This is a genomic window from Ruminococcus sp. YRD2003 (assembly GCA_900109435.1).
In the GTDB taxonomy this organism is placed as follows: domain Bacteria; phylum Bacillota; class Clostridia; order Oscillospirales; family Ruminococcaceae; genus Ruminococcus; species Ruminococcus flavefaciens_G.
Window position 1 is genome coordinate 57,672 of record FNZT01000006.1, and the last position, 57,671, is coordinate 115,342.

At 48.6% G+C, this 57,671-nt stretch carries 52 protein-coding genes, 3 tRNA genes and 1 pseudogene (2 of these 56 cut by a window edge); 30 read left to right on the top strand and 26 right to left on the bottom strand.

Going from position 1 to position 57,671, the window contains the following annotated elements:
* On the bottom strand, nt 1-670 hold the beginning of the coding sequence (locus tag BMX22_RS05545) for a leucine-rich repeat protein (protein WP_074741433.1). Its footprint begins 776 nt before the window's first position; the window shows 670 of its 1,446 coding nt (coding positions 1-670); its start codon is at nt 668-670; its stop codon lies off the left edge, out of view.
* Between the two features lie 206 nt (nt 671-876).
* Here BMX22_RS05545 and BMX22_RS05550 point away from each other — a divergent pair, with 206 nt between their 5' ends.
* From BMX22_RS05550 to BMX22_RS05565, 4 genes are all read left to right on the top strand, one after another.
* A complete protein-coding gene (locus tag BMX22_RS05550) occupies nt 877-2,517 on the top strand; it encodes a CotH kinase family protein (RefSeq protein WP_074741435.1) in 1,641 nt (546 codons plus the stop codon).
* Nucleotides 2,518-2,536: 19 nt separating this feature from the next.
* Nucleotides 2,537-3,583 carry an O-acetyl-ADP-ribose deacetylase gene (locus BMX22_RS05555; protein ID WP_074741437.1) on the top strand — a complete coding sequence of 349 codons (1,047 nt, stop codon included), beginning with the start codon at nt 2,537-2,539 and terminating at the stop codon, nt 3,581-3,583.
* Nucleotides 3,584-3,676: 93 nt separating this feature from the next.
* Complete coding sequence (locus tag BMX22_RS05560; RefSeq protein ID WP_074741439.1) at nt 3,677-4,327, top strand: vWA domain-containing protein; 651 nt, start codon at nt 3,677-3,679, stop codon at nt 4,325-4,327.
* Between the two features lie 69 nt (nt 4,328-4,396).
* Entirely contained in the window at nt 4,397-4,984 is a 588-nt protein-coding gene (locus BMX22_RS05565) for a cyclase family protein (RefSeq protein WP_074741441.1), read from the top strand.
* A 125-nt stretch (nt 4,985-5,109) separates the two neighbouring features.
* On the opposite strand, the gene BMX22_RS05570 is transcribed toward BMX22_RS05565, so the two are convergent.
* The 8 genes and pseudogenes from BMX22_RS05570 to BMX22_RS05600 all read right to left on the bottom strand — a co-directional run bounded on the left by BMX22_RS05570 (nt 5,110) and on the right by BMX22_RS05600 (nt 10,959).
* On the bottom strand, nt 5,110-6,384 hold the full coding sequence (locus tag BMX22_RS05570; protein WP_074741443.1) for an FtsX-like permease family protein: 1,275 nt from the start codon (nt 6,382-6,384) through the stop codon (nt 5,110-5,112).
* Entirely contained in the window at nt 6,384-7,085 is a 702-nt protein-coding gene (locus BMX22_RS05575; protein WP_074741444.1) for an ABC transporter ATP-binding protein, read from the bottom strand. The genes BMX22_RS05570 and BMX22_RS05575 overlap by 1 nt, the downstream gene beginning before the upstream one ends.
* 38 nt (nt 7,086-7,123) lie before the next feature.
* Nucleotides 7,124-7,354 carry a hypothetical protein gene (locus tag BMX22_RS16365; RefSeq protein ID WP_177172972.1) on the bottom strand — a complete coding sequence of 77 codons (231 nt, stop codon included), beginning with the start codon at nt 7,352-7,354 and terminating at the stop codon, nt 7,124-7,126.
* Nucleotides 7,343-7,451 (bottom strand): annotated as a pseudogene (locus BMX22_RS16050) (SDR family NAD(P)-dependent oxidoreductase); the annotation flags it as partial. The gene BMX22_RS16365 and the pseudogene BMX22_RS16050, both read right to left, overlap by 12 nt.
* A 1-nt stretch (nt 7,452) precedes the next feature.
* Nucleotides 7,453-8,043 carry a hypothetical protein gene (locus tag BMX22_RS05580; RefSeq protein ID WP_074741446.1) on the bottom strand — a complete coding sequence of 197 codons (591 nt, stop codon included), beginning with the start codon at nt 8,041-8,043 and terminating at the stop codon, nt 7,453-7,455.
* Nucleotides 8,044-8,157: 114 nt separating this feature from the next.
* Nucleotides 8,158-8,847, bottom strand: a complete 690-nt coding sequence (locus BMX22_RS05585) for a M24 family metallopeptidase (protein ID WP_074741448.1) — start codon at nt 8,845-8,847, stop codon at nt 8,158-8,160.
* A 15-nt stretch (nt 8,848-8,862) separates the two neighbouring features.
* Nucleotides 8,863-9,402, bottom strand: a complete 540-nt coding sequence (locus tag BMX22_RS05590) for a flavodoxin family protein (RefSeq protein WP_074741450.1) — start codon at nt 9,400-9,402, stop codon at nt 8,863-8,865.
* Between the two features lie 753 nt (nt 9,403-10,155).
* Entirely contained in the window at nt 10,156-10,959 is an 804-nt protein-coding gene (locus BMX22_RS05600; RefSeq protein WP_074741454.1) for a helix-turn-helix transcriptional regulator, read from the bottom strand.
* A gap of 163 nt (nt 10,960-11,122) precedes the next feature.
* On the opposite strand from BMX22_RS05600, the gene BMX22_RS05605 reads away from it, so the two are divergent.
* The 4 genes from BMX22_RS05605 to BMX22_RS05625 all read left to right on the top strand — a co-directional run bounded on the left by BMX22_RS05605 (nt 11,123) and on the right by BMX22_RS05625 (nt 22,218).
* Complete coding sequence (locus BMX22_RS05605; RefSeq protein ID WP_074741456.1) at nt 11,123-13,327, top strand: AraC family transcriptional regulator; 2,205 nt, start codon at nt 11,123-11,125, stop codon at nt 13,325-13,327.
* Nucleotides 13,328-13,432: 105 nt separating this feature from the next.
* On the top strand, nt 13,433-16,198 hold the full coding sequence (locus BMX22_RS16785) for a glycosyl hydrolase (protein WP_318259684.1): 2,766 nt from the start codon (nt 13,433-13,435) through the stop codon (nt 16,196-16,198).
* Between the two features lie 301 nt (nt 16,199-16,499).
* A complete protein-coding gene (locus tag BMX22_RS05620) occupies nt 16,500-19,148 on the top strand; it encodes a cellulose 1,4-beta-cellobiosidase (RefSeq protein ID WP_318259685.1) in 2,649 nt (882 codons plus the stop codon).
* A 34-nt stretch (nt 19,149-19,182) separates the two neighbouring features.
* A complete protein-coding gene (locus BMX22_RS05625; protein ID WP_074741458.1) occupies nt 19,183-22,218 on the top strand; it encodes a family 43 glycosylhydrolase in 3,036 nt (1,011 codons plus the stop codon).
* A 423-nt stretch (nt 22,219-22,641) separates the two neighbouring features.
* Here the strand turns inward: BMX22_RS05625 and BMX22_RS05630 are convergent, their stop codons facing one another.
* The 6 genes from BMX22_RS05630 to BMX22_RS16790 all read right to left on the bottom strand — a co-directional run bounded on the left by BMX22_RS05630 (nt 22,642) and on the right by BMX22_RS16790 (nt 27,676).
* Nucleotides 22,642-23,937 carry an ATP-binding protein gene (locus BMX22_RS05630; RefSeq protein WP_074741460.1) on the bottom strand — a complete coding sequence of 432 codons (1,296 nt, stop codon included), beginning with the start codon at nt 23,935-23,937 and terminating at the stop codon, nt 22,642-22,644.
* Nucleotides 23,938-24,317: 380 nt separating this feature from the next.
* Nucleotides 24,318-24,980 carry a hypothetical protein gene (locus BMX22_RS05635; protein ID WP_074741462.1) on the bottom strand — a complete coding sequence of 221 codons (663 nt, stop codon included), beginning with the start codon at nt 24,978-24,980 and terminating at the stop codon, nt 24,318-24,320.
* A gap of 209 nt (nt 24,981-25,189) precedes the next feature.
* On the bottom strand, nt 25,190-25,690 hold the full coding sequence (locus BMX22_RS05640) for a GNAT family N-acetyltransferase (protein WP_074741464.1): 501 nt from the start codon (nt 25,688-25,690) through the stop codon (nt 25,190-25,192).
* A gap of 238 nt (nt 25,691-25,928) precedes the next feature.
* A complete protein-coding gene (locus BMX22_RS05645; RefSeq protein WP_074741466.1) occupies nt 25,929-26,465 on the bottom strand; it encodes a relaxase/mobilization nuclease domain-containing protein in 537 nt (178 codons plus the stop codon).
* Complete coding sequence (locus tag BMX22_RS05650) at nt 26,447-26,725, bottom strand: hypothetical protein (protein ID WP_074741468.1); 279 nt, start codon at nt 26,723-26,725, stop codon at nt 26,447-26,449. Before BMX22_RS05650 ends, BMX22_RS05645 begins: the two co-directional genes overlap by 19 nt.
* Nucleotides 26,726-26,917: 192 nt before the next feature.
* The gene (locus BMX22_RS16790; protein ID WP_318259686.1) at nt 26,918-27,676 is read right to left on the bottom strand and encodes a DUF1848 family protein; all 759 of its coding nucleotides are present in this window, start codon (nt 27,674-27,676) and stop codon (nt 26,918-26,920) included.
* 136 nt (nt 27,677-27,812) lie between these two features.
* Here BMX22_RS16790 and BMX22_RS05660 point away from each other — a divergent pair, with 136 nt between their 5' ends.
* Both BMX22_RS05660 and BMX22_RS05665 read left to right on the top strand, forming a co-directional pair.
* Nucleotides 27,813-27,998 (top strand): hypothetical protein, encoded by a 186-nt coding sequence (locus BMX22_RS05660; protein ID WP_074741470.1) that lies wholly within the window; start codon nt 27,813-27,815, stop codon nt 27,996-27,998.
* 18 nt (nt 27,999-28,016) lie between these two features.
* A complete protein-coding gene (locus tag BMX22_RS05665; RefSeq protein WP_074741472.1) occupies nt 28,017-28,766 on the top strand; it encodes a hypothetical protein in 750 nt (249 codons plus the stop codon).
* Here the strand turns inward: BMX22_RS05665 and BMX22_RS05670 are convergent.
* From BMX22_RS05670 to BMX22_RS05685, 4 genes are all read right to left on the bottom strand, one after another.
* Entirely contained in the window at nt 28,724-28,984 is a 261-nt protein-coding gene (locus BMX22_RS05670) for a hypothetical protein (RefSeq protein WP_318259687.1), read from the bottom strand. The two genes, BMX22_RS05665 and BMX22_RS05670, sit on opposite strands and share 43 nt — an antisense overlap.
* Nucleotides 28,985-29,061: 77 nt before the next feature.
* The gene (locus tag BMX22_RS05675) at nt 29,062-30,252 is read right to left on the bottom strand and encodes an ATP-binding protein (RefSeq protein WP_074741474.1); all 1,191 of its coding nucleotides are present in this window, start codon (nt 30,250-30,252) and stop codon (nt 29,062-29,064) included.
* 440 nt (nt 30,253-30,692) lie between these two features.
* Nucleotides 30,693-30,784, bottom strand: a tRNA-Ser gene (locus BMX22_RS05680).
* Between the two features lie 4 nt (nt 30,785-30,788).
* Nucleotides 30,789-30,873: transfer RNA gene (locus BMX22_RS05685), tRNA-Leu, on the bottom strand.
* A gap of 256 nt (nt 30,874-31,129) precedes the next feature.
* Between BMX22_RS05685 and BMX22_RS05690 the strand changes: the two genes are divergently transcribed.
* The 5 genes from BMX22_RS05690 to BMX22_RS05710 all read left to right on the top strand — a co-directional run bounded on the left by BMX22_RS05690 (nt 31,130) and on the right by BMX22_RS05710 (nt 36,167).
* A complete protein-coding gene (locus BMX22_RS05690) occupies nt 31,130-31,900 on the top strand; it encodes a sporulation initiation factor Spo0A C-terminal domain-containing protein (protein ID WP_074741476.1) in 771 nt (256 codons plus the stop codon).
* Between the two features lie 82 nt (nt 31,901-31,982).
* Nucleotides 31,983-32,927, top strand: a complete 945-nt coding sequence (locus BMX22_RS05695) for a TIGR01212 family radical SAM protein (protein ID WP_074741478.1) — start codon at nt 31,983-31,985, stop codon at nt 32,925-32,927.
* A 179-nt stretch (nt 32,928-33,106) separates the two neighbouring features.
* A complete protein-coding gene (locus tag BMX22_RS05700; protein WP_143055479.1) occupies nt 33,107-33,637 on the top strand; it encodes a sigma-70 family RNA polymerase sigma factor in 531 nt (176 codons plus the stop codon).
* Nucleotides 33,637-34,320, top strand: coding sequence for a DUF4367 domain-containing protein (locus BMX22_RS05705; RefSeq protein WP_074741482.1), 684 nt, complete (start codon nt 33,637-33,639; stop codon nt 34,318-34,320). Before BMX22_RS05700 ends, BMX22_RS05705 begins: the two co-directional genes overlap by 1 nt.
* A gap of 14 nt (nt 34,321-34,334) precedes the next feature.
* Nucleotides 34,335-36,167, top strand: coding sequence for a dockerin type I domain-containing protein (locus BMX22_RS05710; protein WP_074741484.1), 1,833 nt, complete (start codon nt 34,335-34,337; stop codon nt 36,165-36,167).
* Between the two features lie 127 nt (nt 36,168-36,294).
* On the opposite strand, the gene BMX22_RS05715 is transcribed toward BMX22_RS05710, so the two are convergent.
* Together BMX22_RS05715 and BMX22_RS05720 are read right to left on the bottom strand one after the other, a co-directional pair.
* Nucleotides 36,295-36,894: a class I SAM-dependent methyltransferase gene (locus BMX22_RS05715; RefSeq protein ID WP_074741486.1), complete on the bottom strand. Its 600-nt coding sequence runs from the start codon at nt 36,892-36,894 to the stop codon at nt 36,295-36,297.
* Nucleotides 36,895-36,906: 12 nt separating this feature from the next.
* Nucleotides 36,907-39,102: a heavy metal translocating P-type ATPase gene (locus BMX22_RS05720; RefSeq protein WP_074741488.1), complete on the bottom strand. Its 2,196-nt coding sequence runs from the start codon at nt 39,100-39,102 to the stop codon at nt 36,907-36,909.
* A 425-nt stretch (nt 39,103-39,527) separates the two neighbouring features.
* Between BMX22_RS05720 and BMX22_RS05725 the strand changes: the two genes are divergently transcribed.
* The 4 genes from BMX22_RS05725 to BMX22_RS05740 all read left to right on the top strand — a co-directional run bounded on the left by BMX22_RS05725 (nt 39,528) and on the right by BMX22_RS05740 (nt 43,155).
* Entirely contained in the window at nt 39,528-40,094 is a 567-nt protein-coding gene (locus BMX22_RS05725; protein ID WP_318259688.1) for a sigma-70 family RNA polymerase sigma factor, read from the top strand.
* Nucleotides 40,084-41,640, top strand: coding sequence for a hypothetical protein (locus tag BMX22_RS05730; RefSeq protein WP_074741492.1), 1,557 nt, complete (start codon nt 40,084-40,086; stop codon nt 41,638-41,640). The genes BMX22_RS05725 and BMX22_RS05730 overlap by 11 nt, the downstream gene beginning before the upstream one ends.
* Nucleotides 41,641-41,842: 202 nt before the next feature.
* A tRNA-Leu gene (locus tag BMX22_RS05735) sits at nt 41,843-41,929 on the top strand.
* Between the two features lie 149 nt (nt 41,930-42,078).
* The gene (locus BMX22_RS05740) at nt 42,079-43,155 is read left to right on the top strand and encodes an SGNH/GDSL hydrolase family protein (protein ID WP_074741494.1); all 1,077 of its coding nucleotides are present in this window, start codon (nt 42,079-42,081) and stop codon (nt 43,153-43,155) included.
* Nucleotides 43,156-43,235: 80 nt separating this feature from the next.
* Here the strand turns inward: BMX22_RS05740 and BMX22_RS05745 are convergent, their stop codons facing one another.
* A complete protein-coding gene (locus BMX22_RS05745; RefSeq protein WP_074741496.1) occupies nt 43,236-43,784 on the bottom strand; it encodes a GNAT family N-acetyltransferase in 549 nt (182 codons plus the stop codon).
* Between the two features lie 170 nt (nt 43,785-43,954).
* Here BMX22_RS05745 and BMX22_RS05750 point away from each other — a divergent pair, with 170 nt between their 5' ends.
* The 5 genes from BMX22_RS05750 (at nt 43,955) to BMX22_RS05770 (ending at nt 47,175) form a co-directional block, all read left to right on the top strand.
* Nucleotides 43,955-44,443 carry an AAA family ATPase gene (locus tag BMX22_RS05750; protein ID WP_081349098.1) on the top strand — a complete coding sequence of 163 codons (489 nt, stop codon included), beginning with the start codon at nt 43,955-43,957 and terminating at the stop codon, nt 44,441-44,443.
* 1 nt (nt 44,444) lies between these two features.
* Nucleotides 44,445-45,245, top strand: a complete 801-nt coding sequence (locus tag BMX22_RS05755; RefSeq protein ID WP_074741498.1) for a TrmH family RNA methyltransferase — start codon at nt 44,445-44,447, stop codon at nt 45,243-45,245.
* An 11-nt stretch (nt 45,246-45,256) separates the two neighbouring features.
* The gene (surE, locus tag BMX22_RS05760; protein WP_074741500.1) at nt 45,257-45,973 is read left to right on the top strand and encodes a 5'/3'-nucleotidase SurE; all 717 of its coding nucleotides are present in this window, start codon (nt 45,257-45,259) and stop codon (nt 45,971-45,973) included.
* 13 nt (nt 45,974-45,986) lie between these two features.
* Complete coding sequence (locus tag BMX22_RS05765) at nt 45,987-46,694, top strand: 5'-methylthioadenosine/adenosylhomocysteine nucleosidase (RefSeq protein WP_318259689.1); 708 nt, start codon at nt 45,987-45,989, stop codon at nt 46,692-46,694.
* A 181-nt stretch (nt 46,695-46,875) separates the two neighbouring features.
* Nucleotides 46,876-47,175 carry a type IIL restriction-modification enzyme MmeI gene (locus BMX22_RS05770; RefSeq protein WP_074741502.1) on the top strand — a complete coding sequence of 100 codons (300 nt, stop codon included), beginning with the start codon at nt 46,876-46,878 and terminating at the stop codon, nt 47,173-47,175.
* Here BMX22_RS05770 and BMX22_RS05775 read toward each other — a convergent pair.
* A complete protein-coding gene (locus tag BMX22_RS05775) occupies nt 47,172-48,047 on the bottom strand; it encodes a LysR family transcriptional regulator (protein WP_074741504.1) in 876 nt (291 codons plus the stop codon). The genes BMX22_RS05770 and BMX22_RS05775 overlap by 4 nt on opposite strands.
* Before the next feature lie 140 nt (nt 48,048-48,187).
* Here BMX22_RS05775 and BMX22_RS05780 point away from each other — a divergent pair, with 140 nt between their 5' ends.
* From BMX22_RS05780 to BMX22_RS16795, 4 genes are all read left to right on the top strand, one after another.
* The gene (locus BMX22_RS05780) at nt 48,188-48,424 is read left to right on the top strand and encodes a hypothetical protein (protein ID WP_074741506.1); all 237 of its coding nucleotides are present in this window, start codon (nt 48,188-48,190) and stop codon (nt 48,422-48,424) included.
* Between the two features lies 1 nt (nt 48,425).
* A complete protein-coding gene (locus tag BMX22_RS05785) occupies nt 48,426-49,424 on the top strand; it encodes an alpha/beta hydrolase (protein WP_074741508.1) in 999 nt (332 codons plus the stop codon).
* 128 nt (nt 49,425-49,552) lie between these two features.
* Complete coding sequence (locus tag BMX22_RS05790; RefSeq protein WP_318259690.1) at nt 49,553-50,998, top strand: aldo/keto reductase; 1,446 nt, start codon at nt 49,553-49,555, stop codon at nt 50,996-50,998.
* An 8-nt stretch (nt 50,999-51,006) separates the two neighbouring features.
* A complete protein-coding gene (locus BMX22_RS16795; protein ID WP_318259691.1) occupies nt 51,007-51,183 on the top strand; it encodes an NAD(P)H-dependent oxidoreductase in 177 nt (58 codons plus the stop codon).
* Nucleotides 51,184-51,500: 317 nt separating this feature from the next.
* Here BMX22_RS16795 and BMX22_RS05800 read toward each other — a convergent pair whose 3' ends face one another.
* Nucleotides 51,501-52,769, bottom strand: coding sequence for an amidohydrolase family protein (locus tag BMX22_RS05800; protein WP_074741510.1), 1,269 nt, complete (start codon nt 52,767-52,769; stop codon nt 51,501-51,503).
* 211 nt (nt 52,770-52,980) lie between these two features.
* On the opposite strand from BMX22_RS05800, the gene BMX22_RS05805 reads away from it, so the two are divergent.
* Both BMX22_RS05805 and BMX22_RS05810 read left to right on the top strand, forming a co-directional pair.
* Nucleotides 52,981-54,228: an adenosylhomocysteinase gene (locus BMX22_RS05805; protein ID WP_074741512.1), complete on the top strand. Its 1,248-nt coding sequence runs from the start codon at nt 52,981-52,983 to the stop codon at nt 54,226-54,228.
* A 234-nt stretch (nt 54,229-54,462) separates the two neighbouring features.
* Nucleotides 54,463-56,577: an HD-GYP domain-containing protein gene (locus BMX22_RS05810; protein WP_074741514.1), complete on the top strand. Its 2,115-nt coding sequence runs from the start codon at nt 54,463-54,465 to the stop codon at nt 56,575-56,577.
* 100 nt (nt 56,578-56,677) lie between these two features.
* Here the strand turns inward: BMX22_RS05810 and BMX22_RS05815 are convergent, their stop codons facing one another.
* Nucleotides 56,678-57,025, bottom strand: a complete 348-nt coding sequence (locus BMX22_RS05815) for an arsenate reductase family protein (protein WP_074741516.1) — start codon at nt 57,023-57,025, stop codon at nt 56,678-56,680.
* Between the two features lie 12 nt (nt 57,026-57,037).
* A protein-coding gene (gene ligA / locus BMX22_RS05820) for an NAD-dependent DNA ligase LigA (RefSeq protein WP_074741518.1) crosses the window boundary here: on the bottom strand, nt 57,038-57,671 show its end. It continues 1,349 nt past the right edge of the window; the window shows 634 of its 1,983 coding nt (coding positions 1,350-1,983); the start codon falls outside the window, past its right edge; its stop codon occupies nt 57,038-57,040.

Genomic DNA, 57,671 nt, shown 5'->3' on the forward strand with positions numbered 1-57,671 from the left:
CCGTAGAACCGCTATATCCGCAAATTGTTCCATTAAATTCACCGTTAAACCCGTCTGATATAGTTTTTGCCATTTTAAAAATAATACAATCAGGATTAAGAATAGTGATAGACTCCAAATGCGAACACGCAGAAAAGGCTTCTTTTCCTATCACTTCTACAGATTCGGGCAGAACAATGCTTTCAAGTCCAGAGCAACTGCCAAAAGCATTTTTACCGATAGTTTTTACAGAATCAGGCAGCTCCACACTTTTCAAAGAATAAATACCTTGAAAAGCTCTCTCATTAATGGTCGTTACAGTATCGGGAACTTTTATAGTGACATCTCCTAAAAAATATCCCCCAACTAATTCATCGTGGACTTGCTGTATCAAATTATTCTTGTTTCCTATAGCGGTAACAGACACATTGTCTGCTTTGCTTGGTATATTAAGAGTAACGTTTTTCTTCTCATTCAAGTCGACAGGAACATCAACTTGCTCCAAGACCGCATGGTCGGAAAAGACTACGAATTTATATGTATAGCCGTCCTTTTCAATCGAAACAGTTTTAGATTCATCTGCCGCATTAGCCGTAATATAGCCGTTTGTCTGATATGTCCCCATAGCCGCGGGAGCTCCGCATACGATACTGCAAGCCATTACAGCCGCCAAAACTTTTCTCAATTTCATATAAACTCCTCCTCAGGATAATATATATAATTAATTATACCACAAAAAATAAAAGAATCAAGTTTTTCTACGAAATTTGTCCGTTTTGCACAATGATATTTGGCGTTTTGTTCAACACTCGTTGTTTCACGTGGAACAATTGTTCTGCTTGCTATTTCCATGCATTTGTGGTATGATTCTAATATACTGTTTTTGGAGTTGAAAATATGAAAAAATCTGCATTTTTACTCGTAATATCACTCGCCGCATCAGCACTCTTCAGCTGTGATGAAGGCTTGCCCGTATCGTCGGTGACCACCCCCGAAACGACCGCTCCGACCCAAGCCGCACCTACAGAAACATCCGCGGAAGCGCCTACCGAAGCCAATATCCCGACATCTCTCCCCGTGCTCGCAATTCAGACCAAGAATACCTCTCCCGACGCCATTAAATTCGTAACAGAACCTGTTTCACGTCACGTAGCTGAGGCTATTTCTTCGTGGACTCCAGGCTATAAAATGCCGCCAGAGCCTTATTATGAAGACTGTTACGTAGCACTAACAAATGCAGACGGTTCTGCTGCGCTCTCTCAGAGCTCGGCACAGGTGAAGGTGCGCGGAAACTGGACTACCTTATACGACAAGAAGCCGCTAAGGATAAAATTCGACGAGAAACAGAGCCTCCTCGGACTGAACGACGGCGCGGAACAGCGCAACTGGCTGCTTCTCGCGGAGTATAAGGACGCTTCCATGCTCAGGAACAGGGCGGCGCTCTATGCGTCGCGGGAGATACTCTCCGCGGACGGGCTTTTCGCTGCCGATACCGAGCTCGTACAGGTTGAGATAAACGGCGAATACTTCGGTATGTACCTGCTCGCTGATATGCAGCAGGTAAGCTCGCACAGAGTCAACGTAACCGAGCCCGAAAAAGGCTATACGGGTACGGATATAGGCTATTTTCTTGAATTCGACGGCTACTACGTCAACGAGGATGACCTGCACGGATTCCCGCTTGACCTCGCGGACAACGCTCCCCTGCTCGCATATGACGGCGGCTCGGACGAGGTATGGGTACAGGCTCTGCCGAAGGACAGCTCCGACCCTGTAAAGCCTGTTGGCGTATCTATTAAAAGTACCGTAAATTCGCAGGAACAGCACGATTTCATCGAGAGCTTCGTCAACAACGTCTATACTATTATGTATGAGGCGGCGTATAACGACAAGGCTTTTGTCTTCAACAGCGGTTATACCGCCATTTCCGAGACGTCCTCACTAACGCCGCAGCAGGCTGTCGAAAATGTCGTGGACGTGCAGTCGCTCGCGGATATGTACATAATCAGTGAGCTCACCTGCGACGCCGATATCTACTGGTCGAGCTTCTTCATGGACGTCGACTTCGGCGCTGACGGCAATAGGAAACTGACATTTGAGGCTCCGTGGGACTTCGATTCCGCTATGGGCAACAAGGACCGCTGTATCGACGGAAAGGGCTACTATGCGTCGAATAAGGTCCCCGATGTGAACGGCGGCTCGAAGGGCGGCGGCGAGTACGATACCGTAAACCCGTGGCTCGTCGTTCTTGCTCATGAGGACTGGTACCGCGATATCGTGAAGTCTACATGGACAAGAGCCTATGACAGCGGCGTTTTCGACCGCACCGTGGAGCTCATCGAGAACGATAAGGTGCAGTTCAGGGACGACTTCGAGAAAAACTATCAGAAATGGAACAATATAAAGAATAACGGCGATTTTGTCAATGAGCTTTCTGCTCCCGCCCGCAAGTGCAGGACCGAGGAGGAGGCTGCCGATTTTCTCATAGAATGGCTCAAAAACAGAGTGGAGTTCCTCAATTCGGAGTTCCACGAATAAGCATCGGGAGGTATACGCTATGCCGCTTACTATTGTCAGAAACGATATTACTAAAATGGACTGCGACGCCATTGTCAATGCCGCGAATAACTCTCTGCTCGGCGGCGGAGGCGTCGACGGAGCGATACACCGAGCCGCAGGTCCCGAGCTGCTCGCGGAGTGCCGTACCCTCGGAGGCTGCGATACGGGCAGAGCTAAGATAACCAAGGGGTACAGGCTCGCCGCTAAGTACGTGATACACACTGTCGGTCCGATATGGCAGGGCGGCGGTCACGGAGAGAGAGAGCTCCTCGCTTCGTGCTACCGCGAGAGCCTCAGACTTGCCGCGGAGAACGGCTGCAAGACTGTCGCCTTTCCGCTGATATCCGCGGGTGTGTACGGCTATCCCCGCGCCGAGGCTCTGCGTGTCGCTATGGATACGTGCAGCGATTTCCTCATGGAGCACGATATGATGATATACATCGTCGTGTTCGACAGAGGGTCGCTTCTCGTCAGTGAAAAGCTGTTCGCGGATATACGCCGTTTTGTCGATGACAACTATGTCTCCGAGCACACCGATAAGGACAGAAAACTGCGTGCCCGCCTGTTCGGCAGCTTTGCGGCTAAGTCCGAAAGCATGGAGGGGGCTGCTATGGCTGCTCCTATGGCGGCTCATTCCAATATGGCTGAGACGGTCTGCGAGGAAGCTGCGCTCCCCGACGGGCTCGCCGAAGCTATGGCGCGGATGGATGAGAGCTTCTCGCAGATGCTGCTGAGAAAGATCGACGAGAAAGGGCTGACCGATGCTCAATGCTACAAGAAAGCCAACATCGACCGCAAGCTCTTCTCGAAAATTCGCAGCGATGTAAACTACAAGCCCAAGAAAATCACCGTCATCGCTTTCGCGGCGGCGCTCGAGCTCACTATCGACGAGACCCGTGATATGCTCATGAAGGCGGGATTCGCGCTCTCGCACAGCAGCAAGTTCGACATCATCATCGAATATTTCATCTCGCACGGGCGCTACGATATCATCGAGATAAACGAGGTGCTCTTTGAGTTCGACCAGCCGCTCATAGGCGGGTAAAATGTCGCCTGTCAGGCGACCACTCCCTCCGTTGTTTATGGTATGATATAGTCACAGGGAAACCACAAACCATTTCCAACGGAGGTAATTACTATGAAAAACAACAACAACAACATCACCGAGCTCGTTTTCATCCTCGACAGAAGCGGCTCTATGGGCGGTCTCGAGGCTGACACTATCGGCGGATTCAACGGCATGATCGAAAAACAGAAAAAAGAGGAAGGCACTGCTTTTGTCTCAACTATCCTCTTCGACAACGAGAGCGAGGTCATTCACGACCGCGTGAAGCTCTCGGAAATTTCTCCCATGACAGACAAGGACTACTACGTGCGCGGCTGCACGGCTCTGCTCGACGCGATAGGCGGCGCCGTAAAGCATATCAGCAATATCCACAAGTACGCCCGCCCCGAGGACGTTCCCGAGCATACCATGTTTGTCATCACTACAGACGGTATGGAAAATGCCAGCAGCAAGTTCACCTATAAGGAGATAAAAGATCTCATCGGCAAGCAGAAGGAACTCGGCTGGGAATTCCTCTTCATCGGCGCTAATATCGACGCGGTCGAAGTCGCGGAAAAAGTCGGCATTTCCAAGGAGCGTACCGCTAATTATGTGTCCGATGCCGTTGGAACGAGCAAGGTATTTCAGGCTCTTTCCGCCCCTATCTCGGCTATGAGAAGAAATATGAAAATAGACCGCGAATGGGCTGAGACCCTTGAGGAGGATAAGGCTTCAAGAGGCTGAAACACGTGCGGCGGACAAGGTTTTGTAACAGGGCGATGACCCGTTATTCCCACGCTTTGGAGGTATCTTATGCTTATTGATATTTCGCAGGAAGTTTTCTCCTGCAATGTGTTCGAGGGAGACCCGCTTCCGATAAGGGAGCGGACGCTCCTTATCAGAAACGGCGATGCCTGCAATCTGACAAGTTTTTCAATGTGCGCCCATAACGGCACTCACGCCGACGCACCTTTCCACTTCTTCGACGGCGGCAGGACCATTGATGAAATGGGTCTCGAACCGTTTGCGGGCACGTGCTGGACTGCGCGTCATGACGGGGATATCTCCGCAGCGGACGCTGAAATGATTCTCGAGAATGCAAGGGCTGCCAATGCTGCCGAGCGGATACTCGTCGGCGGAAAGGCTGTGCTGACCGAAGAGGCTGCCGCTGTTTTCGCTGATGCCCGCATTCTCCTCTTCGGGAACGAGAGCCAGACTGTGGGTCCCGAGAACGCGCCTGAAGCTGTCCACCGCATTATGCTCGGGGCGGATATCGCTCTGCTCGAAGGGATAGTCCTCACTAATGTCCCTGAGGGAAGATATTTCCTGAGTGCTGCTCCGCTCTGTCTCGGCGGCTGTGACGGCGCTCCCTGCCGCGCTTTCCTGATAAAAGAAGATTGAATACGTACAGGCAATACCGTGCAAAGCCTTCAGGCGGTCTTTGTGCGGTGCTGCCTTACGTTTTTTTGCTCCCGAATAAGACCGCTCTTTCAGTATAACACTTCAGTATAAGCTCTTTTCCATATTTATTCTCTGTTTTTTAGTATCTCCGCAGGGGATATTTTCCTGATCTTTCTTATAAGCAGGCTGTTGATAACTGTGTAAACAAGAATGATAGCAAAGTATATCATTACATACAGATACCACGGAAAAGAAAGTTTCATAGCACAGGCAACATTCGGGATAAAGCTCGGGAATATCATATCCATAGCCTTTTTCGCAAGAGGCACGGCAATTGCTGCTCCTACTGCAACTACAAAAAGATTTCCGTTCAAATACAGCGACCGTATCTCCTTCGGACGATAGCCGAATATTTTGATAAGAGATATTCCCATTGCTGACCTGTCTATCATGACCCCCAGCATAAGATACATCACTACGCAGAATACCACTGTTCCTGCCGCGATCAGTGTTACCACAAGTGAGAACATCAGCTTTACAAATACGCTTGCACTTCTCTCTATGTCTTCCTTTGTTGTGACTGAGTACAGTCTGCCCTCGTCAATATCCAGCCTCTTATCTGAGTAAACTGTATTGAAGTAGTCCTCGTCCTTTCCGAAAAGCTCACGCATACTTCCAATGTCCATAAATATCGTAAAACCAACGGAGTAATCGCTGATATCCGTCACAGTAAAGCTGTAATCTGCGTCTGCTGCGGAGTTGCTGAACACAACTCTGTCGCCCACTTTGTAGCCGTAACGCTCCACCAGTGACGAGTTGATAACAGCCTTTGTCTTGCCTTTTTCGGGTCTGGCATCGAAATATTTGCTTTTACCGTCAATGCCGATAACAGTCACATCAAGTGTATATCCCATACAGTCTGTGCTGAGAGTTTCGATATATGCAGCCTCTCCGACTTCGGGGACTGTTTTCTCGGGATATTTGTACAGATACTGGTATTCATACTTTGTGTCGCTGACGGTATAGTCCCTGACATTGCTGCACATCACATAGCAGTCAAGTCCCAGCATGACGACCATTATCGCAACAAGCATTCCGCAGATCATCGTCACCGCAGAACGTGATTCCCTGACTAACTGACGTATCGGCTCTATCTGCGTCCCGTCGTCGGTCAGCTCGGAAATATTCTCATCAGAAAGCGGCACAAATACCGTAAACTGACCGTCCTCCACCATATTCACCGACTTGTGGTTTTCAGTTCCCCGAATTATCATTTCCGCAGAACCGACTATCGAAACTACAAGATATATCCCCATTACTATAAGGAGAAGCAGTGCGGCATATCTTCCGATATTCGTTCTGAGATCACGCAGAAGGCGTTTGCTGAGTATCTTATTCATTATAAGTCCTCCAGTTCTGCGGCAGGAACTCTCTTTTCATTCTCATATTCCTTTTTCACAAGTCCGTCCTTTATGATAATGACCTTATGCACCATATTTTTTATGGAATTATTGTGAGTAACTATCAGCATTGTAGTACCGTATTTTTCGTTTATCTTTTCAAGAAGAACAAGTATATCACGGCTGGTTTTTGAATCCAGCGCACCTGTGGGCTCATCACACAGGAGCAGCTTGGGATTCTTCACAAGTGCTCTTGCAATAGCACATCTCTGCTGTTGTACGCCCGAAAGCTGTGCAGGGAATTTATTCTGATGCTCTGTAAGCCCGAGAGTGTCCAGAAGCTCGTCTATATCAAGAGGCTTTTCGGCTATATACCGGCATATCTGTATATTCTCCCTGACAGTGAGATTGGGTACAAGATTATAGAACTGAAAGATGAATCCCAGATTATCACGCCGATAATCCGAAAGCTGTGCAGGCTTCATCCCGAATATCTCGGTCCCGTCAACTTTTATCGAACCCGAATCCATAGTATCAAGTCCGCCGATACAGTTAAGGAGCGTGGATTTCCCCGAGCCGCTTGTGCCTTGGATAACGCACATCTGTCCTCTTTCAAGTCCCGTGGAAACCCCTTTCAGCACCTGAATGTAGCTTGTATCCTTACCATAGCTTTTCTTAACGTCTTTCACCTGAAGATACATTTATATTCCTCCAATTGTAAGTATCTACTAACACATTATCAAAAGCAAAGGGAGTTCCCTCCCCGCTTTATGTTACCGAGCACCTCTATGGAATAAATGTCATCAAAAGAGATAGCAGTCTTGACAACCTTGAGTCTGCGGTATGGGGGATTGAGCTCATTCACTACTCCTTCGATGTTCGTATACGCATCAATGTCGTAGTATCTGATTTTGACAGTAGTACCTACCCGGAGCTTGTTCAGCGTGTTGGATATAGCCTTGTCTATCACGCACACCGCCGCATCATTTTCTGCGGAACTCCTCGGCTATACACTTTCCGATACCATTTGCACCGCCTGTTACTACGGCTACTTTGTTTTTGAACATACTATCGCTGTTCATTCTTTTTTGGCCTCGATTCCCCAAAGCTACTAAAAACCTTTTCCCATTTTACTGCTGGATAACGCCATTTATATGTTTTATGCTCATCATAATTGTATTTCAGGTATTTGCGAGCAAGTAACTCGCGCTCCTTGAAGTATTCATCTCGATTAGCATTTTCAAGTTCTTTTGCTTCTTGAATTGCTTTTGATATATCATTAATTCCGTTCAGTATTCCTCTCGTAAAATGCAACTCATAAGCACATTTGTAGTCTAAATACGCTTCCAAAAAATCCGAGTTGTTCATTTCGTTTTCGTCATCTAATGCGATTATACAGCTGCCAGTAAAGTATACAGGAACTTTGTTAGAATACTTTTCATCATCCAAGAAAATACGCTCTTTTATTATTCCCCAAAGCTGCTTTTTTTCAACACTATAAACCGCTTCATAACCGCGCCAGCAACTTGAACAGAACCCCCTACTTACTTTAGGTATGTTAAAACGTCCGTAATCAATGATTTGTTTTCCTTTTTCCACGTCAATCAAGGTAAACCTTTGCCCCTTGTAATAAAAATAATCTCTTGATTGCATTGTCATAGTTATCACCTCAAACTATCCAATTTATTCCCTTAGCAATACGCTTCTCAGGCTCATTGAAGTGTCCGCCGTCGTTCTATCCAAAGATATGACGGGACACATATTTATCGCCGCTTAAAGATCTCTCAGCTTTCCGCCTGAAAAGTAATAAATATTCTCTTTCTTATACCCATATTTCGAGCCTTTGACGCTGATATGCGGCTCAAAAGTGAAATAATCCACTGACGAAAGCAGTGCAGTGTTGCCATTTTCGATGTAAATACGGTCGTTTTTGTCCTTTACGATCGAGTGACCGAGATTGCCGAGAAAGTCAAGGTTGATAAATCCGCGATTAGTTATTAGCTGATTGATATGGAAATACAGCTCCTCAAATGTAGTCTGCGGAGTCGCAAAGCTGAGCAGTTCAGCGTGAAGTTTCTCCTCCATAAGCAGACCGTTCCGCCATTCATCACTGCGGATACTGCTTATATCGTCAACTACTTTGCCGCCCTCGAGAATTATCGTTCTTGCGTAGTCGCCCCATATATTGTCGTTCTGTTGACTGAGGTCGATAGTTATGATGTCGTCAGCAGCGATAAGTCGGTCGGAGGTCACATACTCTCTGCCCGAGACTGATACTGTGGTCTCGTCACCTGAGAATACAAATGCACCAATGTCCCAGTACCAGAACGAATCTGCTCCCAACGCAAGCATTTTATCCTCGCAAAGGCGACGTACCTCGGTCAGCTTCACACCTGTATGTATCTCATTTTTTATGTATTCTATCGTGTCTTTCGCTATCTTCTGTACTTCGGAGTATCTCATACGATCGCCTTCTTTCTATACTAATGAATTTCCCAGCTCATACGCCTCTTCCGGCGCAGAGCTATTTTCAATGTCACCTATGTCTTTTACTCCGCGAACAAGTACAGTGCCGATACTTTTAAGCTTGAAGAAGTCCAAAACCATTTGGTACTGCATCAGTATCGGATCAAACAGATTCGGGAGCTGTGCTGCTCCTACAAGCAAAAGTCCGAGTTTCTTGATATGAAACGTGTTCCTCATGGGAGTGTGAAGCCTGTCCACGATAGCTTTCAGCTGTGCGCTGATACCATAGAAATATACAGGCGAGGCAATGACGACAATATCCGCATTCCTTAGCTTCTCATATATCTTCACCATGTCATCATCCTGGAAACATTTATTGCCTTCGCGCACGAAACAGCTGTTACAGCCTATGCAGGGATTGACATTATAATCGGCAACAGACACTATCTCAACGTTATTATTCTGGACAGCTCCATCTGCAAAGCTCTGTGCCAACTGCGCAGTATTGCCGTTTATTCTCATACTGCCTACAAGTATTACTATGTTGCTCATTTCAGCCCCCACTAATCTCAAAACTTATATGCATATTATAGCACATTACGGATAGTATGTAAATATAAAAAACAGAAACGCAAACTAGTGCCATTTGCCTTATATGGAGAATAAATTCAAATGATAAAAGCTTTAGAGTTTGCCTTGTGAATCCCACTGCTGAATAGTGAGTGCGTCATTTGGAGTAATGCCCTCAATGTCATCAACATCTGCATTTAGCTTACCTTGTTCCGTGAGTTCATATTTGTCACGGTTACCAATGAACTGGAGAATTGTTACAGCATCAGCAACTGTAGTTCTGCCCACTTACCGTTAACAGGTTCTATTTCCCAATCAGACGGATATCCAAATTCATCAGGTGTGATCTCTTCTGATAGCGCTGTATTGATATTTACATAGAATGTGAAATAGGGATATGCTTCATCTTTGATGAATTTCTTATAAGCGCCATAATCAGGCGAACAATAATTATTGCCTGTGTAAAAAGCGGGATGAGTATTCAGATAATTCTCGAATTTTACTGAGTCATCTATTGCATCATCATCGAAACTACATTCAACCAACTCATCTTTTTTAACGCATAGAATGTTCCGAAAGTCGTGTTAAGAGAAAGAAACTCTTAATTTTTTACCATAATAATGCTGCCTGCGAGCAGTTTCACAGCGAGATGAAAACAAATATGGAGATCGAGAATCTGCAAAACGGCAAATCTGAAGTCAACGCACTGATTCTGATTGCAGGATATCTGACTGATCAGGTTTTATTATGTTCGATTTTCTTCTTTCTGAATACGGCAGGCATAAGACCGGTTTTTTCGCGAAAAAGCTTCACAAAGTGTGACGCGCTGCCATATCCGCAGGTCTCGGCTATGCCCTCTATTCTGGAGTCAGTCATGGTCAGGAGTTCGCAGCTGCGCTGAATGCGGCTGTCAATGATGTCCTGCATCATGGTCGAGCCGAATGCCGTGATGTAAAGGTGCTGGAAGCGAGAACGGCTAATACCAAGCTCGTCAGCGAAGAAGTCGGCGTTCCATTCCTGTTCAGGCCAGCGAAATATGGATTCACGTATCCACAAAAGGGTGTGCATATACTTGGTCTCCGTAAGAAATGAATCACTGTAATGGAATATCATCTGGTCGTTGAATTTGTATAGTATCATGCGCAGATACAACGAGACTATCTCATTGCGTTTTTGATGTGCGGAGTAGAATTCGAAGCATATATTCCGCATGATAGCGGAAGCAGCGTTCACATCTCCGATATGGACAGGTTTGTTCAGAGGTATATCAAGCTCCTTGAAGAGCCTCATGTCCTCCTCGTCCGGGAAAAAGTGGAGCCAGTCGTCGATGTATATGTCGCCGTCAGCGGAGTATTTCAGCGGCGCATGGAGCGGAAAAATGATATACGAGCCTGCCTTTGTGTGTATCTCCTCGCCGTCAATACAGAAAACAGCAGGAGTTTTCACTATGAGCAGCAGCCAGTCGCCTGAACCGTCCGGACGGTCTACTGCGAATCGTTCGTCATGTATATGATGATATCCTACGCACAGACATTTCATTTTCATCACCTCTATATTGATTTTATCATAATTATGGTAGAAAAGCCAACGAAAATATTGCATTTGTGCTATTATCGTAGCACAAATACGCATTTACTTTTTCAACAGTCTGCGATAGAATAATAGTAAGAGAAAGACGTTTTCCCAGAAGGAGGTGCGGAATATGACAGCTAAAGGCAGATTCGGGCTTGTTATACCCGAAATAAACAGTCCTCTCGACCGTGATTTCGTCGAGGGAGTCTATGCTCAGGCAAAGGCGCTCGGTTATGACATCATAGTTTATACAGGTCTATACAACTGCCTGCGTGAATATCGCTATGATTCGTATATTTCGGGCCTTGAGAATATATACACGCTCATATGTGTGCACAGGCTTGACGGTATCATTTTTGCTGAAGAACGCTTTCACACGCAGGATGTCATCGACAAGATAAACGGTTATCTCATGCAGACTGACACGCCGTACCTCGTGCTTGGCAGCAGTTCTGAGATTGCAAACAACATGAACGCTGACGAGTACGGTAGTATGTATCGTATAACTCGGCACATGACTGACGAGCACGGCTGTAAAAAGCTGTATTGTCTTGCAGGGGTGCCGAACCATAAGTCTTCCGAGGAGCGCGTCCGCGGATTTGTGGACGCCTGCAAAGACTGTGGTATAATCGTCGCTGACAGTGATATCCGCTATGGCTGGTTCTGGAAGGATATTCCCGCGCAGCTCGGTCGTGAAATTGCTGACGGAACTGTCGGATGTCCGGATGCTGTAGTCTGCTGCAATGACGTAATGGCTGCCGCACTGATAGATAGCCTGAAACAAAATGGGATAAGAGTGCCCGAGGATGTGAAGGTCACTGGCTTTGACGGCGGCTGGGACAGCCTGATATGCCAGCCTTCCGTGACAACGATAGCGGGACGTGACAAACAGTTCGGCGCAGATGCAGTATGCCGTCTTTACGCAATGACGGCAGGCATCATGCCCAAGCAGGAGCTTTTCGGACAAAGCATACGCTTCGGAAGAAGCTGCGGCTGCTGCAAGGAATCGACACTGGAACCGCATCTCATAGAAATGATAATGATGAACCGTGAGAAGCGGACTTTCATCGCGACCGACTTTATCCACCGTATGTCCGATGCACAGTCCGTATCCGAGCTGTCAGAGCATATCAATGAGGTGTGTCACATCTTCAAGGGAGTGAAATGGCTCGATGTCTGCCTTTGCAGCGACTGGCAGGGCGATATGAACAATCCCGACGATTTCAGGCAGTACGGCTATTCTGACGAGATGTTTATGCTGCTTTCAAGGCGGGAGGATAACAGCGGAAAAGCTTTCTTCAGCTTCCCGACAGCACAGGTCTTGCCCGCGCTCTGCGAACCGCATGAGCCTCATCTTGTGATGCTGACCTCACTGCATTGCAGTGGTCAGATATTTGGATACACAGCTACAGCTTACACTGACCTTGCTTTCCTTGCCGCAGACGAATACTTCGTGAGCTGGTGCGATTCCGTGGCAAACGGAGTCAAGAGCCTGCAAAAGAGGCTGTTTGAGCGGTACTTCAGCAAGCAGCTCGAGAAGCTTTCGGAGACCGATCCGGTCACCGGCATATTCAACAGGCGTGGATTCATTATTCACATCCCCGAGATGCTTAATCAGTACAACAACGAGGGCAGAAAAAGCTACTTGCTTCTTATCACATACTACCCCGAAAAAATCGGTGCGGTAGATCCGAGATCTGCTATTGACGGTATCCTCACTGAGCTTTGTATACACCGGCTGTGTGCGAGAATAGGCGAGAACACCTACGCCGTGATGATTCCGTCTGAGGACGCGGAAGGGATAGCCAACACCTCCGAAAATCTTATAGCGGCAGTTGAATCAGCTCTGCTTGACAGATTCGGAGATATAAGGCTGCCGGAGTTTGTCACTTGCACCGCAGTTTTTGGTTCTTCGGAAAGTTCGGAGATAGAGCGGGTGGTCGATGAGGCTGTGCAGTTCCTGACAGACAGAAAAAAAGCCGCAGAGAGCAATTTCACTGATTACAGAGAGCTTATCTATCGTCTCAGGCGGAACATTGTCTCACAGCCGCAGAGAGACTGGGAAATCGAGAACATCTCCCATGATATAGGGATAAGCAAAAGTCACCTGCAAAGGCTGTACAAGCAGCTTTTCTCAACCAGCATCAAGGACGATGTGATAACTTCGAGGATAAAACGTGCAATGCAGCTGCTTGAACACACGGATATGCGTATCGCCGAGATAGCAGAGCAGTGCGGCTATAACAACGAGAACCACTTCATGCGGCAGTTCAAGGAGAAAACAGGCATGACTGCTGCACAGTTCAGACGTGAAAAACGGTCGTTGACACTGTGAGGAATGCTTCAAAATGTCATAAATAGTACGCAAAATGTCACTCCAATCCGTGACCCGGTGTGTTATAGTAAATTCAGACGATTCTTTTACAGGAGGTTGGTAAATATGAAAAAAATAATCTCATCAGTTCTCGCGGCAGCGATAACTTTCAGCAGTTTTGCGACAGTAAGCCCCGGTATGTTCAGACAGGGAAGCTGGTATAACGAGGCTTATGCCGCAGATTCATTCTTCGGGGGAGCCAATCCTGTGATAAGCAGAGGGGTTCCAGCATACTCTGGCAAGTCTGACAGTGCCTCCTCGGGCAATGACGAGCATTACTTCACATCGTGGAGCTCATCTTCGGGCGATTACCTTGCGTATGACCTGTCGGGTGTACCGCAGTCACAGCGCAAAAAGGTACTTGCGGCATGGTATAATCTCAGCAGCTATGACAATCTCGGTGCATACGCGAGCAGAAATGCTGAGCCGATCGACTATACGATAGAAGTCAACAAAGCTCAGGGCGGAAGCTATCCCTCATCGGGCTGGGAAGTTGTCGAGACTGTCGAGGGAAACGGTCTGAGTTCACGTCAGCACATTGTTGATATGGACGGCTACAACTGGATACGCATGAATATCACCAAGGCTTACGGCGATAAGGTAACGCTCAATCTTGACATTCACGACGCCTCGCAGGGCGTGTTCGACAGCTGGATATTCTTCGGTGATTCCATAACTGCAGGCGGCATGGTAAACGCCTACGGCACGAGCTATGCAAACTATGTCAACCAGATAGACAGCCGATTCTTCCCTGTACAGGAAAATGGCGGTATAGGCGGCATAACCAGTAAGGACGGCAAAGAGCACATCGACCAATGGCTCAGCGGCAGTCCTGTCCATTTTGTGAGCATAGCCTACGGCACGAACGACTGCTGGGGCAATCCCAACAATGTGCAGAGCTATTACAGCAACACAAAGTATATGATAGACGCGATAATAAAGGCGGGTAAGGTGCCTGTACTGCCGAAGATACCTTCTTCAACGAACAATGACGTTGGAAACAACGTCGGCTACTACAATGCAATGGTGGACAAGCTCTATGACGAATACGGCGACAAGCTCGTTCACGGTCCCGATTTCGACGACTTCTTCAAAAAGAATACGTGGGGACTCAGTGCAGACGGCGTTCATCCGAACTCTGAGGGCTACGAGGCGATGAAGAAACTCTGGGCGGAAACTATGTACGAGAATGTGTACAAGAAAATAGGCAGCCAGCCTCATACGCCTGAGACCGTGAAAGGCGACGTCAACGACGACGGAGAGTTCTCCGCGGCAGACCTCGTAACTTTGCAGAAGTATCTGCTCGGCTACAAAAATGCAGAGCTGAGTAACTGGCAGGCTGGCGACCTCTGTGAGGACGGAAGGATAGACGCCTTTGATCTCGTTGCAATGAGAAAGCTTATCATCTCCAAGGACGAGCCTCAGACTCCGGATACTCCGCACACCGAGTTCAAGGCTGTATACGAAGCCGAGAACGCGAAGCTCTCGGGCGCGAATACTATAATCGCGGATCAGGGAGCTTCGGGCGGCAAGGCGGTTGGAAACTTTGCCGACAACAGCGATAACCTCACATTTACCATAGAAGTACCTACAGCAGGAAGCTACTGCCTGACATTCACATCAAAGGGACTTGGAGGAAACAAGTACAACGAGATACTTGTCGATAATGAGAATGTCGGCGGATTCGACAGCGTTGGAGACAGGTTCACGGATACAGCGCTCCGCCGCGTAATGCTCAAGGCAGGCAAGCACACGGTCTCTGTGAAGAAGTCATGGGGGTGGATAACTATGGATAAGCTGACTGTCACCGAGGACGAGGCTATCTCTGCGAACGTCTACAAGGTAGATAAAAAGCTCATAAATCCCAAGGCTGACGATAACGCAAAGGAGCTGTTCAGCTACCTCTGCGATTCATACGGCAAGTACACCCTTGCAGGTCAGGTCTGCAATGACGGTCTGAACGGAGAAGAATTCAAGGCTATATACGAGGTGACAGGAAAGTATCCTGCTATCGTTGGACTTGATATGATGGACTACTGTCCTTCGCGTCAGGCTAAGGGAGCAAGATCAAATGCGGTCGAAACAGCTATAGACTTCCACAAGCACGGCGGTATCTCCACGTTCTGCTGGCACTGGAACGCACCTGATAAATATATGAAGCCGGGCGACACCGAGCAGGGAACTCCGCGCTGGTGGGGAGGCTTCAACACCTCGAATACAAACTTTGATATTGCCGCTGTTATGGACGGACGTGACCCTGAGGGCAAAGCTCTCATCGATGCTGACATCGCCGAGATAGCAAAGCAGCTCAACCGACTTCGTGACGCAGGAGTCCCCGTGCTGTGGAGGCCTCTGCACGAGGCATCAGGCGGCTGGTTCTGGTGGGGAGCCAAGGGACCTGATGCATACAAGAAGCTCTGGTATTACCTCTACGACGAGCTTACCAACAAGTACGGCTGTACAAATCTTATATGGGTATGGAACGGTCAGAACCCCGAATGGTATCCCGGAGACGAATATGTTGACGTCATCGGCGAGGATATCTACGCAGGCGAACACAGCTACGGCGCTCAGAACGCGAAGTTCTCGGAGCTGCTCGAATATCCGGATACAAATAAGCTCATTGCCCTGACCGAGAACGGTACTGTTTTCGATATTGACAACGTCGTTGCTGCAAATTCGCGCTGGTCGTGGTTTGGAACATGGTGCGGAGACTTCGTAGTCAGAAACGGCAGATACAACGAAGCCTACACTGAAAAAAACGTCATGAGCAAGACCTACAACAGCGAGTACGTCATCACTCTCGACGAGCTGCCATGGTATAAGAAGTAAGCGAAGCAAATTATCAAGTGGTTACAGAGCATCCGGGTATCTGCACAACCGCCCGGATACTGAAGTAATAATTGGCTGAACATCGGATATCAGCCAAGATAGATTCCTTTTATCCGAAAGTATTTGTAAGGGACAAATCAGAAAAAGAAAGCGTATCGGAAATACTGGTACGCTTCCTTTTTTTTCAGCTTTTTTATGAGACAAAATGTGTGTTTTTAGGTCCGTTTTATCATTGAGTTTGTTCATGGTTTGTTTTAAAATAAAAGCATAGGGAAACACGTTTTCAGAGAGGAGAATGTATATGCAAATCAGGAAAATCAGTTCATTCGCGGCTTCTGCTTTGATAGCTGCAAGCATTGTTCCTGCAGGACTCAGAGTATCGCCGGCAGCTGCGAAGTACGGCACAGGCAAGAACATCGTAGAGCATCTTGACCGCGGCATCTATGCGGTCAAAAACGGCAACGGTATGTTCGTCAGCTGGCGCTGGAATGCCGATGACGCAGACAATGCGGAGTTCCGCCTGTACCGCGACGGTCAGCTCGTATACACGAGCAAGGCAGGTACAGGTGCGACGTGCTATCAGGACAATGGCGGAAATGCAAATTCAAAGTACCGTGTAGACACCGTTGTGAACGGCGAGGTGGCAGCATCGGAGGAATGTAAATTCAGGTCCGGTACGAACTATTTCGATATTCCGCTCAGTCAGCCGGGCTCGCAGTATACTCCAAACGATTGCTGCGTGGGAGATGTTGACGGCGACGGTCAGTACGAGATATTCCTCAAGTGGGAGGGCAAGGCACTCGATAACTCGCAGTCGGGCGTGACAGATAACGTCTACATTGACTGTATAACACTCGACGGACGTCGGCTATGGCGCGTGGATATGGGAAAAAATATCCGTGCAGGTCAGCACTACACGCAGATGTGCGTAGCAGATTTCGACTGCGACGGAAAGGCTGAGCTCATTACCAAGACAGCCGACGGAACAAAGGACGGCAAGGGCAAGGTCATAGGTGACGGCTCAAAGGACTACCGCAACGGAGGCGGCTATATCCTCTCGGGCAATGAATATATGACGCTGTTCGACGGTCAGACAGGCGCTGCTCTTGATACGATAAACTTCCCTGTACCACGCGGAAATGTCGGCTCGTGGGGAGACAACTACGGCAACCGTGTCGACCGCTTCAACAGTGGTATCGCATACCTCGACGGCGTTCACCCGTCAGCGATATACAACCGCGGCTACTACACGCGAATGACAATATCTGCAATAGATGTTGTAGACAAGAAGCTGTCCGTGCGCTGGATATTCGACTCCAACAACAGCGACTCAAAGGCAGCAGCAGGTCAGGGCAACCACAACCTCATGGTCGGAGACGTTGACGCTGACGGCAGGCAGGAGATATGCATGGGTGACTGTGTTATCGACGATAACGGCAAGCTCCTGTGGTCGTCAGGCAAGGGACACGGCGACGCGATGCATCTCGGCGACTTCATTCCCGAGCGCGCAGGACTGGAACTCTGGCAGTGTCATGAGCACGGTCCGACTTATGGCGTGACCCTCTTTGACGCTAAGGACGGCAAGGTCATCTTCCACAAGGACGGTGACAAGGACACCGGACGCTGCTGTGCAGACAACGTATTTGCGGGAAATAAAGGCGCGGAATTCTGGGGCGCAAGACCCGCAAAGACTGTTCTTGACCAGAACGGAAACAAGATATCCGGTCTCAGCCTTTCGATGAACTTTCTAATCTACTGGGACGGCGACCTTGAACGTGAGCTGTTCAGCGGAACTACCATTAGCAAGATGACTTCCACAAGTAAGATAGACTACCTCCTCAATGCTGACGGCTGTGCTTCTAACAACAGCACAAAGGCTGTTCCCTGCATGACTGTTGACCTTTTCGGTGACTGGCGTGAGGAACTTTTAATGCGAACTTCAGATAACAAGAAGCTGCGAATCTGGTGCACTACTTCTCCCACTGACGTCCGCCTGACCACACTTATGCACGATGTTCAGTATCGCTCACAGAACTGCTGTCAGCAGTCCTCCTACAATCAGCCGCCTCATGTCAGCTTTTTCCTCGGTACAGGCTACCAGCTTCCTGAGCGTCCCGCTGTCAAAGTCCTTGGCGGCTCAGAGGTCGGGGTAAAGCCATTCGAGATAGCCGACGGCAAGCTTGTGAAGTCGCTCAAAGTCAACGATACAGCCGCACAGTACAACTGGGCAATCGAGCAGGGACTTGACGTTGGCAATGAAGTGTTCGGTGACAGGCAGTTCAGATTCACTTCTGTCCCAGAGGAACTCAGGGGAGCTGAATGGATAAGGACAGCGTGCGATTCCAAGAAGTTCACTTCCGACGAGGCGACCTTCACAGCCGCTCAGGATATCACCGTTTTTGTCGGAGTAGATACCCGCGCCGAATCAAATGCAGGCTGGCTCTCGGACTGGACTAAGACTGAGATGACGATGACCGATGACGGCAATCCGAACATCACATACAATGTCTACCGAAAGGACGCAAAGAGCGGTCAACAGGTAGCTCTCGGGGCGATAAATATGACGACTGCGGTCAACTACGTTGTTGCAGTTACCGAATACCGCGAGCCCGTCACCACCACAACTTCAACTACAACTGCAACTACCGCTGCCGAAGCAACGGTTTCCACGGCTTCTGAGAATACCACAACAACAAGTGAGACAACTCAGACGACAACGGAAGCAGTTGAGCCGCCGCTGCTCGGCGATGTCAATCTCGACGGTCATATTTCTATATCCGATGCAGTAGCAATACTCCAGTACATCGCAAACAAAGACAAATTCCCGCTTTCTGCCGAAGCTGCTGATAATGCTGATGTGTATAACCGCGGCGACGGTATAACCGCAGGCGACGCTCTTTCGATACAGAAGCTCGATGCAGGGATCCTTACAGAGCTTCCGGAATCATAACAAACTGTCAGACTGACGGCACGGAGGTATCATTATGAAGGTAAAAAAACTTATTTCGGCTCTTCTGTCGGCATTTGTAATTGCAGGGAACTCCCTCTCATACACCCTTACGGATACGTATGCCGACTATTCAAGAGTTTCAGTCCACGATCCGTCAATAGTTAAGCTCGAGGAGGGCGGATACTTCATTATCGGCTCGCATTTAGGCGCTGCGAGATCAAACGATATGAAGAACTGGCAGTCTGCTGCCAACTCCCACCTCGGCTCAACACAGACCACATTTTTCAGGAACATCTACACCGACCTTGCTATCCCCGAGAAGTGGTCGAATACCACGAACGGATATAACCTCGCGGGCAATATGTGGGCTCCCGACATAATCTACAATAAGGACATGGGTAAATACTGTATGTACCTCAGCGTGAACGGACAGGTATGGAATTCCTCTATCGTGCTGTGTACATCAGACAAGGTCGAGGGACCGTATACCTATCAGGGGACTATAGTGTATTCGGGCTTTACCAATAATGCTGTTAACAACGTCAAGGATACCGACGTACCCAAGGTGCTTGGCAAAAATCCTGACATAAGCCGCTATCTCAGTAACGGTTCATGGAATGCCTCCTATGGTACCAACGCCATTGATCCGGCTGTATTCTATGACGAGGACGGCAATCTGCGAATGGTATACGGTTCATGGTTCGGTGGCATATATATGCTTGAGCTTGACGAAAAAACAGGTCTGCGCGATTATAACGTGAAATATGAAACGATACCCAACGTCTCTGACGCATACATGGGCAAGAAGGCGGCAGGTGGAAATTATGTCTCGGGAGAAGGTCCGTACATCGAGTACATGAAGGCTCCGAACAGCGACAAGGGCTATTATTACCTGTTTGTATCGTATGGATTCTTCAACTCAAACGGCGGTTACAATATGCGTGTTTTCCGCAGCGAAAATCCGGACGGTCCGTTCGTTGACCAGAATGGCAACAGTGCGGTCTATCCATTTGGAGGCGACAACATCCGCGGCAAAACAGGCGAACGCCTCATGAGCAACTATCAGTGGAGCTGCAATCCAAAGCCATTCAAGGCGCAGGGTCATAACTCCGCCCTCATGGACACGGACGGCAAGCTCTATGTCATATATCACACCAAATTTGACGATAACTGGGGTGCGCACGAAGTTCGCGTGCATCAGTTAATAATGAACGAGGACGGCTGGATAACCGCCGCTCCATACGAATACTCGGGCGAGACCCTCTCGGAGGACGGACACGCGATGTCGGCAGTTACAGGCGACTACGACTTCATCTTCCACACCCTCGACCAAAGATTCGAGAACGAAAAGAGTGCAGATGTCGAAAAGCCGCACACTATCACCCTCAACGCAGACGGTACTGTCACAGGACACGTTACAGGAACTTGGCTGATGAAGGACGGCACGCCGAATATGACTGTCAGCTTTGGCGGAGTTACATACAAGGGGGCTTTTCTTGTGCAGGCGGACGAATCAGCTGCTCAGACCAAGCGTATGACATTCACGGCTACAGGAAACAATACCTGCATCTGGGGCAGCAAGCGCTCCGCATACAACGCGGCTGAGGACATCGTAAAGCCTGTTGTGATACCGGATGGCAGATACACGCTGAAGAATGTCAACAGCGGACGCTATATCGCAGATAAGAACGGAAACATCGTACAGTCAGAAAAGCAAACGTGGAATATCAAAGGCGTTGGAAATGGCGAATACACCATTTCCGATAAAAACGGAAGGTCTCTCACTGTTGAGAACGCCTCTGCAGAAGATGGTGCAAATGTGCTTCTCGCTGACTATACCGGAGATAAGTCACAGAAGTTCCGGTTGAAGGACAACCACGACGGCTCATATTCCTTTCTTACTCTGTCTTCAAACGGTCTGCGCTGCCTTGACGTATACGAGATAAGCACTGACGACGGCGCAAACATCTGTCAGTGGGAATACTGGAACGGCAGCGGACAACAGTTTATTCTCGAGGAGGCAAAGGAGGTCGAAGGCGATGTCAACGCAGACGGCAGTATCACAGTTGCAGACCTCGTGCTTATGCAGAAGTATCTGCTCGGAGACAAGTCCGCAAAGCTTGCTGACTGGGAAGCAGGTGACCTCTGCGCAGACGGCAGGATAGATGTGTTTGACATCGTTCTTATGAGACAGGAGCTTATTGCCGAAGAAGGAACTCAGCAGCAGGATGATACTCCGAAGCAGACGTATAGCTATGACCCGGCAAAAAAATACGCACAATATCCCGACAGCTACAAGAACAATATCCAGCAGAAGGGTACAGTCGTCAAGGAGAACTACAATGGCATAAACGGTAATAATACGCTGAATGTGTACCTGCCCTACGGGTATGACAAGAACAAGCGGTATAACATTTTTTACTTCATGCATGGTATGTGGGATGACGAGAATTCTCTCTTTTATAAGGATAACGGTGAAATGCAGCGAGTTCTTGACAACATGATACAGAATGGCGACATCGAACCAATGATAGTAGTAACTCCCACATTCAACAAGACTGATCCCGAAAATGTGTGGAGGGAGATCCGCCAAAGTGTTATCCCGTTCGTTGAGGGAAAGTATTCGACCTATGCAAATTCTACGTCAGAGGCTGACCTCAAAGCTTCAAGAATGCACAGAGCTTACGGTGGTTTCTCAATGGGAAGCGTTTCTACATGGGCGACATTTGAAAACTGCGTGGATATAATCGGTTATTTCATGCCTCTCAGCGGCGCTCATCACTGGGGTTCGGGCAATGCGGACCCTGCTGCTTTGGCTCGTGCAATTGACAAGGCAGGACTGGAAAAGAACGAGTACTTCATCATGTCCGCAACAGGAACATCGGATTTCGCAGTCGGCAGCCTCAGTCCGCAGATAGAGGAAATGAAGAAGCTAAGTCAGTTTGAGTATACCTCAGATTTCTCCAAGGGCAACCTATGGTATATCCTCGTAAACGGTGGCGAGCATGACTGGTTCTATGTGCGTCAGTACCTCTATAACTGCCTGCCGTTCTTCTTCCACGAAGGATAAGCTATCTCGCAAACGATGACGGCAGCCTTGTCGTAACTCTTGAATTCAACGGGGTCTTCATGAATCTGTGTACGGTTTGCTTTGAGATTAATGAATAAGTATGAAAATAGCCGCGGGTCTCCCTGCGGCTATAATTTTTGTTTTCTCAGGAGCACCCTGATTTGAAAGTGATTGTTATCGACACACTTCACCACATGATACTTGCAATTCCACTTGGAATGTGCTAAACTACTTATATCGTCTCTTGTCATGACGATACCTCCTTTGTTATTTTAGTTTGGTTGGCAGACCATAACTTTTTTAACATTGGAGGTTTGTTTTTTCTACTCATAGCTAAAGCTTTTTTGAACCCCCAGTTAAACTGGGGGGTTTCGGAAGCCAATGAAATGCCACCATGAAATGAAAGGCGGCACAAAATATATCTTAAATGCAAAAAGCAGCATACAGCGGAACGATTTTCTTATTATCCTCGAAAGCGAAGTTCTTGGCGGATAGCTTAATCGCATATTCAGGCTTATAAGTCTCCATGTATACACGCAGGCTCTTAGCCTTGGTATTATCAGCACTCTTGACCTCAATGGGGATCAGCTTTCCGCCACGCTGAATGATGAAATCGACCTCAGCGCCGCGGTCGGACTCCCAATAGTAGGTGCGGTAGCCGTTCATCACAAGCTGATTATTGGCGTAATTCTCGACCATACCACCCTTGAACTCGTTGATATCCTCGACCATATACAGCACATCATTGGCGGTCAAATCCTTCTTAGCGCATAGCAGTCCCAGATCAGAAACATATATCTTGAAGGAGTCAATGTCCTTATAATTCTCAAGGGGCTTCTTTATCTGCTCCGCTCTATATACCTGAGAAACGATACCCGAAAGGCTGAGCCACTCGATAGCATTCTCAAACTCGGAAGCTCTCGCGCCTTTCTTTATAAGTTTATACAGGAATCGTGTATTCTTCTTCGACAGCTGGACTGTGATATTGTCGTAGCAAAGACGAGTTTTCTTGATCTCGTTAGTCGTGTTATACTTGCTCATATCGTCGAGATAACCGAGCAGAATAGTATCCTGGGTATGGCGCACAAGCAGGTAGTCCTTGGTTTGTGCGAACTGCTGAACGCACTCGGGCATTCCGCCGACTATGAGGTATTGACGATATAGTTGGATCGCAGAATCATGTAAAGCACTTGGCATAGGCGTATTATCCTCAAAGTGTTTGCGTATCTCCTTGACAAGGGCATCTTCGTTTAAAGCAAGCAGGAATTCTTCCATATCCATTGGATACATCGTCTTTATATCGACCTTACCCACAGGGAAAGAGAACTGCTTACGGTTTACAGCCACTCCCAACAAGCTGCCTGCAACGATGATATGATACTGAGGAGCTTCCTCACAGAAGTATTTGAGCGACGTCAGAGCACGTTCGCAAAGCTGAACTTCATCTAATATGATAAGCGTTTTCTCAGACACTATGGTAGTTCCTGCGATGTGAGAAAGAATAGGCAGCAGATATGAAGGACTGACGTTCTCGGCGAATGTATCTGCAAGCTTAGGATCAGTCTCAAAATTGAAATAAGCAACGTTATCGTAGTTCTTGCGTCCGAATTCAAGCAAAGCATAGGTCTTTCCAACCTGTCTGGCGCCTTGAAGAATAAGCGGTTTCCTGTTAGGACTATTCTTCCATTCTGACAAATATTCAGATATTTTCCGGTACATATCAGCACCTCCCATGTTATTTTCAGCATTATTATATCATATATTCATGTGAAAATCAATATGTTTTTGAAATAACTTCGCAGATATTTGCACAAATAAGTTTTAAACAAGCACCGCCCGTAGGCGGTGCACATATTATCATAATCCAACAATATCATTTATTGAGAAGAGTACGGCTTTACCAGAGATAATGACCTTATCATCAACGCATTCACAGTACAGGATACCAGAACGCTCAGATACCTGGAAAGTGGTTATGTCCGGTTTATTCAACCTCCTGCTCCAATATGGAGCAATCATACAGTGAGTTTAAGACCAGTACCAGTTATTTCTGTTATTCTAAACTTGTGAGCAAATACTCGCACGGCTCATTTGTTTAATCATTTTGTTATTTTTAGTATTAAGTACTTGAATTCATCACCAATATCTTTTAAAGCATCAGAGTATCTATTCCACTTAACAATGTATCTATTATTCAAATGAATAATATGATTTCTATTTGCGTTGTATTTTTTAAAACTATCGGATTTATTCTCCCAATCAAGCTTTTTATATTTTATATCCTCGTTTATTCTAAACTGTTTACTATTTGATTTATCGCCTGATTCATAGTACAAATGATCATTTGTAAGGAAAATGGCGTAACCACACTCACAATTTGTAGATTTATCTTTCACATATTCCTCAATACGGCTTATATCCTTGAGATAGTCATATCTACCATTATCCTGAGCACCTTGATTTTTAAGGTTGTATTCTTCATTATTTATCCATACTGAACTCTTTGAGTTATTCCTTGTTTTGTACTTCAATTCGATAGGTATTTCTTTTCCGTCAATTTCAACAAGAATATCAATATATCTATTTTTATAGTATTCTGAAGTATCATTACCAATGCCTTGTATGCGCTTTTCCAGCCTGATCTTTGCTTGGGGATATGTTTCTTGTATCTTCCAAGCTAACGCAAACTGAAAGTCTGCTTCAGAGTGAAATATTGGTCTAATATTAGATAATTCAACAATACTTTTCTCAATATCAAACATACTATATCTCCTTTTATTTTGAGTGCTAATGATAACTGACCCAAACCGATACCAATCTCTAATTACATATCATATGGTTGATGTCTTCACTTGGAAACGAGTCCAGAACGCATACAGCAGCAGGATTCCCTGAGAATATCTTGTCAGTGAATGCGTCTACGATGTATTGTTTCATTTGTTTCTCCTGTTCTATAAAACGCATTATCAGCCTATCTTTTGATTCTGACATAGTACTTAGTATCGTCTTGATGATGGATATATCCGCCATTATTCAGCATAACTCTGAGAGAAGCAGGATTATCTCTGTTTACACGCAGATATATTTCATCTTCCTGAACATCGTCTCTTATCTCATCGATGAGGAGTTTTAGTCCCTGAGAAGCATAGCCTTTACCACGATATTCAGGTGCTATGTAATAGCCAACGTGTCCTGAGCCCTCAATAAGCGACTGGCAGAGATAATGGCGGAAGAGAAATGTGCCAACGATATTATCATCATCCCAGAGATAGTATACTGTCTGCGGAACATATCCTTCCGGCAGCTTTTCACCATTTGATTGAGCAATCATCGTTTCAAGAGCATTATCAAAATCTTCACGGCTTATACCGTGATAGTCGTTGAGAAAACCGTTCTCATCTACAGGAATATCGCGTTGAAAGAGCCATTCTTTCTCAATATCTATGTAGTTAGCAGGTTTTAGTATCAACATATTTGCCTCGTTTCATTTCTCATCATTCTTGAAATTTAGTGAATTAATACTTAGTAGCATACGAGTATAATATCATATCACAGCGATAGTGTCAAGCTTTTCCGAAAAGAAGTAGTAGTTTATTATAACATAGTTTGAGAACAGCTTCCCCGGCACAAGGCCGGGTATGATTATGAATCACTATGAAGCTGTCTTCAGTTGTATAATAAATCAAGAGTTATTCCTTAGCGGTTGTCAATTATTCTTCATCATCCTTCTTGGGTACAAATATTCTTGGACATTTCCACTTCTTACCGTCATTTGATTCTATTTCCAGTTCAACAGGCTGTCCCGTAGCATCTGCTGTACGCTGAGCCAGATCAAAGGCAGTCGAATCGTCTGCATACAGCATTGATCCATCAACATAGTTAGTCGTTCCAATAAGCTGATGCACATGATTTAAAGCACAATCTCTGTCAGCTTCGTGTCCGACACTCAGAGCCAAATGATCCTTGGTATACGGCTTACTTATTTCATCAACAAGTCTTATCGCATCCTCAAGAGTAGGGGCTGTTTCTTTTGTAAAACTGTACATGTTATGCAATAAAGGATTCTTATCCTCATTTCTCCAAAACGAGCTATTTCCCTTAAATCCTGCTTTTGCAGAAGATGCATTTTTAGGATCTAAGCCATATCCTTTAGAAGCGGCACAACGTTCGTCTAACACATAATTTGTAGCTTTGTTTATATAATTAAAACCACCTCTTGAGCGAGTTATTACCTTAAGTACTTCCATAAATACTTCACCTCCTTCTGTGCTTTCTCTGCTTTTTCTGCTGAATTTTGTTCGATAGATTCTGTTGCAAGATTCACGATATCCTGAACTTTAGCAACTATCTTAGGCGTAAGCGGGCACTTATAGTGCTGCATTCTGTAGTTAGCCGCATCAGAGAAGTTGTTATCAAAATCCTTTTCAGCTTCCATCTGAATTGTTTCAGCTAACTTTGTGGGAATACGGATCGACTTCTTTACGGCTGGTTCTTCATTCTTTTTCATTTTACATACCTCCATTGTATTAGCTTATAGATTCCATTTTGTATGACTCTCTATGTTATAACCTGCTTATGTTAATTATATTATTAAATTGCAGGATATTTGTATTGAGAGATTGTCCTACAAAATTACATAATTGTACTCTTTTGCAAAATAAAAAACCTCCCGTTTTTAAGCAAGAGGATATTAGTATATTCAGAAAAAAGACAACTGGTTATTAATCCAGCTGATCTGCTCAGCCTGATGGATTTCTTCACCTTCGAGCAGAGTCCCCACAAGGAAAGGAGAACTCGAATCGTGTAAACTCATATTGCGTCTGACGTTTTCTCTGTTGGAGTTAGCATAACAGTAACGGCAGAGATGAGCGCAGGTATCATAAGCGCCGATATCAGTACCGAGAACGCAGCTGCATTCCGCACGCTGTGATTTTTTCTTAGGAATATCAAGAGAACAACCGATAGCTGCCTCAAATGTTTCCTGAGTCATGCAGCCATTGCAGTCCACACCGTATGGAGCAAGGTCATTTCCCTCAGCACAGGCTTTTATCGTTATGCCGTAACGTTTTCCTATAAGGATACCGCAAAAACGCTCAGCGAAAGCAAGGAATTCAAAGCTGCCGTACCCGATAAGATCAACAAAGTCTACATTAAAAAATTCCTCGCAGACCATGACGGTCACGGTGTTATGCAGGTGAAAAATTCGGTCGAGAAATACCGCAAGGCAACCAAGAGCATCAATCCGCCCAAGCCGCCCAAACAGCCTGAGCTTGATAAACAGGGCAAACAACTTGGACAGTAATAAACCCGGCAAAAATACACAAAGAGGACAGGTATCCTTTCGGATACCTGTCCTCAGCTTTTCGGGAAAGATGTTTTTGTCCGCCGCTTTTCCAGTCTGAAACAAAGATACACGCAGCAGAGCCTTGTGCAGAAATGCTGAGATTTCGCTTGACATTCGTGCGATTCTGTGGTATACAGACAATTTGGATAGTGCGAGCGCGCATTCCCCTATTTGAACCGTATACAGCACAACAGGAGGAACCAGATATGATTCAGGATTACAACGAAGCCAGAAAGCTGGCAAAACAGCCGTGAAAATCGCCGGGAAATACGGAATTTCTCCGTATCTGCCGGTTCTCGATGAAATTGAAGAGGTCAAATCCGCCGTCGGTGAAACACATCTGGGGCTGATTGAGCTTCCGCTTGACCGTATCACCGGAAACAAGGAAGCCGGAAGAAACAACGCTTTTGCCTATAATTTCATGCCGCTTCTGTAGGGCGGGACGGAGTTCGCAATGAAATGGTCTGCTCTCTATACCTCCTATCGCGAGGAGGGCATCCGCGATGCGATCAAGGTATATGAATTCATGAACCGGTATTATGTGCAGGAGGGAAACAAACGCGTTTCTGTCTCCAAATTCGGCGGAAGCGAGTTTATTCTTGCCGATGTCATCCGCATCATTCCAAAGAGAACTGATGACAAAGAGGTCACGGTATATTACGAATATCTTGATTTCTATAAATCAACCAAGAATATTCACATCGTCTTTTCAGAGCCGGGTTCCTATCAGAAGCTCGCTTCCATGCTCGGCGCGGAGCTTGGGCAAAAATGGGACCGGAAACTCTGCGAGGACCTTAAAGCAGCTTATTTCAGCTTTTCGGACAAATGCTCCGTGCTTTTGAAAAATGACTATCAGATGACTATGGGCGATGCGTTTCTGATGTATATTTCAATTTTCCCGATGCATACGCTCTTTGAAGATACAAAGGATCAGATTATCCGGAATATCAAGCTTGCCCAGAGAGAAATCCTTTCCGTTTCGGACGCAGGCTCCGTCGAATATGTCACGCAGGAAGAAACCGCCGAGAAGAACTCAAAGCTCAAGGAGCTGTTCTTCGGCTCCAAGCGTTACACCGAAGCAGCACCGCTGCGCGTCGGCTTTATTTACGATGCGGATGTCGATTCCTCGCGCTGGATTGACAGCCATGAGGCAGGCAGACTTTACATCGACCATGTAACCGAAGGGAATGTAAGGAGCATATAGAAGCTGGTCTTCTGACGGTTACAAAGAAACAGGTTCTTGCATATCTTAGCTCCAAGTACCTTTTCTATAGCAAGACAGTCTTCCATAGTATCTGCGTAGTCGTGGTCAGCACGCTTGTAATCTATACCAAGAGAATCAAGTATATCGTATATGGCCATTTCAACATCTGAACGCCGCTCGGCAGGTTTGCCAGTATAAAATGTATTATCAATATTCATTCAAATGCTCCTTTGCAAATAATCGCACATAAGGAAGTCGGCGATATTTCTTCCTTCTTATCTAACTATGAATCGTTTCAAGTCGCAAGCCAATTAGCAATGTCAAAGATCCTTATACCTTCATATTGGTATTCATCATGGCGAGTCCTTGCAATCAATATCTTAGGATAGGCGTCCTGAATGGAAAGCAGAGGAGCAACTTCACGCTGAAAGGTCTTATCATCGGTGATGTTATCTGAGACCTGGATATACAGCTTTTCATCTCTCTTGATCGCTACGAAATCGACCTCTTTTTTATATAGAACGCCAACATATACTTCGTATCCTCGACGCAGAAGTTCTATTGCTACGATGTTTTCGAGAACTCTGCCGTAGTCAAGATTCTTTGTTCCGAGCTTTGCGTAGCGGAAAGAGTGATCGCTGAGATAGTATTTTTCGGTAGTTGAGAGATATTTCTTTCCCTTTATATCATATCGGCGTATCTTATAAAATGCAAAGGCGTTGCAGAGATACTGCATATATGAACCAATGGTCTTATGGTTGATCTTATCCTTGTTGCTGTTAAATGTATCTGCTATAGTTCTTGCAGATGTGAGATTTGAGATATTATCCATAAGGAAATCTGAAAGCCTGTCCATAAGCGCTGTATTACGTATCTTATACTTTTGGCGAATATCCCTGATAATCAGCGTGTTAAAGACCTCGGCGATATAGTCATACTTGGCTTCCTGAGCCTTATATACATAGGAACCGGCCATACCGCCTTCGCTGATATATTTATCAAAGGCATTGTATAAATCGGTGTATCCGAAGTATTTCACATATTCGGCAAAAGAGAACGGATAGACTTTGATCTCAAAGGTACGGCCTGTTAATAGTGTTGCAAGGTCAGAACTTAACAAGAACGCATTTGATCCAGTGATATAGATATCGAACTTTTCCGAAGCGTGAAGTCCGTTGATAGCTTTCTCAAAGTTATTGCACATCTGTATTTCATCTATAAGGACAAAATTCTCAACGCCTTCCTTATACGCAGCATTGATATGATCGTACAAGGGACGATATTCTGTCAGGTCATCATATTCAGGAAGGTTGAAATTGATATGGATTATATTGGCATTTGGTATATTAGCGGTCACATAGTGCTTGAACGCTTCAAGAAGTTTTGACTTTCCGCTACGTCTGACACCAGTGATTACTTTAACATCAGGCGTACCTATTGCATTTATAACTTTATTCAAATAATCATTTCGTTCTATCAGCTTCATAATCTCTCACGCTCCTTATAAAGTATTATACCACATCTATTTCCCAAAATCAAGATTTATTTATTTTTGGGAAATAAATTGTTTGCGTTTCAAAGTGCAAATTTTGCACTTTGGAGTTTCACTTTGAAATCAAGTATCAAAAAGAATGAATCCAGCTCCGTGATAGAGTTGGATTCTTGTTGTAACGTTATTCTGACTTTAGGTTGGACATAGAATTCCTTGATGAAAAATAACGTATTATAGACACTTATTAGTATACACCCGGTGGTTTATTCTTGTGAATTCCGTGCGGAATTCTGTGCGGAATAGGTCTGAAAAATGCCTATTTTACGTGAAAAACATTTCACAACGCTGAAAATCATTTCGGTTCAGAACAGATAAGAAGAGCGGCTGTATCCCGCTATTTTTCGCGATACAGCCGCTTTTCTCAGTTATAATTCTGGCGGACAGAGAGGGATTCGAACCCTCGATACGCTATTAACGTATACACGAGTTCCAGTCGTGCGCCTTAGACCAGCTCAGCCATCTGTCCACTATGGTGCGAGTAATGGGACTTGAACCCATACGTCTTACGACACACGCCCCTCAAACGTGCCTGTCTGCCTATTCCAGCACACTCGCAAATCACAATAAATATTATACACCCTTTTATTATCAAAGTCAATAGCTTTATATTAATATTTATTTTATAACTAATACCATATACATACAGTATATTCCTATATGGTTTTAGCAAATTGTAATAATTATTCCACAGTCATCCCTCCATTATTAGGCAAATGCTTATTTTTCGACATCTGAGCAAACTTTTTTCTTGCTTTTTCTCTCAGATGGTACTATAATCTATCTGTAATTTTTTTAAGAAAGGAACACAAAAATGAACCAAACACAAATCAAAGTCTTAATCTGTGACAACACCGCAGAAAACGGAACAACTATCGCATCAGCACTGAAAGACCGCGGATTTATCGCTTACACCCGCAGCAATACTAAAAAAGCGATCATTAATTCCATCCTTCTTGAAGCTCCTGATGTAGTCATCGGCTACCTCACCCTCAGTGACACCGATATTGTTGCGCTTATCAGCGAACTCCACGGGATGACTGCTTGTCTCCCAGCTTTCATTGTCCTCTCCGAACTGCACAATTCTTTCATCGAGAATCAGGTCATGAGGTCAGGTGCATCCTATTTCATGTCCGAGCCTATCGACTTCAATGAACTCGCCGAGGCTGTGGTCGCTGTCTCTAAGAGGTCCGCTGCCAAAAACTCCAACAACCCCGAGCTCCTTGTTACCGAAATGATAAAAAAACTCTGTATCCCGCCAAATCTCAAGGGCTACAGATACATTCGCACCTGCGTGCTCGAATGTCTTCGCGACAGAACTCTACTCGATAATATCACTAAAGGGCTTTACGGTCTCATCGCCGAGAAGAACAGAACCACTCCCGCACGGGTGGAACGCGCTATCCGCAATGCCATAGAGACTGCTTGGGAACGTGCGGACAGAAAAAGTATCGCGCTTGTGCTCGGCTACGATTACTGCTACTTCAGCGTGCGTCCGACAAACTCCGAATTTATCGCGATGCTCGTTGACCAGATACGCCTTCAGATAAGCTCTTCTTATATTGACAGACCGATCATCGCGTAAACCAACTCTGACGTATCCGCAATATGTGCCTTGCTATTTTTGCGTTTTTGTGATATTATGTTTACTGAAATGAGGTGAACCTATGAGCCGCAGTCCTTTCCCCTACTCGCTCGACAACAAAAGATATCACACACTTAACTTTTATTTACGCTCCACTTACGGAAAAAAATTCTTTAAAGCTGTGCTCGACTGCGGCTTCACCTGCCCGAATATCGACGGCACAAAAGGAACGGGCGGCTGTATTTTCTGCGACGGCGGCAGCGGCTACTTCACCGACGGCAGCCTCGGGACTGATGTTCAGCTCGACAGAGAATACGACCGTATCTCCTCAAAACACGGCGATGTTCCCGTTATCGTCTATTTTCAGGCTAACACCAACACCTACGCTCCCGCTGAAAAACTGCGGGAGATATTCTTCCCCGTGCTCAGCCGTCCGTACGTAAAAGGGATTTCCATAGGCACGCGTGCGGACTGTCTCGCCGACGACGTAATGGAGCTGCTCTGCGAGCTGAACGAGCGTACCGCTCTGACTGTCGAGCTCGGTATGCAGACCGTACACGAGACAACTCTCGCGCTGATAAACCGCTGCTGCTCGCACAAGGAATTCCTCATCGGCTACAGGTCACTCAAAAGCCGCGGGATCCGCACCTGCCTGCACATCATCAACGGACTGCCCGACGAAACACAGGAAATGATGATTGAAACTGCACGTCAGACTGCACTGCTCGCTCCCGATGCCGTGAAGCTGCAAATGCTGCACGTTATTCGCGGCACACGTCTCGCGGAGATGTACGCAGACGGGAAAGTGCCGCTGCTCACGCGGGACGAATACGTCGAAACGATCGTCAGGCAGCTCGAACTTCTGCCGCCCGAAACTGTCATCGAACGCATTACAGGCGACGGCGATAAGCGCCAGCTGATCGCTCCCGAATGGAGTGCCGACAAGATAGCTGTGCTCGGCGCGATCGACAAGAGGCTCGCGGAGCTCGATACGTGGCAGGGCAGACTGTATAATGCAGTTTTTTAGTCGCTGAGCAGGCATTGTAAAGTGAAATTTAAGCACCGTTTTCCGACAGATGTTACGCTGTCGGGCACGGTGCTTTTTCATTTGACAGGTCTATTCAAAAATGTTAGAATTGTTTCATTCCAATTATCACAAATCACTCTGATACTTCGTCATACTCTATATGGACACGAAACGGAGGTGTGGCGTCCTTGATATTTATGACCATGCCCGAGGGAGCAGAAGAACGCCGCTCCTTCGAGGAATTGTACGAGCAATATAAGAACAGGGCTTATGCCGTTGCATACCGTATGCTCGGAGATGTGCATCTCGCGGAGGACGCCGCTCTTGAAGCGTTTTTCAGGCTCGCTTCAAATTTTTCCACTATCCGCAAAATGGAATATCACAAACTCGACTATTACATCGTCATAACAGTCAGAAACGCTGCAACGGATATTCTCCGCAAAGAAAAAAAGTACAAGGAGCAGCTCAAATACACCGACGAGCTCGATTCCTACGGCGACGATATGTCGAGCTATGATATCGTTGAGCTGAAGGACTGCATCAGCCGACTGCCGCAGGAGGATAAGGATATCCTCTATATGCGGGCGGTGCTCGAGCTCGAATACGGCGAGATCGCGCGCTCTCTCGGCATCAAGCCCGCCACCGCACGCAAGCGTCTGCAATATGCGCGCGAACGTCTGAGAAAACTCATCGGAGAGGAGGAGAAATAATGGATGATAAACTGAAAACTGCAATTCAAGAGGTCGTAGAGTCCGAGACAGACAGCTTCCTCGCTCAGCTCGATGAGGCTCCGCACGAATTCCGCAGGAGCTATGAGGACTCGGCGCGAAGACTGATCCGCCGCAGGAAAAAGTCGTATTACCCGCTGATCTCCTCGGTCGGACGGCGCGTGATAACTGTGATAGCGGCGGCGTCGGTCATGTGCGGGTCGGTGCTGACTGCCGCATCGATTCGCGATACGACCTACGAGATAAAACGTGAGGGCACCGAATACGGCTACCGCCTTACGGTAGACAATGACGTGGCTAAGCACTATCCCGAAACTATCGAGAACGAATACTGCCTGACCGATATTCCCGACGGCTACGAGAAAACGATATACCAAAAGGGCGATAAGAAGATCCGCACTGTATATCAGGGGAAATCAAACGAATATATCATCTTCTACCAGTATACGAAATCTGCTTTTTACTCCGACTTTTTTTACGAAACTCAGGAGGTGATGACCGACGAGAACGACAGGCAGTACATCTGTTATACGACAAGCCACATGAAGGATAATACACATACTTTCTTCTGGGACAATGATGAATATATATTCGAGGTATCGTCAAAGCTCGACAAGCAGGCGCTGTTTGAGGTCTGCAAGTCGGTAAGAATAAAGGATCAATAAAGGAGGAATTCTCTATGAAAAAACTTACTGCTATTCTCAGCGCCGCAGCACTGGTATCATCGCCGATACAGGCTTACCCTTCCGCCGCTGCCGACGCGGAGCTCGAATCTCTCGCTAAAAGCCTCGGCGCGGATACGGAGTACATCAGTCAGCATAACTACATCTATAACCCCAAACTGAGCGACGCTTATTATTTTAAATCAGTCGGCTGGGACTATATGAGCTTCGTCGAACTCTCCGAGGAAAGCGAATACGTGGATGAACTCGACAAGGAGGCTGTTGCCTACGCAGATTCAAGCTTCGGTATATCTGCGCTCGAGGTCATCGCTCACAACGGGCTCATCACTCCCGCTGACATCGCTCCCGACGCCAAAAAAATGACGGATATCACTGACAGCGATGAGCTCCGCAAGCTCATAACCTCATATCAGAGCGTCAGACAAAGGTGGTCGCCGTTCTGGTATCACACCGAGTATCTGCTCAAAGGCAAGTCGCTCGCGGAGAAGGCGGAGTTGATGTCCGAGACAGCCGAGAAATGCCAGAAGGATGGTAAATACTTCCTCATTATGTATTCAAGTTTCAATACGATACAAACCGATCTCGAAATAGAGAACAGCAGGATCGCTTCCACTGAGCGAGTTCATTCCGCGGTCGGTATCGGCATCAAGGACGGAAGCTGGAAATTCAACGGCAAGTCCTACGATAAATGCGTACTCACACTCGATTCGCAGAATGTCGGATACGGCACCGACGCCTTCGACGAGAATACCTGCATCTTCATCGACTCAAAGAACGGTGAGATGTATTCTCCGATGTATTCCCCACTCTCCGAGAGCGAGCTCCACATCATCGCCGTTGACGACGATAAGCTCATAAACTACGGGCAGGCGCTTAAGCCCACTGACAGCTTCGATACGTATATAGACGATATCGTCGCGCTCGACCCCGAAGGTGACGGAGACAGCAGGTACACGATGTCTTATTCCGATAAGGAAAAGGGTGATGTCACCATCAAGATGAATGAAGGCTTCGAGCAGTACTACAAGCGCAGAAACGGTCCAAACTTTCTCATGTTCAAGGCTGACAAGAACTGCAAATATGTCTTTGACTATCAGAAGCTCCTTTCGTATTTCGGCGGAAGTGCATTCATCTACACCTACAATAAAAACGTAGACTACAGCTTCAGCGATTCCGACTGTCTCGCGGAGCTCGGTCCCGATAAGTACAAGTTCACTGCGCGCTATGACGAGAATAACAGTCGTCACCGCAAGGATGGCGTTATGCCCTACCGCCTCCATATAACTGCAAAATCCGAGCCTGTCCTCGGGTGCAGAGCATGGAGCTTCCAAGGCGATACCAAGAACGACGCAGAGTTCGAGTTCACCGACGAGGGGCTCGTCATCAACGGCTCCGACGGCATCACGACCGATATTTTCGCTGACGAAATGGACGCCGATGAAGCTGCTTACATCGAAAAATCCAACGAATTCATCGCAGGAGGAAAAGTAGGTACTGATGCCTATAATATCGTTGAGGGCTTCCACAGCTGTTCTCTCACCGCATCAGGAAGGACCCTCGTAACGCTGAACGACGGCAAGTTCACGCTGAAAATCGACCTTGACGGCGACGGCAAGTTCGAGCATACGGTCGGTAAGGGCGATGTGAACTGCGACGGCAAGGTCGACGCCCGCGACGCTACTATGCTCCTGCACGGCTACTCCGCTGAGTCTATCGGCGAAAAAAGCTACGTTTTCATGGATAACGGCGACTACAACGGCGACGGTAAGGCTGACGCCCGCGACGCCTCAGAAATACTGGCTTTTTACTCAAAGAACTCGACGAACTGAATACGCTGCTGCCGGGTTCTTGATATATATTGTAAAATGAGGGCGTGACTTTATGCGCTCTACCTATACGGAATATTACGAGACATTTATCGGGGGAGAACCTTTCTGAAGAAAGGTTCTCCCTTATTTATTCCTTTGTGATGATAGCGACCGCACACGGACAGTTGCCCTCTACTATGCGGTACTCGACTTCAGTCAGTCCTGCTCCGCGGAAGAAGCCCTTGTATGTGTCGATGTCAAATTCGCTCTTGAACTCAAAGCCTATCATTTCAAGAAGTTTCTGCGCGAAATGAAGCGAATTATTACTGTCGTTTATGTATGTCGGTATGATGACTTTTCCGCCTTTTCTGCATACTCTCAGCAGCTCAGCAAGTGCGCCGTACGGGTCGTCAAGCAGATGTATCACGTTGCCCGCTACTACCTTGTCAAAGCGCTCGTCGCGGAATCGAAGATGCATTATATCTGCTATGCCGTACTTTACGTTGGCATACTTTCTGCATTTCGCGTAGGTCTCGCGCAGCATATTGTCAGACCTGTCGGTGACGATGAGCTGACTGCACTTCGGGGCGATGTACTTGCTGATAGCTCCCGTCCCGCAGGCACACTCAAGCACAATGTCCTCGGAGCCTATCTCTTCTGTGACTGCCTTGCCTGTGCCATTGTATACACTGTTATTGGAAAGTGTCTCGAATGCGTCGTACAGCGGCGCCACTTTGTCCCATATCATTGCTGTTTCTCCTTATCTGTACTTCTTTGTGTCAAGCGCGCGGATAGAGTTGAGTATCAGCAGCATCGCTGTGCCCGAGTCCGCAAAGACCGCCAGCCACATATTCGGGTGTCCGACAAGTCCGAGGACAAGCACTGCCGCCTTGACAACAAGCGCGAAAATGATGTTCTCGCAGGATATCCGCAGCGTCTTGTCGGCTATCTTCTTCGCCGTCACTACCGACATAGGCTCGCTGCTGATGAATACCGCGTCCGCTGCCTCAAGTGCAAGGTCTGAGCCCGTCTGCATGGCTCCGCCAACGTCTGCGCCTGCGAGCACTGGGGCGTCGTTGAGTCCGTCACCGACAAACATCACGCTGCCGTGTTTCTCGCGGAGTGCTCTCAGCTCCGAAAGCTTCTCGTCGGGAAGAAGTCCGCCCTTTGCTGTGTCAACTCCAAGCGCGGCGCCGACTTCTTCTGCTGTTTCGGGGACGTCGCCCGTGAACATCGCCGTCGCTATGCCCATACTTTTCAGCGCCTTTACTGCCTCAGCCGACGTCTTTTTCATCTCGTCGGATACGAGGATAACTCCTTCGACCCGACCGTCCACTGCCACGTATACCGACGTGCCTGCCACTGTCTGAGGGAGAACGGTGAGTTCCGCGCCCTTTTCCTGCATGAGTTTCATATTGCCGCAGAGAACTGTCCTGCCGTCTACCTCGGCTTCGACTCCCCTGCCCGCGATATCCGATGAGCGCCCTGGCTCTGTGAGGTGTATGCCGTTTGCACGGCAATAGCTGACTATGCTCTCGGCTACGGGATGTGTCGATATCTGTTCACAGCTGCCGCAGAAATGCAGGAGCTCCTCGTCGCTGAGGCTGCCTGCGCTCGTGATGCGCGTAACCGTGAAGCTGCCGTTCGTGAGCGTCCCCGTCTTGTCAAAGGCTATTGCCTTGACCTTGCCGAGCGCCTCTATGGAATCACCGCCCTTGAAGAGGATGCCAAGCTTCGACGACGCGCCGATACCCGAGAAATACGCCAGCGGTACACTCAGCACAAGGGCGCACGGGCAGCTTATTACAAGGAAGGTCAGCGCCGAATAGACCCATTTCTGCCAGTCGCCTGTGATGAGCGTGCCGAGCAGCGCTGTCGCTGCCGCTATCCCTATCACTATCGGTGTGTACACCTTGGCAAAGCGAGTGATGAAACGGTCAAGCTTCGGCTTCGCGGAGGAAGCGTCCTCGACGGCGTTCGCTATCTTTGTTATCATGGAATCGTCCGCGGTGGCTGTCGCGCGGAGGGTGAAGGTCTCTGAAATGTTGATGCAGCCAGACATTATGCTGTCGCCTGCTCGGACAGTCATCGGCACGGGCTCGCCGTTCACGGCGGATGTGTCGATCCGCGACTCGCCTGACTCGACTACTCCGTCGACCGCAATGCGCTCGCCGACTTTTATCCTGACTATGTCGCCGACCTCTATATCATCTGCGTCCACGCGGACATACTCTCCGCCGCGGAGCACGTCTGCCTCCTCAACACGGAGCTCCGTCACGTCTGTGATAGCCTTGCGGCTGCGCGAAACTGCGATGTCCTCGAACATTTCGCCTATGCGGAAGAAGAGTACGACTCCCACTGCCTCAGCATACTCGCCGAGAGCAAATGCTCCGAGTGTTGCGACCGTCATCAGGAAGTTCTCGTTGAATACATTGCCCTTTGTCAGGCTCTTGACCGTTGCTTTGAGAACGTTTATGCCAAGCACCAGATATGCCGCTGCGTACAGTGCTATTGCTGCGGGAAGGAACTGTGTGAGGCGGTGTACTGCTATCGCTGCCGCAAACAGTACCACTCCAGCTGCAAGTACGGCTATCTCGAGCTTGCTGTTCTCCTCGTGGTCGTGGTGCTCATGCTCGTGTGCATGGTCGTGACCGCAGCCGCAGTGCTCGCCGTGGTGGTGTTCATGCTCATGCTCATGCTCATGGCTGTGTTCATGTTCGCGGACGTGCTTCTTTTTGCCCGATGACGGCACAATCTCTACGTCGGGCTCGATAGACTGCGCTATCTCGTTAATCCGTGCAAGAAGTCCCTCGCTGTGCTCCCCGCTTATCTTCAGACGCTTCAGCTGGAAGTTCAGCACCGCGGAATCGACTCCTTCAAGCTTGTTTATCGCTTCCTCTATCTTGCTGCCGCAATGCGCACAGCCGAGGTTGTGTATCTCATATGTCTTCTCCATATTATCACTCTCCTAAACATATGAACACTTGTTCATATGTTTATTATATCATGCGTGTTGCCGTTTGTCAATAGTTTCCGAAGCTTTTTTGAAATATATTTGATTTCGCGCTCGACATAGTATATAATATAGTAGAAAATACCACATTGTTAACCACGGTTAACAATGTTCCCACAGCTAAAGTTTTTTACTCCCCCTGCTCAAATGGCTGAAAACTGAGAAATTTAAGGCTTGTTAGTTTTGTATAACAATTTTTTGCATATTTTTTTCGGTTTTTTTCGTCTATTTTGCCTCCGAAATACACTTATATATGAAAGCTTTCAATGTGCAGCCCTGCGGCTGCCGCGGACCCGTCTGCATATATAACTGATATCGGAAGGGAGTGACTGAAAATGACAGCAGGTCCTAAAACATACAATGGAGGTGTGGAAGCTATTTTGACTCTTTTTTCGCACAAAAAAACTGACGACAGCACATTCGGCGAGGTCAACCGACTCATCGTGCAGTGTGCGACTTCAAAAGAAAGCCTCGGCATCCTTTATCAAATGTTCAAGGGTACTGTGTTCGCTGTGGCGTTCAGTATCACTTCCGACTACCAGCTTGCCGAGGACTGCGTGATAGAGACGTTTATCCGCCTGACGCAGGCTGACAGCTTCAACCCGAAAAGAGGCAACGGAAAAGGATATATCATCAAAACTGCGCAAAACGTTGCTCACGAGCTCCTGAGACGTCATGAGAGAGAGTACAGAAACTTCTTCATTCAGGGCTACGGTGAGGCTGACAAGACTGTCGAGGACAGTATTTTCATCAATCAGCTGCTCAAGCACCTTACAAAAAAACAGAGACAGTTAGTCATCATGAAGTGCTGCAGCGATCTTTCATTCAGAGAAATCGCCGAGATCATGCATCTCCCCGAATCTACGGTTAAATCAAGGTATCAAAAGGCAATGGCTATCCTACAGGAAAAGGCAGGTGTTAACAGTGAAAAATGAGAATATCGGAAACAGCGACCTCGAGAAGGTGCTGAAGGATAAAATGAACGAGCTTTCTGATTCAGTTGACTGCTTCGATAAGATCTCCGCGCGTGCTTTTCCCGAAAAAGACCCAAATTTTTACGAAAGCGGATTCACCGTAAGTGACCTTGAGAACGTGACGGGCAGACGTGACCACGGCAGGCTGCTTCGCATAGCTGCTCTCGCGGCAGCTGTTGTGCTGTGCATCGTTTTCATCCCGAAAACAGGCATCGTTCAGCGGGTGCTCTCCAATCTCGGCCGCCCTGTAACAAAGAATTACCAGCAGATAGTTACCGAGATAAACGAGGAGACCGAACTCCACAACTATCAGCAGCTCGATGTTCCGCTTGACTATTACCTAAAAAACGATGTGCTGGTAACGCCGCTTTTCAGCTGCCCCTTCGAGGACTGCGGCAAGGACGACGCTATGGTGCGCGTTTATATAAGAGAAATCGGCGCAGGACAGTTCACAAACTTCGATACGGCTCAGGTATATGCGGTCGAGTACATCGGCGAATACAGCGAGGAAAATATCGTTGCTGCGGCTAAGTCCGTATACTCCTTCTCCGACGACGACCTCAGCGAGGTCAAGCACGGAGGCAGCAACATCAACACCGACCTGATCAATGCGGCGGTCACGCTCAACTTCGCGCCGGATACGGATAACGTTCTCCTCCATGACAAGGACGGCGACGCTGTTTCGATCGCGAATCAGAACTACGGCTGCTATATAAGATACGACGGCGAGACCGTCTATGCGCTGACTTCGGTACTCTACGGACACAAGGGAACGGGCTTCTCCGAGGACTGCTTCTATGACATCGTCACCACCTTCGACGGAAAGTTCATTGAGCTCCCCGACAGAACAGCTATGTGGGAGGAGTCGCTCTACTACGACGGAAGCTCTGCCTTCCCGCAGGACACGGACTCAAACTTCACCCGCGCCGAGCTGTTCGCTCACGGCAACTATGCATACGAAGCAATAAACAACTTCGGCTGCGTCGGCAATTTCAGCGAGTTCTCCGTCGATATGGATATGCTGAGAAAATGCTCGGAGATAAAGCTCTCGAGCTCGTACACTAACTCTACTGTCAGCACTATCGCTGCTCCCGCCGACCCCGACCTGCTCTACGGGCTGTCGATATACTACGCCTTTGAGCAGAGCTCGGACGGTGCGGAGTTCGACGAGCATGGCAGCGCTCCCGAGTATTTCATCACGGTTTACTGCGACGAGATGATGCTGACAAGCTTGCCGCTCAATCAGTTTGCCTACAACCGCGCAAAATCCAACGAACAGGCTGAAATGGAGCGTGCCGCTCTCGCCGAGCTTGCAGCTGACAAGGATAAAGCTGCTCTCGAGGAGCTGCTTACGGAGTATGAAGTCAAAAACGCCGATCTCACGGATAAGCTGCACTCCGACCTCAACGGCTGGGAAAAACAGAACATCAGCGACGATATCGAATTCAATAACTCGATGATCAAGGATATCAAGCGCTGCATAGCTGACCTCGACTCAAATAACTGACACAGTGTTTCCGCACGAATAAGGAAATCAGAAAGAATCAACAAAAGAAAGTTCAATTACAGGGCTGCCGCCAATACGCGGCAGCTCCGTTTTTATCAAGGCTGCACCGAGCAAAGACCTCCTGATCGCTTTGTACGGTGTTGTCTAAAAAATGCTTGACAATATTTGGCAAAAGTGGTATAATAGCTTTTGTTAATGAATTGCCGCTGTGGTGGAATAGGCAGACACAAGGGACTTAAAATCCCTCGGAGTAAAATCCGTACCGGTTCGACCCCGGTCAGCGGCACCAACGGGGAGCGCACGCTGTTCGCGTTATTTCCCGCAAGTCACTGTTTTTACAGTATCACTGCATTAGGTCACTGAACAGTTTTGCAGCTTCATCTCGCAGGTCACTGCCTGCGGGATTTTATTTTACTTTCTCAGGAGGTGAGGACAAGTTTGAAAAAGCTAATACACGATTTCTTCGGGCACTTCTTCTCAAATCCGCTCCTCCCCCTGCTCGTGATCATCGGCTCCGTTTCGGTCATGCTCTTTACGGGCGACGATCGCTCCGAACGCATGGACTCCGATGTGCCCGACTATGTGCGCACGTCTGTCCCGCTCGTTGTAACCACCGTCACCGATCCCACTGTTCCTGCTTCGTCCTCCGCTGACAGTACGTCTTTCTCATCATCAGCTGCTTCCACCGTGACAACTGCCGCTCCGATGACCGTCGCTTCATTCACTTCCGAGACAACGACCACGGCTTCGACCACTGTTCCCGTCACCGACATTGAGACTACGTCCGCAGAAAATACCGAAGCTGTAACTACCGAGACCGACAAGCCCGACGATACTCCGCGTGAGCGCCCTCAGGTTTCCAACTATACGGTCTACGTCGGCGCCGATTCCCCGAACAGCGGCTTCTATCAGGAGAGGCTCGTTATCTTCGGCGATTCGATTGCTTCCGGATTCAACTTATACGGCTATATACCGCGCGAGCACAATGTTGCCGCTGAATCTATGGCGCTCTGGAATCTGAGCAGGTATTCCTTCGACCTCGGCGGAGGTGTGATGAATCCCGTCGATGCGGCTGTTTACAGCGACTCTCCTCTCATCTATATCTCGATAGGTATGAACGATATCCCCGGTACCAACCCTGACAGCTACGCAAACTCGGTTTACACCATCGCTCAGCAGCTCGTTGACAACATTCCCGATGTTACCGTGGTCATCGGTTCGATAACGCCTGTTTCCGCTAATAACTACTACACCACCAATGACAGGATAGACAGCTTCAACAATGCCGCAAGAGACACTGTCGATGCTTACGGCAACGAACAGATACTCTTCTTCGACGTGAATTCTGTGCTCAAAGACCCGAATACGGGCGCTCTTGCAGGCAGTATCTCAGCAGGCGACGGTCTGCATATCTCGGGTGCGGCTTACGGCTACTGGCTGAACGCTCTGTTCAGCTTCCTCGACGCCAATGACGTTACAACACGGATCGAGGCGCATGACAGCAAATACGAATAATGCTCCTCTGTGCAGATAACAAATAAAAAAGGTGATACCCGATATACAACGGTATCACCTTTTTTTGTATAGCGTAACGGTCAGCGGACAGGCTTTTCTATGCAGTAGCAGACCTCGCCTGCGGGTGTCTCCCCTGCTCTGCGGAACCGCTCGACATTATCTGTGATGTGCATGGACGATTTCTCCAGCACACGCCCCGACTTCACATTCTCTGCGCGGTGATAAGCCTCGAGCTTTTCAAAGCCCGTATTCGCAAAAGCATAGGCGATGACCGCGGAAAGTGCTTCTCCCGCATAGCCGTGTCCCCAGAAACGGCTGCCTATACAATACTCTATCTCTGCGGCTGCTATGTCGCTGTATACGCGGCAAAACGCTATCTGTCCAATACAGTGCCCGCTTACGCGCTCAATTATCGCCCAGCGGTAGAAATCAGGCTGCTCATAGGCGGTTATCCACTTCGCAAGCAGTGCTCCGACCTGTGCTTCGTCCGTATAGACGGGCTCGCCGTACTCGTACTGTACCTGCGGCTCGCTTATCCAGTTCGCAAGCATATCGGCTCCGTCGGAAAGAGCGAATCTGCGCAGTATCAGACGCTCTGACTCTATTGTTGATGTTCCTGTGTGGTTCATTGGTGACCTCCTGTTGTATCATTACGAATATAATACCACAGACTGCGCACTTTTGCAAGCAGCAAGGCTCGTCGGGCGTTGACAGAAGGTGCTTTTCATGGTAAAATCTATTTAAAGCAACACTTTCGGTAAAAAGTTCGGTTTCCGAATAAATCAAGGAGGAGCGCTTTATGGCTTCTGTGTCAAATGTAATAATGCTCTGCGGGAGACTGTGCAGCGGTAAATCCACATATTCTGCCATGCTGCGTGATGAGCTCGGTGCGGTCGTACTCTCGGTCGACGAGCTGATGATAGCCATACTCGGCAGAGAGACGGGTGATATGCACGACGAATACGTCCGCCGCGCAAAGCAGTACATCCTCCGCAAGGCTGCTGAGACTGCCCGCGCGGGAGCTGTTGTCGTCCTCGACCAAGGCTTCTGGTCGCGTGCGGAGCGCCGCGATGCGCGGGATTTCTTCGCAGCACGGGATGTGGACTGCGAGCTTAGATACTGCAAGATAACAGACGAGGAGTGGGAGCGCCGCATCGCCAAGCGCAATGCCGAGGTCGCGGAGGGACGCTCGGACGCTTACTTCGTCGATGATGGGCTTAAAGCGAAGTTCCTCGCCATGTTCGAGGAGCCCGACGAGGACGAAGCAGATATTGTCGTAGAGGTGTAAAATGGCTGTATTACGTGAAATATCCGACCTCAGAGCTGCCGAGCTCTCGCCGTATACCGACACCTCCGAGCTGAATCTGCTCCGTGAGGGACTGTTCGTAGCCGAGAGCCCCAAGGTCATACGCACTGCGCTCGACGCGGGAGCAGAAGCGGTCTCGCTGCTCGTCGAGGACAAATATGTTACGGGTCAGGCGGCTGACATAATCGCTCGGGTGGGTGATATTCCCGTATTCCACGGGAACTCCGCTGCGCTCTCGGAGCTGACAGGCTATAAGCTCACGCAAGGTGTACTCGCTGCGATGAAACGTGCTCCGCTGCCAGATATTGGCAATATACTGCGGGATTCGCACCGAATCGTTCTCCTCGAGAACATAATGAACCAGACCAACACGGGCGCGATATTCCGCTCGGCTGCTGCGCTCGGATTCGACGCGGTGCTGCTCACGGACGGGTGCAGCGACCCGCTATTCCGCCGCTCGGTGCGCGTCAGCATGGGAAGCGTTTTTCTCATACCGTGGGCGCGTATCGGCAGTGCTTCGCCCGATTACATTCGCACTCTCCGCGAGGCAGGCTTCGTCACTGCCGCTATGGCTCTGCGGAGTGACAACATTACCATAAGCGACCCGCGCGTTACCGAGGCTGAAAGGCTTGCGGTCGTGCTCGGCACGGAGGGTGACGGACTGCTCAGCTCCACTATCGAGGAGTGCGACTATACGATAAAGATTCCGATGTCTCACGGCGTTGACTCGCTCAACGTCGCGGCTGCGAGCGCTGTTGCCTTCTGGCAGCTCGGCAGACACTGAAAGGAGCATATATGCGTTCGATTCTTATTGCTAATGATGACGGGATAAATGATGAGGGGCTCATCCGCCTCGCCAAGCTCGCAAAGGAGCTCGGCGAGGTGTGGGTGGTCGCTCCCGACGACCAGCGGAGCGCCGCTTCACACGCGATATCCCTACACAGCCATATCGACATTTATCCACACGATTTTCCGATAGACGGCGTACACGCATTCTCGTGCAGCGGGACTCCAGCGGACTGCGTCCGTGTGGGGGCTCTTAGTATCATGCCGCATAAGCCCGACGTAGTACTTGCGGGGATAAACAGAGGACTCAACGTCGCGACGGACATTCAATACTCGGGCACTGCGGGCGCCGCCTTCGAGGGAGCTTTTCAGGGCTGCCTGTCCATTGCGGTCTCCGAGGGGATAAGCTCCTGCCATGATGTCGCGGATAAGTTCCTGCCGCAGATACTCGCGGAGCTCATGGAGCAGAAGCTCGGCTACGGACAGATCTTCAACGTCAATATCCCAGCGTGCACACTCGGGGAATTTGGCGGTATACTTCGGAACAGAGCCGTTTCTCACGGTATGTTCTACCGAGACCGCTACAAGAAAACCGCCGACCTACTCAACGGCGGTATGAGGCTCGAAGTGGACGGCTTGTACAACGAGGACTGCGAACCCGATACCGATTTCAGAGCAGTCGTCGATAATTTCATTTCTATCGGTATCGTGAATAATCTCAGCTGACGGAGGTATTAAAATGAAGCGTATTACAGGCATTATCGGTGCTATGGATGAAGAGGTCGCAAAGCTCATCGCACAGGCTGACATCACCGCGACCGAGAATATCGCAGGCATGGTCTTCCATGTCGGTAGGCTCGGCGGTGCGGATGTAATCATAGTCAGGAGCGGCATGGGCAAGGTCAATGCGGGCATCTGCACACAGCTCCTCATTTCGCGGTTCGGCGCCACTCACATCATCAATACGGGCTTCGCGGGAGCTCTTTCTTCCGAAGTCGCTCTCGGAAACATCGTTGTCTCGACTGAGGCTGTTCAGCACGACTTCGACGTCTCGCCGCTCGGCTTCAAAAAGGGTGAGATCATAACAGGAATGGTCGCTTTCCCCGCGGATAAGGAGCTCGTGAGCTCCGCCTGCAAGGTCATCGCCGAGACACTCCCCGAGATCGGCGTTCACTCGGGACGTATTTGCAGCGGCGACCAGTTCATATCAGATAAAGCTGCCAAGGAGCGCATAGTCTCAGAGTTCGGCGGACTCTGCTGCGAAATGGAGGGGGCTGCCGTCGCACAGGTCTGCACGCTCAATAATGTGCCTTTCCTGATTCTGCGTGCGATCTCCGACTCCGCCGACGAGAGCGCGGGCGAGGACTTCAATTTCAGCGTCTTTCAGAGCACCGTCGCTAAGGAGTTCGCGAAAGCAGTGGTTAGACTTATAGAGGTCATAGGTTAAACAAAATGGGAAGCATGATGTGTGCTGCTCTTAGCGGAACAAATGACAAACCAAACTGAATAGGACACAAGCTGATACTTACAATAATGCAGGTATCAGCTTATTCTTATATAAATCCGTTGATTTATTCATCCGAATATGGTAAAATGCACTTAATGAATCGAGCATTGGAGGTACCAACATGACCGATAAGGAACAGAAAAAGGCTGCAAAAGAGTTCGCAGCGTATTGGAAAGACAAAGGTTCGGAGAAAAGTGATACTCAGACTTATTGTAATCAGCTCTTGACTGACGTGTTCGGTGCTGAGAAACTCACTGGTCTTGTGAAATATGAAAAGCCTGTCATTGTGGACGGCAATCAAAAGTACATTGATGTATATATCCGTCACGATAATGTTACTATAATCGTTGAGCAGAAATCCCTTGGGAAAGATTTTACAGAAAAGCTGCACCAGTCAGGTGATATAATGCTATTCAATTAACTATAGTCCTGCTTTAATCTTTTCAGAAACAGTTCTGCTATCGGCGAAAACACCTGATACTTTTTCCAGATGATATACATATTAGTTTCCAGTGTCGGCTTGATTGGTCGGAAGCAAAGTCCGCTTTCTTCGCTTGTGTCTACAAGGTGCTCAAAGGTCAGCATATATCCAAGCCCTTCTTTCACAAATACCGAGCCGTTGTAGGCAAGATTGACAGTTCCTGCAAAGCTGAGCTTATCCATATTATCCCCGCACCAGCGCGGAAAATCCACACGGATAGACTGCTCTGAGCAGAACAGCGGCAAGCCGTAAAGATCATCAAATGTCACATACTCTTTTTCGGCAAGTGGACTGTCACGGCGCATCACAAGCCCCCATTTGTCGCTTTCGGGTATAGAGAGATAGTTGTACTTCGACAGGTTCGGCGGCTCAACGATCACGGCGAGGTCGAGAATGCCCCTGTCAAGCCGTTCCGCAACAGGCTCAGTATCTCCGCTGAAAATGTGAAATATGAAATTCGGGTACTGCTCCTTGAATGCTTTGATGCTCCTTGCAAGGTATTTGATAAGATAGCTCTCGGCACAGCCTATGCGTATCTCTCCGCCGATGATGTTGTCAAGCTGGCTGAACTCCTCGGCGGTCTTGTCCACCATAGCGAGGATATCCTCGGCACGCTTTCGAAGGAGCATTCCCTCGTCATTGAGGAGCATATTCTTATTGGTGCGGATAAACAGTTCATGCCCCAATTCTTCTTCGAGCTTTTTGATCTCCTTAGAGAGCGACGGCTGCGAGATATGCAGGCGCTCAGCTGCCCTTGTCATGTTCTCCTCTCTTGCGATGGCAAGAAAATATCGTAATATCCGTATCTCCATACTGCACCTCCGTTTTTGATACTACTATTATACTGCAATTTGCCATTCCTGTCAAGAATGACAAGCAATTACATATAGGCATTTTACATATCCTAAAAGATGTGATATACTTAAATCACAGAAACACGGAGGTGGTGAAAATGGCAAATGCAGCCGACAAAATGGCGGTCATGACCGAAAATCTCAGGGATATGGGCTTGGACGATGAAAGCGTAGCGAAATGCCTGCAAATGGTCGAAAGCGGACAATATCAGGCACTTGACTGTTTTCTGAAAAGCTATCGTCAAACGCTCCTTGACAGCGTTCACAAGTATAACGACCGCATCGACTGCCTCGACTATTTCACCTACACATTAAGAAAAAACGGAGGTATCTGAAATGAAAGATGAAATGCTTACTTTAACACAGGAATGGGACAAGACATTCCCCAAGTCCGACAAGGTTGACCACAACAAGGTTACTTTCCACAACCGCTACGGCATCACGCTCGCTGCCGATATGTACACTCCGAAAAACGCAGGCGGAAAGCTCCCTGCGATCGCCGTGTGCGGACCGTTCGGCGCAGTCAAGGAACAGTGCAGCGGTCTTTACGCACAGACACTTGCAGAGCGTGGATTTCTGACCATTGCATTCGACCCGTCCTTTACGGGTGAAAGCGGAGGACAGCCGAGATACATGGCTTCTCCCGACATCAACACGGAAGACTTTATGGCAGCGGTGGACTTTCTCTCAATTCAGGAGAATGTTGATCCCGATCGTATCGGTATCCTCGGTATCTGCGGTTGGGGCGGAATGGCACTGAATACAGCGGCACTGGATACCCGTATCAAGGCGACTGTTGCATCTACCATGTACGATATGACGAGAGTGAACGCAAAGGGCTATTTCGATGCAGATGACAGCGAGGAAAAACGTTTTGCTATGAAGCAGGCGCTTAATGCCCAGCGTATCAAGGATTACAAGTCCGGCGAGTATGAGCTGGGCGGCGGTGTGGTCGATCCTCTGCCGGAAGACGCTCCCTACTTTGTCAAGGACTACCACGCTTACTACAAGACCGAAAGAGGCTATCACCCCCGTTCGCTCAATTCCAACGGCGGCTGGAACAAGATCGGCTGTATGTCGTTCATCAATATGCCTATCCTGCAATACAGCAATGAGATACGCTCCGCCGTTATGATAATGCACGGCGACAAGGCACATTCTTTCTACTTCGGAAAAGATGCGTATGAGAATATGATAAACGGAAACAAGTACACCGACAACAAACAGCTTCTTGTGATAGAGGGGGCTTCGCACACAGACCTCTATGACGGCGGCGAGAATAACGCTATCCCATTCGACAAGCTCGAAGCGTTCTACAACGAATATCTCAGATGACCATCTGAGAGAAAGCGGCATTGCAAAGGCGGTGAGGAACATTTATGATTAAAGCAAGATTTTTAGCAGTTATTTCTTCTTTTCTTATGTTGACCGGGTGCGGCAGTTACTCAGAGGATAGTTCGGCTGTGACGGTGCAAAGTGACAGCAGCGTTTCATCTGTGGTCTCTGACAAACAAGAGGTCACAACCGCCGAACAACATGAAGAAAAGGAAGCTAATGGTATGCAGATAGCTGTAGGAGATAAGCAATTCCCTGTAAATTTGGAAAGCAGCGATACCGTCACAGCTTTAACGGAAATGCTGCCCCTGACGCTTGATATGTCTGAGCTGAACGGCAATGAGAAGTATTATTACCTTGATACATCTCTGCCTTCCTCGCCTGAAAAAGTCGGGAATATAAGCGAAGGTGATATAATGCTTTACGGCGATAGCTGTCTTGTGGTGTTTTACGAGAGCTTTGATACTCCATACAGCTATACAAAGATCGGGAATATTTCAGATACTTCGGGGCTTGCTGATGCACTCGGTAAAGACGGTGTGAACGTAACGTTTGAAATGAACGGCAGCCAAGATATCGAATACACCGTGCAGGATGTACGGAATCTCAATGATTTTCTTCTTGCGAAACCGACAGAAGAAGATTTGCGGGGAAAGCCTTACGATCTCGACAATGACGGTGTATGGAGCTTTTTTGACCTGTGCCTTATGAGAAGAAAAGTAATGGAGCAGCGAAATATGACAACAGAATTTGATTTTGAAAACAAGACTATATTGCTCAACAGCGGCTATGAAATGCCCATTCTTGGACTTGGTACATGGACACAGGACGATGATACTGCGGAAAACTCTGTCTACGAAGCGCTGAAAGACGGTTATCGGCTGATCGACACAGCGCAGTATTACGGTAATGAAACAGGTGTCGGCAAGGGCATTCAGAAAGCAATAGACGATGGCATCGTCACCCGTGAGAAGGTGTTTGTCACTACAAAGGTAATGCCGTCCAACTATGACAGAGCGTACAAATCTATTGACGATTCGCTTGAACGGCTCGGACTTGATTATATTGATCTGATGCTGATACACCAATCGGGAAGTAATGATACCGAGGTCTACAAAGCTCTGTGTCAGGGTGTAAAGGACGGAAAGCTGCGGTCGATTGGCATTTCCAACTATTATACCCTCGACGAATATGAGCGTGTCACATCGGGCGGTGAGATCAAGCCTGCGGTAGTTCAGAATGAAAATCATCCGTTTTATCAGAACACGCAGTTTCAAAAAGATATTGCCAAATACGGTACGGTGGTAGAATCATGGTATCCGTTCGGAGGCAGAGGTCATACGCAGGACTTGTTTGGTAATGAAACGATCACGGATATAGCAAAGGCACACGGCAAGACATCGGCACAAATAATACTCCGATGGCATTTGCAGGCAGGATATATTACGATACCCGGTTCACAGAATCCTGACCATATCCTTGAAAACATCAGTATCTTTGACTTTGAGCTGACCGATGCAGAAATGCAGAGAATGGCAGAACTGCATACAGGACAGCGATATGAAAATTGGTGAAGTGTGCTATGAATATACTTGTATTAAACGGAAGTCCCCGTCAAAATGGAAATACTGCAAAAATGGTCACAGCATTTTGTGAAGGGGCTGAATCATCAAGGCATATCGAAGTCAGTGAAAGAGAATCAAGAAACAGCGGATGTGCCATAAAAATTCGCTACACCTTTCAGCCAGAATGCCTGTGATGCTTTAATCACAAGCCTAAAAGAAAACCGAGTGGCTCATAACCACTCGGTTTACATAGGATTTTATAAAGTTCCGTTAAGGGGATAACACAGAAGGGTGTCCCTTCAGCCTGTTTCGTGGGTCACTGAGTTCAGAACGCAAGTTCGAGGCTCGGTGACCCGCTTTTTCCGTCAAGAATAGCGCACAGAGGGGAGCCCCCTCGGGCTGTTTCGTGGAATACCGAATGCGTAACGCAAGATCACAGCTCGGTGACCCGCTTTTTCCGTCAAGGATAGCGCACAATTTGCGTCCCTGATTATTTGTTCAATTTGTGTTTTTACAGGTATTTCTTCGCTATCCTGCGGACTTCGCTGTAGACACGCTCCCTGTCTATGGTGAGGAGCTCCCTGTCCTTCATCAGCATCTTGCCGTTGACCATCACCGATGCTACCTCCGAGCCGTTCGCCGAGTAGCACAGCGATGTGATGAGGTCGTTGTTCGGGAAAAGGGAAGTCGCCGTGAGGTCAAGGAATATGAGGTCCGCGCACGCTCCCTCGCTGATGATGCCGAGGCTTCCCTCCATTCCGAGCGCCTTTGCGGCATTCACGGTCGCCATGGTGAGGACCTCGTTTGCGCTGAGGAAGGTGCAGTCGCGCTCTGCGCCCTTGTGCATGAGCGAAAGCAGACTCATCTCGCGGAACATATTCAGCGTGTTATTGCTCGCGGTGCCGTCTGTGCCTATGCAGAGGTTCACCCCGCTCTCGCGGAATGCAGGTATCGGTGCTATGCCGTTGCCGAGCTTGGCATTGCTCGCGGGGTTTGTGACAACTGTCGCACCGCGCTTTTTAAGGAGCTCTATGTCGCCTTCACGCATCTGTACGCAGTGCGCAAGTATGCACTTGTCATCGAGAAAACCTGCTCTGTCGAGAAGTTCAACAGGCGATATGCCGTTCTTTTCATAGCAGCTCTCGACCTCGAACACGCTCTCGGATAGGTGGGTCTGCTTGAGAAGTCCCTCACGCGCGGCAAGCTCTGCGACCTGCGAGTAGAAACGCTCCGAGCAGCTGTATATCGCGTGGGGCGAGAGGATAAACCTTATCGTGTCAGACTCGTACTCGGCGCGCTCGCGGAGTGCCTGAGCAAGACGTTCCGCGCCGTCTCCGCCGATGTCGTCTCCGACGAGCCCGCGTCCGATGTATGCACGCAGTCCCGCCTCATTTGCGGCTTTGCATGACTGTCCCTCAAACATATGCATATCCGAGAAGCAGGTCGTGCCTGTCTCTATCATCTCTATCATGCCGAGGAGATTTGTCCAGTAGGCATCCTCCTTCTCTATTCTGTCCTCGACGGGCATGATTCGCTTGAACAACCACTCGTCAAAGCTGACATCATCGGCGTAGTTCCTGAACAGCGTCATGTATGCATGGGTGTGCATATTTATCAGACCCGGCATTATCAGGCGGTCTGATGCGTCGATGACCTCGTATTCGCCGCTGCTGCCGCTGTATGATATCTTCCCGTCAATGACGTAGATGTCCTTCTTCGAGGCTGTGAATACGCCGTTTTCGTATTCCGCAACATAGCCGTTGATTATTTTCTTGTTCATGGTCAACACTCCGTTTTTTCAGTATGCTTTGATTATAGCATACATTTTATCAAATAGCAAGTGCTTGCAGGATCAGCAAGCACCGTCGCGGGCGGCTGCGTTATACAAAAAAACTATCGCCCGTAAAAACTGAAAAATATCGTCCGCTGCCCTTGCATTCATCTTCATTTTATGTTAGAATATATCTATCACACCGAAAGGAAGTATTTCTATGAGTATTATCAGAGACCCCGCCCTCTGGGAGAGCGGCGAGAGAAAAATACAGTGGGTAAAGCAGAATATGCCCCTTCTAAGGAGCATTGAAGCAGATTTTCAACGTGACAAGCCCTTCGCGGGTCTGAAAGTCGCACTCTCTATCCATCTCGAGGCTAAGACTGCTTACCTCTGCAAGGTGCTCGCGGCAGGCGGCGCCGAAATGTACATCACGGGCAGCAACCCCCTCTCCACGCAGGACGACGTCGCCGCCGGACTCGTACACAGCGGACTCAACGTCTTTGCATGGCACGGCGCTACTCCCGAGGAGTACCACGCTCACCTCACCGAGGTCATTTCCGTTGGTCCGAACATCATCATCGACGACGGCGGCGACCTTGTCAATATGATACACACCGAGTACCCCGAGCTCATCCCCAATGTCATCGGCGGCTGCGAGGAGACCACTACCGGCATTATCCGCCTCATCGCAATGAACAAGGCGGGGCAGCTTAAATTCCCCATGGCGCTCGTCAATAACGCCGACTGCAAACACCTCTTCGATAACCGCTACGGTACGGGTCAGTCCGTGTGGGACGGCATAAACAGGACTACTAACCTCATCGTGGCAGGCAAGTACGTCGTAGTCGCAGGTTACGGCTGGTGCGGAAAGGGCGTTGCTATGCGTGCGAAGGGGCTCGGCGCAAAGGTCATCGTCACCGAGATAGACCCCATAAAGGCTATGGAGGCTGTTATGGACGGCTTCTCCGTTATGAAGATGGAGGAAGCCGCTAAAATCGGCGATTTCTTCGTTACTGTGACGGGCTGCAAGGACGTCATCACCGAGAACTCCTTCCTCAATATGAAGGACGGCGCTATCCTCTGCAATGCAGGTCATTTCGACTGCGAAGTCAGCGTAGCTTGGCTGAAGGCTAACGCTGTCGAGCAGTGGGAGGCACGCAATAACATTCAGGGCTACAGACTCGCAAACGGAAACAGCGTCTACGTCATCGGTGAGGGCAGACTCGTCAACCTCGCGGCAGGCGACGGTCACCCCGCTGAGATCATGGATATGTCCTTCGCGATACAGGCTCTCACGGCGGCATACCTTGCAAAAAACAGGAACAATCTCAACGAGAAGCTCATTCAGGTGCCGCGTGAGGTCGACATTGAAGTCGCCGAGCGTAAACTCCGCTTCTGGGGAATAGAGATAGACAAGCTCTCGCCCGAGCAGGAGGAATACCTCAACAGCTGGCAGGCTGAATAAATGATACGAAATGGCAGGCTCAGGTCTGCCATTTTTTATGGTCTACCGCAGGTCTGTTCGGGTGTTGGCGGGGTCATGGCGTACGACCAGTGGCCGTACCTACAGGATCCAGACGATAACAGCAATGGAGCACAGAATGCACCATACACCAGTTTTTTTAGTTGAAGATATTGCTATTTTCCGAATCATATGCTATAATATATAATATATATATGCTTTATGGGGTGAAGTATTATGAGTCAGACTGAAACAGGCAGAAAACAGAATCCTGCCTATGTCATTACACTTTGCGCGGTTTGCTTCGGGCTGAATATGCTCGGCGCTCTCATCTGCGGCAAATTCGGGGTCAGTATGTACCTTGACACTGTGGGAACAGTGCTCGCGGCTGTGTGCGGAGGCTATATCCCTGGCATTCTCGTTGCGTTCTGTACCACCTTTATCAAGGGTATCTCCGACCATGATGCGCTTTACTACAGCCTCGTCGGGATGCTCATGGGAGTATGCGGCGCCTTCTTCTCAAAGCATAAGTTCTTCAATAACTTCTTCAGGACCGTCGCTACGATCCCTGTTTTTACGATCGTCGCTGTGATACCCGACAGCATTCTGACATGGTTCCTCTATCCCGAGAACCAGACCACCTTCGCTGAGCAGCTCGCCTCTGACTTCAGGATCGAGCTCGCTGACAAGTCCGTGACCGTTATCATCGTATTCCTGATATTTATTCTGCTGCCGAAAAAGCTGCTGAAATTGTTCCGCTATCAGGTGCTGTATCAGGCTCCGCTCACCGACGATGTGGCTAAAGCCGTTCGCAAGAGCCGTTCGCGCTCACTCTCCATCAACATCAAAATTGCTCTGATACTTACCCTTGCCTCGTTCCTTATTGCGGGCTCGTCCACGGTGATAAGCTTCGTACTCTACAGGGACGCCACTATCCATGACCACGAAAGCATTGCAACGGGTGTAGCAGAGGTCGTCGCGGGGACTATCGACGCGGACAGAGTCGATGAATTCATTGCCAAGGGCAGCGCTGCCGAGGGCTACGACGAGACCGAAGAAAAGCTCTATATGCTACGCGAGAGCCATGTCGATATCCTCTATATCTACGTCTACAAGATTGAGGAGGACGGCTGCCACGTCGTTTTCGACCTCGATACCGACGAAGTCAAAGGCTCTGAAGCGGGCGATGTCATGCCGTTCGACGATTCATTCACCCACCTTGTGCCCGAACTCCTCGCGGGCAAGCCTATCGACCCGATCATCACTAACGACTCATTCGGCTGGCTGATGACTGTCTATCAGCCTGTCTACGACAGCAGCGGAAACTGCGTCTGCTATGCTGCCGCCGATGTTTCCATGAACGACATCGTCGCCTATCAGAACCGCTTCATCGCGAAGCTCATTGCACTGTTCATCGGCTTTTTCATCATCATTATCGCAATAAGCCTCTGGTTCGTTCGCAGCAACCTCCTGACTCCCGTTAATACTATCGCCTACAGTGCGGGCGCTTTTGCCTTCAACAGCGACGGTGCGCTCGAGGAGAGCGTCGAGCGTCTCAGAAAGCTCGATATACGCACGGGCGATGAGATAGAGAATCTCTATCTTGCCTTCCTCAAAACCACTGAGGACAGCCTCAGATATGTCGAGGATATCGAGAAAAAGACCGAGACTATCTCCAAAATGCAGAACGGTCTGATCATGGTCCTCGCCGACCTCGTCGAGAGCCGTGATAAGTGTACAGGCGACCACGTCCGCAAGACAGCTGCCTATGCGCGCATAATCATGACCGAAATGAAGAAGCGCGGTTTCTACCCCGAGCTTCTCACAGACGAATTCATAAACGACGTTATGAATGCCGCTCCGCTCCATGATATCGGCAAAATACACGTTTCCGACATGATACTCAACAAGCCTGCAAAGCTGAACGATGAGGAATTCAGACAGATGCAGTCGCATACGACTCTCGGAAGCAGGATCATCGACCGTGCTATAGAGATAGTGCCCGATTCGCCGTACCTCCATGAGGCTAAAAACCTCTCCGAGTATCACCACGAAAAATGGAACGGCAAGGGTTATCCGCACGGTATCAGCGGCGAGGATATCCCTCTTTCGGCACGTATAATGGCTGTGGCAGACGTTTTCGATGCGCTCGTCTCGCGCAGGAGCTATAAGCCGCCGTTCAGCGTGGAGAAGGCTATGGACATAATCCGCAGTGACGCGGGTACCCACTTTGACCCGCTCGTTGCCGAGGCTTTCATATCTGCCGAGGACGAGATTCGCAAGGTAGCCGAGGAGTTCGGAAGTGCCGAATACTCCAAGGACGAAAACACGGATACAACTGAACCGAAATAAGTAAAACGGGCGGACGGATACTCCCCTGCACCATGACAAATTGTTGTCATGCCGCGGGGCGCTTTCCGAACGCCCGTTATCTGTTGCGTCAGTATCAGGATCAGAGAAGTGTTTCCCACTCGCTCTCCTTGAAGCCCACAAGCACTCTGTCTCCGTCTATGAGGAGAGGGCGCTTCACAAGCATACCGTCAGTCGCGAGCAGGCGGAGCTGCTCCTCCTCGCTCATCGTCGGGAGCTTGTCCTTGAGTTCCATGGACTTGTAAAGAAGTCCGCTCGTATTGAAGAAGCGCTTGAGCGGCAGTCCGCTCTTTGCGTACCATTCGGTGAGTTCTTCATACGTGGGATTCACCGCCTTGATGTCGCGGTGCTCATACTTCATGCCCTTGCCGTCGAGCCACTTCTGCGCCTTCTGACAGGTCGTACACTTGGGATAACATATAAAAAGCATGGGATCTCCTCCTTAATTCGTCTTTTCGAGCAGCTCTGCCTCGGAGAGTACCGCTATGCCGAGCTCCTGCGCCTTTGTAAGCTTGCTGCCTGCGTCCTCGCCTGCAACTACGTAATTCGTCTTCTTCGACACCGAGCCCGAGACCTTGCCGCCGTAGCTCTCTATCAGCGCCTTTGCTTCGTCGCGTTTCATCGTTGGGAGCGTACCCGTCAGTACGAAGGTCAGCCCCGCAAAGCGGTCGTCGCCCGTGGTCTGCTTCTCGTAAGTCATCTCTACTCCCGCTGCTTTCAACCTGCCGATTAGTTCGCGCATATGCGGCTCGCCGAGCGCTTTGACCACGCTCTCTGCCATGACCTCGCCAAAGCCGTCTATCTCCGCTATTCTGTCCTTGTCGGCAGCAAGGAGGCTGTCCATGTCGCCGAATCTCTCACTCAGCAGCACTGCCGCGCGCCTGCCTATATTGCGGATGCCGAGCGCGTGTATCAGCCTGTCGAGCCCTGCCTGCTTTGAAGCGGCTATCGCGGCAATGAGATTGTCGGCGGATTTCTCCGCGAATCTGTCGAGCGAAACGAGCTTGTCCCTGTCGAGCGCGTACAGGTCGGCGGGCGACTTAACAAGCCCTGTCTCCGTAAGGAGCTTCATGTTC

Excerpts from the sequence above, each read along its gene's own strand:
- BMX22_RS16790 (WP_318259686.1), bottom strand. The coding sequence starts at position 27,676 with ATGTCAAGCGAAATCTCAGCATTTCTGCACAAGGCTCTGCTGCGTGTA.
- BMX22_RS05635 (WP_074741462.1), bottom strand. The coding sequence starts at position 24,980 with ATGTTTGATATTGAGAAAAGTATTGTTGAATTATCTAATATTAGACCA.
- BMX22_RS05575 (WP_074741444.1), bottom strand. The coding sequence starts at position 7,085 with ATGTATCTTCAGGTGAAAGACGTTAAGAAAAGCTATGGTAAGGATACA.
- BMX22_RS05590 (WP_074741450.1), bottom strand. The coding sequence starts at position 9,402 with ATGAGCAACATAGTAATACTTGTAGGCAGTATGAGAATAAACGGCAAT.
- BMX22_RS05785 (WP_074741508.1), top strand. The coding sequence starts at position 48,426 with ATGAAAGATGAAATGCTTACTTTAACACAGGAATGGGACAAGACATTC.
- BMX22_RS16785 (WP_318259684.1), top strand. The coding sequence starts at position 13,433 with ATGAAAAAAATAATCTCATCAGTTCTCGCGGCAGCGATAACTTTCAGC.
- BMX22_RS05670 (WP_318259687.1), bottom strand. The coding sequence starts at position 28,984 with ATGAATATTGATAATACATTTTATACTGGCAAACCTGCCGAGCGGCGT.
- BMX22_RS05675 (WP_074741474.1), bottom strand. The coding sequence starts at position 30,252 with ATGAAGCTGATAGAACGAAATGATTATTTGAATAAAGTTATAAATGCA.
- BMX22_RS05585 (WP_074741448.1), bottom strand. The coding sequence starts at position 8,847 with ATGAGATACTCCGAAGTACAGAAGATAGCGAAAGACACGATAGAATAC.
- BMX22_RS05745 (WP_074741496.1), bottom strand. The coding sequence starts at position 43,784 with ATGAACCACACAGGAACATCAACAATAGAGTCAGAGCGTCTGATACTG.
- surE (WP_074741500.1), top strand. The coding sequence starts at position 45,257 with ATGCGTTCGATTCTTATTGCTAATGATGACGGGATAAATGATGAGGGG.
- BMX22_RS05640 (WP_074741464.1), bottom strand. The coding sequence starts at position 25,690 with ATGTTGATACTAAAACCTGCTAACTACATAGATATTGAGAAAGAATGG.
- BMX22_RS05630 (WP_074741460.1), bottom strand. The coding sequence starts at position 23,937 with ATGTACCGGAAAATATCTGAATATTTGTCAGAATGGAAGAATAGTCCT.
- BMX22_RS05570 (WP_074741443.1), bottom strand. The coding sequence starts at position 6,384 with ATGAATAAGATACTCAGCAAACGCCTTCTGCGTGATCTCAGAACGAAT.
- BMX22_RS05815 (WP_074741516.1), bottom strand. The coding sequence starts at position 57,025 with ATGCTTTTTATATGTTATCCCAAGTGTACGACCTGTCAGAAGGCGCAG.
- BMX22_RS05560 (WP_074741439.1), top strand. The coding sequence starts at position 3,677 with ATGAAAAACAACAACAACAACATCACCGAGCTCGTTTTCATCCTCGAC.
- BMX22_RS05690 (WP_074741476.1), top strand. The coding sequence starts at position 31,130 with ATGAACCAAACACAAATCAAAGTCTTAATCTGTGACAACACCGCAGAA.
- BMX22_RS05810 (WP_074741514.1), top strand. The coding sequence starts at position 54,463 with ATGAGTCAGACTGAAACAGGCAGAAAACAGAATCCTGCCTATGTCATT.
- BMX22_RS05715 (WP_074741486.1), bottom strand. The coding sequence starts at position 36,894 with ATGATATGGGACAAAGTGGCGCCGCTGTACGACGCATTCGAGACACTT.
- BMX22_RS05770 (WP_074741502.1), top strand. The coding sequence starts at position 46,876 with ATGACCGATAAGGAACAGAAAAAGGCTGCAAAAGAGTTCGCAGCGTAT.
- BMX22_RS05580 (WP_074741446.1), bottom strand. The coding sequence starts at position 8,043 with ATGACAATGCAATCAAGAGATTATTTTTATTACAAGGGGCAAAGGTTT.
- BMX22_RS05625 (WP_074741458.1), top strand. The coding sequence starts at position 19,183 with ATGAAGGTAAAAAAACTTATTTCGGCTCTTCTGTCGGCATTTGTAATT.
- BMX22_RS05550 (WP_074741435.1), top strand. The coding sequence starts at position 877 with ATGAAAAAATCTGCATTTTTACTCGTAATATCACTCGCCGCATCAGCA.
- BMX22_RS05780 (WP_074741506.1), top strand. The coding sequence starts at position 48,188 with ATGGCAAATGCAGCCGACAAAATGGCGGTCATGACCGAAAATCTCAGG.
- BMX22_RS05665 (WP_074741472.1), top strand. The coding sequence starts at position 28,017 with ATGAAATGGTCTGCTCTCTATACCTCCTATCGCGAGGAGGGCATCCGC.
- BMX22_RS05805 (WP_074741512.1), top strand. The coding sequence starts at position 52,981 with ATGAGTATTATCAGAGACCCCGCCCTCTGGGAGAGCGGCGAGAGAAAA.
- BMX22_RS05650 (WP_074741468.1), bottom strand. The coding sequence starts at position 26,725 with ATGAAAAAGAATGAAGAACCAGCCGTAAAGAAGTCGATCCGTATTCCC.
- BMX22_RS05555 (WP_074741437.1), top strand. The coding sequence starts at position 2,537 with ATGCCGCTTACTATTGTCAGAAACGATATTACTAAAATGGACTGCGAC.
- BMX22_RS05775 (WP_074741504.1), bottom strand. The coding sequence starts at position 48,047 with ATGGAGATACGGATATTACGATATTTTCTTGCCATCGCAAGAGAGGAG.
- BMX22_RS05565 (WP_074741441.1), top strand. The coding sequence starts at position 4,397 with ATGCTTATTGATATTTCGCAGGAAGTTTTCTCCTGCAATGTGTTCGAG.
- BMX22_RS05705 (WP_074741482.1), top strand. The coding sequence starts at position 33,637 with ATGGATGATAAACTGAAAACTGCAATTCAAGAGGTCGTAGAGTCCGAG.
- BMX22_RS05600 (WP_074741454.1), bottom strand. The coding sequence starts at position 10,959 with ATGAAATGTCTGTGCGTAGGATATCATCATATACATGACGAACGATTC.
- BMX22_RS05645 (WP_074741466.1), bottom strand. The coding sequence starts at position 26,465 with ATGGAAGTACTTAAGGTAATAACTCGCTCAAGAGGTGGTTTTAATTAT.
- BMX22_RS05620 (WP_318259685.1), top strand. The coding sequence starts at position 16,500 with ATGCAAATCAGGAAAATCAGTTCATTCGCGGCTTCTGCTTTGATAGCT.
- BMX22_RS05765 (WP_318259689.1), top strand. The coding sequence starts at position 45,987 with ATGAAGCGTATTACAGGCATTATCGGTGCTATGGATGAAGAGGTCGCA.
- BMX22_RS05755 (WP_074741498.1), top strand. The coding sequence starts at position 44,445 with ATGGCTGTATTACGTGAAATATCCGACCTCAGAGCTGCCGAGCTCTCG.
- BMX22_RS05710 (WP_074741484.1), top strand. The coding sequence starts at position 34,335 with ATGAAAAAACTTACTGCTATTCTCAGCGCCGCAGCACTGGTATCATCG.
- BMX22_RS16795 (WP_318259691.1), top strand. The coding sequence starts at position 51,007 with ATGAATATACTTGTATTAAACGGAAGTCCCCGTCAAAATGGAAATACT.
- BMX22_RS05695 (WP_074741478.1), top strand. The coding sequence starts at position 31,983 with ATGAGCCGCAGTCCTTTCCCCTACTCGCTCGACAACAAAAGATATCAC.
- BMX22_RS05720 (WP_074741488.1), bottom strand. The coding sequence starts at position 39,102 with ATGGAGAAGACATATGAGATACACAACCTCGGCTGTGCGCATTGCGGC.
- BMX22_RS05750 (WP_081349098.1), top strand. The coding sequence starts at position 43,955 with ATGGCTTCTGTGTCAAATGTAATAATGCTCTGCGGGAGACTGTGCAGC.
- BMX22_RS05605 (WP_074741456.1), top strand. The coding sequence starts at position 11,123 with ATGACAGCTAAAGGCAGATTCGGGCTTGTTATACCCGAAATAAACAGT.
- BMX22_RS05800 (WP_074741510.1), bottom strand. The coding sequence starts at position 52,769 with ATGAACAAGAAAATAATCAACGGCTATGTTGCGGAATACGAAAACGGC.